This is a genomic window from Mycobacterium sp. GA-1199 (genome assembly GCF_001500045.1).
GTDB lineage: Bacteria > Actinomycetota > Actinomycetes > Mycobacteriales > Mycobacteriaceae > Mycobacterium.
In genome coordinates this window covers 1-57,671 of the sequence record NZ_LQIX01000003.1, presented here as the reverse complement: position 1 = coordinate 57,671, position 57,671 = coordinate 1, and the positions used below count along the sequence as shown (strand labels likewise).

Here is a 57,671-nt window from a genome sequence, read left to right as displayed (position 1 = left end):
GCCGACGTCGTAGGTGCCACCCTGGATCGACGGGATGATCTTCGCGAAATCCGATTCTCGGTAGTCGGGGGTCAATCCGAGCGTGGCCGCGATCGCGTTCATCAGGTCGACGTCGAAGCCGACGATCTTGCCGCTCGGATCCTTGAACTCGTTGGGCGGGTACGGAATGTTGACACCGACGACCAGCTCTCCAGACGACTTGATGTCCTCCGGAACGGTATTGGCGATTGCTTCGACCTTTTCCGCCGGCGCTGTGGAGGACGGACTGGTGGCATCCTCACCGGCACCGCTTCCCCCGCCGCTTGCGCATCCCGACATCGCCAGGGCGCCGGCCGCGGCGAATACGACTGCGAAACGCCAGAATCTACCTCGACGGTTGTGACACTCACCTAACACGGATGCCCTACTTTCTGCGTCGTGGGATCGATGTGCAGCACCGGTACCGGAACAGTAGTAGAGACGCCACGCTGGGGCAGGGGAACCAAATTGCGCATGCGCGGGGCCTGACGACTGACGGCCGAATCGATATCGAAATGCGACGACCATTTGCGTTTCGCTATGCCACACTGCGCCCATGACTAGCACCGCGCCGCCCAACCTGCTGCGGCATCTGTGGAAAACAACCTTGGTCTCCGGACTTCTCGCCGTCATTCTCGGCGCGCTCATCTGGCTGTGGCCGGGCAAGACAATCGTGGTCGCGGCGATTTTCTTCGGGGCGTACCTCTTGGTCGCCGGCATCACTCAGGTGATCTTCGCGTTCAGCCTGGACGTCTCAGCCGGCGGCCGGGTTCTCCTGTTCATTTCCGGCGCCGCGGCGCTGGTCCTTGCGGTGTTGTGCTTCCGTAGCCTGCAGGAGTCGATCCTGCTGCTGGCCATCTGGATCGGCATCGGCTTCATCTTCCGCGGCGTGGCGACGGCGGTCTCGGCCATCAGCGACCCGACGCTTCCCGGTCGTGCCTGGGAGATCTTCGTCGGCGTGATCAGCCTCATCGCGGGCGTCGTCATGCTCGCGCTGCCGTTCGAGTCGCTCGCGATCCTGACGGTCGTGGCCGGCATCTCGCTGGTCGTGATCGGCATCTTCGAGATCGTGTCCGCCTTCGGGATTCGCAAAGCCTCCAAGGACCGTGACAACGCAGCAACACCCGCCTCACCTGCGGCCGAGGAGCCGGTGAGCTAACCCACACTGACATCTACTACACCCTGTCGTAGGCTGGCGCCACAGCCACGGAAGAGGGTGAGATGGACGCACTCGATGTGTCGCGGTGGCAGTTCGGCATCACGACCGTCTACCACTTCATCTTCGTCCCGCTGACCATCGGGCTGGCGCCGTTGATCGCCGCCATGCAGACTGCGTGGTTGATCACCGGGAACTCGTCCTGGTACCGCCTCACCCGCTTCTTCGGCAAGCTGTTCCTGATCAACTTCGCCCTGGGCGTGGCCACCGGCATCGTTCAGGAATTCCAGTTCGGCATGAACTGGAGCGAGTACTCGCGGTTCGTCGGAGACGTTTTCGGCGCACCACTGGCGATGGAGGGGCTGGCCGCCTTCTTCTTCGAATCGACGTTCCTCGGCCTGTGGATCTTCGGGTGGACCCGGCTGCCCCGCGTCGTGCACCTCGCCTGCATCTGGGTGGTGGCCATCGCGGTCAACCTGTCGGCGTTCTTCATCATCGCCGCCAACTCATGGATGCAGCATCCCGTCGGCACCCGGTTCAACCCGGAGACCGGCCGCGCCGAGTTGACCAGCATCGTCGCGCTGTTCACCAACAACACCGCGATCGCCGCGTTCACACATGCGGTATTCGGGGCGTTCCTCACCGCCGGGACGTTCGTCGCGGGTGTGTGCGTGTGGTGGATGATCCGCGCGCGAGAAGACAGGCGTTCCGAAGCGCAGACGATGTTCCGGCCAGCGGCGATCATGGGCAGCCTGGTCGTCCTCGCGTCGACGCTCGGACTCGTCGTCACCGGCGACTTCCAGGGCAAGCTGATGTTCGAACAGCAGCCGATGAAGATGGCATCGGCAGAATCCCTGTGCCACACCGCAACCGACCCCGACTTCTCCATATTGACCGTCGGCACCCACAACAATTGCGACAGCGTCACCCACCTCATCGAGGTGCCCTACGTGCTGCCGTTCCTGGCCAAAGGCGAATTCGACGGTGTTCGGCTCGAGGGCGTCAAGGACCTTCAGGACCAGTACGTCGAGAAGTTCGGACCGGGCGACTACCGGCCCAACCTGTTCGTCACATACTGGTCGTTCCGCGCCATGATCGGATTGCTTGCCGTACCAGCGCTTTTCGCGGTGGCGGTGCTGTGGCTGACGCGTCGTCGCCGGATTCCGCAGTCGCGCCGGCTGTCTCGCTTCGCCCTGGCCGCGCTGCCCGCGCCGTTCCTGGCCAACAGCGCCGGATGGATGTTCACCGAGATGGGCCGTCAACCGTGGGTGGTGGTACCCAATCCGACGGGGGATCCGACGATTCGGCTGACCGTCGCCGACGGCGTCTCCGGGCACCCGGTCGGCATGGTCGTCCTCTCCCTGGTGGCCTTCACGCTGGTGTACGCGGCGCTCGCGGTGATCTGGTTCTGGCTCATCCGCCGCTACACGGTCGAAGGGCCGCAGGAACACGACTCCGAGCCCGCAGCGCCGCTACCACCCGGCAGCGACGAAGTGGCGCCGTTGTCGTTCGCTTACTGAGTCGTTCGCGTACTAGAGGAGTGGTGGCAATGGCGCTTACCGAGCTGTGGTTCGTGGTGATGGCCGGTCTGTTCCTCGGCTTCTTCGTCCTGGAGGGCTTCGACTTCGGCGTCGGCATGCTGATGGGGATGTTCGGCCGCGCCGGAGGCGGTGATCCCGAGCGGCCACGTCGCGCGGTGCTCAACACCATCGGGCCCGTCTGGGACGGCAACGAGGTCTGGCTGATCACCGCCGGCGGGGCCATGTTCGCCGCCTTCCCCGACTGGTACGCGACGATGTTCTCGGGTCTGTACCTGCCGCTGCTGGCCATCCTGCTGTCGATGATCCTGCGGGTCGTGGCGATCGAATGGCGCGGCAAGATCGACGACCCCGGCTGGCGGCGGTGGGCCGACATCGGCATCGCCGTCGGATCGTGGCTGCCCGCCGTGCTGTGGGGTGTGGCGTTCGCGGCGCTGGTGCGCGGGCTTCCCGTCGACGCCGACAAGCAGTTGCGCACCTCGATCGGCGATCTCGTCAACGGTTACACGCTGCTCGGCGGCCTGACCACCGCGGGACTGTTCCTGTTCCACGGCGCGGTGTTCGTGGCACTGAAAACCGAAGGCGCCGTGCGCGAAGAAGCGCTGCGATTCGCCGGCCAGCTGGCGCTGCCGGTTACGGCGGTCCTGGCGTCGTTCGGGCTGTGGACGCAGCTGGTGCACGGCAAGGACTGGACATGGCTCGTGCTTCTCGCGGCGGCTATGGCACACCTGGCGGCGACGCTGCGGGTGTGGCGCGGTATCGGCGAAGGCTGGGCGTTCGCGTACACGACTGTGACGGTCGCGGCGGTCGTGGTTCTGCTGTTCGGCGTGCTCTACCCGAACCTGATGCCGTCGACGATCGATCCCGTATACAGCTTGACGATCGACAACGCGGCGTCCAGCCCGTACACGTTGACCATCATGAGCTGGGCGGCGCTGATCTTCGCACCACTGGTGCTGCTGTATCAGGGATGGACGTATTGGGTGTTCCGGCAACGCATCTCGGCCGAGCGCATCCCCGAGCCGGTGGGACTAACGCGGCGGCGGACATGAATCTGTGGCGGACCTCGCCAGCGATGCGTCGCTATCTGGTCGCATCGGTGCTGTGCGGGGTGCTCATCACCGGCGCGACGATCGGTGCGGCCGTCGTGCTCGCCGACGTCGTGGCAGGGGTGATCACCGACCCCGCCACGCGCCACCTTCGCTACTGGGCGGGCCCGCTCGCACTTCTGTTGGGGCTGTGGGTGATCCGTACCGTCGCGCACTGGCTCCAGAGCAGGCTGGCCTCGACGGGCGCGACACAGGTGATCGCCGACCTGGCAGGTCAGGTGCTCCGCGCGGTGACGGAGTTGCCGCCGCGGCTTCTCGCCGCCGAACGCGACACCACGGCCGCGTTGATCACCCGGGGCCTCGACGGTCTGCGACCCTTCCTCACGGCCTATCTGCCCGCGGCGTTCCTCGCCGGCATCCTCACGCCGGCTGCGGTGCTGGTGATCGCCGCGGTCGACTGGCGTTCGGCGCTCATCGTTCTGATCGCGCTGCCGCTCATTCCGATATTCATGGTGTTGATCGGGCTGCTGACCAGGGAACGCTCGCAGGCGGCCTTGGCGGCGATGAGCACGCTGCAGTCGCGGATGCTCGACCTGGTGGCGGGCATACCGACGCTACGGGGGTTGGGGCGGCTCGACGGCTCTGTGGGCCGCATCGCCGAACTGGCTGCGGCGCATCGCCGTTCGACGATGGGCACCCTGCGGATGGCGTTCCTGTCGGCTCTGGTTCTCGAACTGCTGGCCACGTTGGGCGTCGCGCTGGTCGCGGTCGGCATCGGCCTGCGGCTGGTATTCGGCGAGATGACATTGACCGCAGGCCTCACCGCGCTGCTGCTCGCGCCGGAGGTGTTCTGGCCGCTTCGCCGCGTCGGCGTGGAGTTCCACGCCGCCCAGGACGGAAAAACGGCGGCCGAGGCAGCACTCCGGCTTCTCGACAAGCTGCCGCGCCGACCGACGGCAACCCGTACCGTCCAAGCGGCCGGGGCCACCATTCACCTCGGGGCCCTCGACGAGGATGTGGAGCCGGGCCGGGTGACGGTGCTGACCGGTCCCAACGGTGTCGGCAAGTCGACGCTGTTGCACATGATCCTCGGGTTGCATCCCGGCGAGGTGTCGATCGACGGGATCGATGTCGGTGACCTCGACCTGCCGTCATGGTGGCGTCAGATCTCCTGGCTACCGCACCGTCCGATGCTGGTCCCGGGAAGCGTCCGCGACAACCTCGAGTTGTTCGGGCCGATCACCGATCTCGATGAGGCCTGCCGCTCAGCGGGTTTCGACGAAGTCCTCGCATCACTCCCCGAAGGGCTGGACACCGTGCTCGGACGCGACGGTACGGGCCTGTCCCTCGGACAGCGCCAGCGCCTCGGGCTGGCCCGGACGCTGGGCTCGGCCGCGCCGGTGCTCCTGCTCGACGAGCCGACGTCTCACCTCGATGCGGCGATGGAAGCCCGTGTGCTCGACGCGATTGTGGCGCGGGCCCGTGCCGGCGCCACGGTGCTGGTGGTCGGCCACCGCGATCCGGTGCGCGCGATCGCTGACCGCGTGCTCTTCATGCGGGAGCTCGCCGATGCGTGAACTGCTGAGGGCCCGGCTGGGTCGATTCGCGCTCGCGGCCCTGCTCGGTGTCCTGTCGCTGGGCAGCGCGCTGGCGTTGGCCGCGATTTCGGCGTGGCTGATCACGAGGGCGTGGCAGATGCCGCCGGTGCTGGACCTCACCGTCGCAGTCGTCGCGGTGCGCGCGCTCGGTATCTCTCGCGGGGTGCTGGGATACTGCCAGCGGCTGGCGTCACACGACACAGCGTTGCGGTGCGCTGCCGATACCCGTGAGGCGCTGTACCGCAGACTGGCCGAAGCGCCTGCCGACACCGCGATGCGGATGCCCAGCGGTGAACTGGTGGCACGGATCGGCGCGTCGGTCGACGACCTCGCCGACGTCGTGGTGCGGGCGATGCTGCCGATCGCGGTGGCGGCCGTGCTCGGACTGGCCGCCGTGGTCGGCATCGGTCTCATCTCCTTGGAGGCGGCGGTCGTCCTGGCGCTGTGCCTGCTGATCGCGGGCGTGCTCGCACCCGCGCTGGCCGCCCGCGCCGCCGAGGCGACGGAAGACCCGGCCACGCAACATCATTCGGGGCGCGATGTTGCGGTCATGCGTGCCCTCGAGCACGCTCCAGAGCTACGTGTCGGCGGACGTCTCGACGCGGTACTCGCCGAAGCCGAGAGTCGACACCGCACCTGGGGACGGGCCACCGACATGGCGGCGGCCCCTGCGGCGATGGCGGCCGCGGCGTCGACCGCGGCGATCGGCGCCAGCGTGTTCGGCGCCGTGATCGCCGCGATCGCGCTCGCGGACTCGGTCGCACCCACGACGCTCGCGATCTTGATGCTGTTACCGCTGTCGGCGTTCGAGGCGAGCGCGGCGTTGCCGGCGGCTGCGGTGCAGCTGACCAGGTCGCGTATCGCGGCGCGCCGTCTCGCCGAGATCACCGCACCGATCGACTCACCGCGCGAGCGACCGGCCGTTCCCGAGGTGTCTGTGGCGCCCGGTGACCGCCTCGCGATCGTCGGCCCGAGCGGATCGGGCAAGACCACGCTGTTGCTCTCGATGGCCGAAAGCGACCCGTCCGCAGTCTTCGTCGCAGAAGACGCCCACGTGTTCGCGACCACCGTGCGGGACAACTTGTTGGTGGCTCGGGGTGATGCGAGTGACGACGAGATCCGGGCCGCGATCGGGCGCGTGGGTCTTCGCGACTGGCTGGACACGTTGCCGGAGGGGCTGTCCACGGTGCTGTTCGGCGGGGCCGCCGCCGTGTCCGCCGGACAGCGTCGGCGTTTGCTGTTGGCGCGCGCTCTTCTGGCCACGGCCGCAACGGTGCTGCTCGACGAACCCACCGAGCATCTGGACGCCGCCGATGCCGACCAGATTCTGGTCGACCTGCTCACTCCCGGTGAGCTGTTCGGTGCCGACCGCGCGGTCGTCGTCGCCACCCATCATCTGCCCGAGCACCTTGAGTGTCCTACCGTCATTCTTGCTGGTCGCGGAGTAACCTCCTCGGCATGAGCGAGCCGGAGAAGCCCGAGACGCCACCGCAAACGCCACCCCAGTCACCACCGCCACCGGCACAGTCGCCGCCACCGGCGCAGCCGCAGTACGGGGCTTATCCAGGTGGTTATCCCCCGCCTCCGCCGCAGGGTTACGGCTATCCACCGCCGGCGAGCGCCCCCAAGAACGGCATCGGCATCGCGGCCCTGGTAATCGCCATCATCGCGCTGCTGTCCGTCTTCGGCGGCGTCGTGCTCGGCGTCGTCGCCGTGATCCTCGGCTTCATCGGCTGGGGACGGGCCAAGCGCGGTGAGGCCACCAACGGCGGTATCGCGGTGGCCGGCATCGTGCTCGGCTTCTTGAGCATCATCGAAGCCATCGTCGTCATCTGGCTGGCCGTCTGGGGTTTCAACGAGGTCGGCGGCAGCGACTACATCGACTGCGTATCGCGCGCGGGCAACGACCAGGACGCGGTGCAGCAGTGCGCCGAGGAGTTCCAGCACCGTGTCGAGGACCAGTTCGACGTGACGATCACGCCGACGCCGTAGTCAGCGGGGCGGGAAGTACTTGACGATCCCCTCCTGCACCACGGTGGCGACCGGCTGACCGGACCGATCGAAGAAGTGGCCGGTGCCCAGGCCACGGGAGTCGGCGGCCACCGGTGAGGCGGTGGAGTACAGCAGCCACTGGTCGAAGTGCACGGGCCGGTGGAACCACACCGAGTGATTCGTGGTGACCGCGAAGATCCGGTCGTACCCCCATGACAGGCCGTGCGTGGTGATGATCGAGTCGAGCACGGTGGTGTCCGAGGAATAGACGAGCGCCGCGGCGTGCAGCACCGGGTCGTCGGGCATCGGCCCGAGCGCCTTCACCCACACCCGGTTGTGCGGTAGCTTCTCGCCTTTGTCGCGCATGACCCAACTCGGATCGTTGGTGTAGCGCCACTCGATCGGCCGCAGCGCGTTGACGAAATGCGGGACGACTTCTTCGTAGCCGCGCAGCAGTTCGTCGACCGGCGGCACCGACTCCGGGTCGGGCAGGTCCGGTGGCGCGATCCCGTGCTCCAGGCTGCGACCACCGGCCAGGAAGGACACCATGGCTGTGGTCAGCAGCTGGCCGTCCTGCATGACGTCGACACGGCGGTTGGCGAACCGGCGTTCGTCACGGAGTCGCACCACGTGGAACTCGAGATCCTTCTCCGGATTGCCGCCCGCGATGAAGTGGGCCGACAATGCACTGGGCGGCGTCGGGTGTTTCAAGCTGCGCCCGGCCGCCACGAACGACTGGGCCATCATCTGGCCGCCGAAGGTCCGAACCGGGTTCTTGCTGGGATGCGAACCGACGTAGATGTCGTCGGCGAGCTGGCGGAGGTCGAGTATCGCGAGCAGTTCGTCGAAATCCGCCGTCACACGTCGTCCTCGCCGATCCGGTGCACGTGGATCAGATTGGTCGAGCCCACCGTGCCCGGCGGAATGCCGGCGATGACGACCACCAGGTCCCCTCGCTTGTAACGACCCAGCTCGAGCAGCGACTTGTCGACCTGGCGGATCATTCCGTCGGTGGTTTGGATGTGGGGCACGATGAACGTTTCGGTGCCCCAGCTCAACGCGAGCTGGCTGCGCACCTCCGGCAGCGAGGTGAACGCCAGCAGCGGGAGCGGGGTGTGCAGCCGCGCGAGTCTGCGCACCGTGTCACCCGACTGGGTGTAGGCCACCAGCGCCTTGGCGTCGAGGCGCTCGCCGATGTCACGGGCGGCATAGGAGATGACGCCGCGCTTGGTCCGGGGCACATGCGTGAGCGGCGGTGCGGCCACGGAGTTCTCCTCGACCGCATGGATGATGCGCGCCATCGTCTTGACCGTTTCGAGCGGGTATTTGCCGACCGACGTCTCACCGGAGAGCATCACCGCGTCGGTGCCGTCGAGGATCGCGTTCGCGACGTCGGACGCCTCGGCCCGGGTGGGCCGCGAGTTCTCGATCATCGACTCCAACATCTGAGTCGCGACGATGACGGGTTTCGCGTTCTCCCTTGCCATTTGGATCGCACGCTTCTGCACCAGCGGGACTTCTTCAAGCGGTAGCTCGACGCCGAGATCACCGCGGGCGACCATGATCGCATCGAATGCCAGCACCACGGCCTCGAGGTTGTCGATGGCTTCGGGCTTCTCGAGTTTGGCGATGACGGGCACCCGGCGGCCGACCCGGTCCATCACCTCGTGCACGAGTTCGATGTCGGCCGGCGACCGGACGAACGACAATGCGACGAAGTCCACGCCGAGGCGCAGGGCGAACTCGAGGTCGTCGATGTCCTTCTCGGACAGTGCCGGAGCGGACACGTTCATCCCGGGAAGCGACATGCCCTTGTTGTTGCTGACCGGACCGCCGTCGGTGACGGTGCAGATGACGTCGCTGCCCTCGATGCTCTCGACGACGAGGCCGACGTTTCCGTCGTCGACGAGGACCCGGTCACCGGGGGTGGCGTCCTCGGCCAGGCGCTTGTAGGTGGTCGACACGCGATCCGACGTTCCCTCGACGTCCTCGACGGTGATGCGCACGGTCTCGCCGGCGGCCCAGAAGGTGGGGCCGTCCTTGAATCGGCCGAGCCGGATCTTGGGGCCCTGCAGGTCGGCGAGAATGCCGACGGCCCGACCGGTGGCGTCCGACGCGGACCGGACCCGCTTGTAGTTGGCTTCGTGATCGGGATAGTCGCCGTGGCTGAAATTGAGCCGCGCGACGTCCATTCCCGCAACGACCAGCGCACGGACGGCGTCATCGGTCGCGGTGGCCGGACCGAGGGTGCAGACGATCTTTCCGCGTCTATTCACGACACTCGAGCATAGTCGTTATCGATTCAGACGACGGCCAGCGGAAGAGCGCCCGGGGTCACCGGGGCGGGCAGGTCCGACTCCCCCATCAGGAACGTGTCGACCGCATGTGCGGCGCTGCGGCCCTCCGCGATCGCCCACACGATCAGCGAGGCGCCGCGGTGGGCGTCGCCGCAGACGAACACGCCGGGCGTCGTGGTCTGCCAGTCCGATCCGCACGGCAGTGCGCCACGCCCGTTCGGCGTCAGGCCCAGTTCGTCGAGGAGCGGCATGTGTTCGACGCCGTCGAAACCGATGGCCAGCAACGCGAGTTCACACGGAATCTCCATCGGCTCGCCGACCGGAGTGATGACGCGGCGGCCCTCGGCGTCACGCTCCACCTTGACCTCGGCGATTTCCAGTGCACGGAGGCGACCGCTGTCGTCGCCGACGAACCGCTGGACCGCGACCTCATAGCGCCGGTGACCGCCCTCGGCGTGCGCCGGTGAGAGGCGGGTCCGCAGCACGATCGGCCAGGTCGGCCACGGTGTGCGGGATTCGTCTCGCGTTTCGGGAGGTTCGGGGTTGTAGTCGAGCTGGGTGACCGACAGCGCGCCCTGTCGGTGCGCGGTGCCCAGGCAGTCGGCGCCGGTGTCACCGCCTCCGATGATCACGACGTGCTTGCCTTTCGCGCTGATCGTGCTGGGTCCGTCGCCCTCGCATTCCTTGTTCGCGGGAACGAGGTGCTCCATCGCCAGGTGGACGCCGTCGAGGTGGCGCCCCTCGACTTCGTAGTCGCGTGCACGCAATGCACCGACGGCGAGCACGACGGCGTCGTACTGTGCCCGGAGCTGCTCGACGGAGACGTCGACGCCGACTTCGGTCTCGGTGACGAAACGCGTTCCCTCCGCGCGCATCTGAGCCAGCCGCTGATCGAGCGTCGCCTTCTCGAGTTTGTATTCGGGGATGCCGTAGCGCATCAGCCCGCCGATGCGGTCGTCGCGCTCGTAGACGGTCACTTCGTGCCCGGCACGGGTGAGCTGTTGTGCCGCAGCCAGTCCCGCCGGGCCGGAGCCGACGATCGCGACACGCTTACCGGAGGCGATGGCCGCCGGTTGCGGTTCCACCTGGCCGTTGAGCCACGCGTGGTCGGCGATGGTCTGCTCGATGCGCTTGATCGTGACGCTGCCGCCGGTCTGCTCCTCGGAGATCGACAGCACGCACGCCGCCTCGCACGGCGCCGGGCACAACCGGCCGGTGAACTCGGGAAAGTTGTTGGTGGCATGCAGGCGGTCGCTGGCCGCGTCCCATCTGCCGCGGCGCACCAGATCGTTCCATTCCGGAATCAGGTTGCCCAGAGGGCAGCCCGCGGTTCCCGAGTGGCAGAACGGGATTCCGCAGTCCATGCACCGCCGGGCCTGCTCGGATACCTCCGCGGCGCGCCGGTCCGGATCCTGCCGCTCGTGGACTTCGCGCCAATCCCCGATGCGTTCGTCGACCGGCCGTTTGGCCGCCTCGACCTTTGCAACCTTGAGGAATCCGGTGGGATCAGCCACGGCTGGCCTCCATGATCGCAGTGTCGACGTCGCGTCCCTCGCGCTTGGCGGTGAGCGTGGCCTGCAGGACGCGCTGGTAGTCGCGGGGCATGATTTTCGTGAACTGGGTGCTGCGCCTAGGCCAGTCCGACAGCAGCGAGGTCGCCAGGCTGCTTCCGGTGTACTGGGCGTGCCGGGAGATCACGTCGCGCAGCCAGGCGAGATCCTCCGGGTCCAGGCGCTGCAACTCCACCATTTCGGTGTTGACCCGTCTGAGGTCCAGTCCGAGGACGAAGGCGATGCCGCCGGACATGCCCGCGGCCATGTTTCGGCCGGTCTTGCCGAGGACGACGACCCGACCACCGGTCATGTACTCACACGCGTGGTCGCCGACGCCCTCGACGACCGTCAGCGCACCCGAGTTCCGGGCGGCGAAGCGCTCCCCGGCGCGGCCCCGCAGGTACACCTCCCCCGACGTCGCGCCGAACAGCAGCGTGTTTCCGGCGATCACGTTGTCCTCGGCCAGGAACAGCACGTCGTCGGGCGGGCGGACGACGATCCGGCCGCCGGACAAGCCTTTTCCGACGTAGTCGTTGGCGTCTCCGACGAGTTCAAGGGTGATGCCGGGCGGCAGGAACGCGCCGAGCGATTGGCCGGCCGAGCCGGTCAGGGTGATGTGGATGGTGCCGTCGGGAAGGCCCTGCGCGCCGTAGCGCCGGGTCACCTCGGAGCCCAGCAGTGTGCCGACGGTGCGGTTGACGTTGCGGATGGGCAGTTCGAGCCGGACGGGATGGGCGTCCTCGAGCGCTCCTTCGGCGAGCTGGATCAACGTCTGGTCGAGCGCCTGGTCCAGCGCGTGGTACTGCTCGCGGACCTTGCGCCGCGGCGCGGGTTCACCGGTGTGCCCCTCGTCGGGCACGGCGAAGATCGGCGAGAGGTCCAGGCCCCGGGTCTTCCAGTGCGCGACGCCCTTGTCGGTGTCGAGCAGCTCGGCGTGTCCGATCGCCTCGTCGAGGGTCCGGAAGCCGAGCTCCGCCAAATACTTTCGGATGTCCTCGGCGATAAAGCGGAAGAAGTTCTCCACGAACTCGGGCTTGCCGGTGAACCGGGCGCGCAGTTCCGGGTTCTGCGTGGCGACGCCGACCGGGCAGGTGTCGAGGTGGCAGACCCGCATCATGATGCAGCCCGACACGATCAGCGGGGCGGTCGCGAAACCGTACTCCTCGGCGCCGAGTAGCGCGGCGACGATGACGTCGCGCGCGGTGCGCATGCCGCCGTCGCACTGCACGGTGATCCGATCGCGTAACCCGTTGAGCATCAACGTCTGCTGGGTCTCGGCCAGCCCGATCTCCCACGGCACGCCGGCGTGTTTGAGGCTCGTCAACGGCGCGGCTCCGGTGCCGCCGTCGTAGCCCGAGATGAGCACGACGTCGGCGTGGGCCTTGGACACGCCTGCGGCGACGGTTCCGACGCCGACGCTGCTGACGAGCTTGACGTGGATACGCGCCTGGTCGTTGGCGTTCTTGAGGTCGTGGATCAGCTGCGCGAGATCCTCGATGGAGTAGATGTCGTGATGTGGCGGTGGTGAGATGAGGCCGACCCCGGGAGTGGAGTGTCGGGTCTTGGCGATGTTGGGATATACCTTGAAGCCCGGGAGTTGTCCGCCCTCACCGGGTTTGGCCCCTTGGGCCATCTTGATCTGGATGTCCGTCGCGTTCACCAGGTAGTCGCTGGTGACGCCGAAGCGGCCGGAGGCGACTTGCTTGACTGCGCTGCGACGCTTGGGGTCGTAGAGCCGATCGGTGTCCTCGCCACCCTCACCCGAGTTCGAACGGCCGCCGAGATTGTTCATCGCGATCGCCATCGTCTCGTGGGCCTCGGCCGAGATGGAGCCGTAACTCATGGCACCGGTGTTGAATCGCTTGACGATTTCCTCGACGGTTTCCACCTCGTCGAGCGGCACCGGCGGTCTGACCTTCTTGAACTCGAACAGCCCGCGCAGCGTTCCGCCTTCGCGGCTGAGGCGGTCCACTTCGTCGGAGTACTGCTGGAAGATGTCGTGGCGCGCGGTGCGGGTCGAATGTTGCAGCAGGAAGACGACTTCGGGTGTGAATAGATGCAATTCGCCTTCCCGACGGAACGCGTAGTCGCCGCCGACTTCGAGGCGTCGGTGCACGCGCTCGGTCGGGTTCTCCGGGTAAGCCCGGCGGTGGCGCTGTTTGACCTCTTCGGCGATCACGTCGAGGCCGACACCGCCGAGTTGGCTGGGGGTCTCGGTGAAGTACTCGTCGATGACGTCTTTGTCGATGCCGACCGCCTCGAAGGCCTGCGCGGCCGTGTATGAGGCGACCGTGGAGATGCCCATCTTGCTCATCACCTTCATGACGCCCTTGCCGAGGGCCTTGCAGTAGTTGCGCACTGCGGCGGCGGGTTCGATGCCGGTGAGTTCGCCCTCGCGGACCAGGTCCTCGATCGACTCGAAGGCCAGGTACGGATTGACCGCGGCGGCGCCGAAGCCGATGAGCAGCGCGATGTGGTGCACCTCGCGGGCGTCGCCGCTCTCGACCACCAGCGCGACGGTGGTGCGTTCCTTGGTGCGCACGAGGTGGTGGTGCACGGCCGAGACGGCCAGCAGCGAGGGAATCGGCGCGCGGGTGTGGTCAGAGTCGCGATCGGAGATGACCAGGGTCCGTGCACCTTTGGCGATCGCCTCACAGGCCTTCGCGCGGAGGTCCTCGAGCGCCTCGGCGAGCCCTTCACCGCCGCGTTCGACGTCGTAGAGGGCCTTGAGCACGGTGGTCCGTAATCCCGGGTGTTCACCGTCGTCGTTGATGTGAACGATCTTGTTGAGCTCGTCGTTGTCGAGAACCGGCCAGCGCAGGACGATCTGGCGACATGAAGCCGCCGACGGTTCGAGCAGGTTCTGCTCGGGCCCCATGATGCGGGCCATCGATGTGACGATCTCCTCGCGGATGGCATCCAGGGGCGGGTTGGTGACCTGTGCGAAGAGTTCGACGAAATAGTCGTAGAGAAGCCGTGATCGTTGTGAGAGGACCGCGGTTGGAGTGTCGGTGCCCATGGACCCGAGCGGTTCTGTCCCGGAGGCGGCCATCGGTGTGAGCAGTACGCGCAGATCCTCTTCGGTGTAACCGAAGGCGATCTGGCGCTTGACGACGTTGTCGTGATTGGGCTGCACGCGGGTGCGGTCGGGCAGGGTGGCGATGTCGAGCAGTCCGGCGTGCAACCACTCGCCGTAGGGCTCTTGTGCCGACAGGTCCGCCTTGATCTCGTCGTCGGTGACGATGCGCCCAGCGGCGGTGTCGACCAGGAACATCTTGCCCGGTTGCAGGCGGCCCTTGGCCACGATCTGCGCCGACGGTACGTCGAGCACGCCGCTCTCGCTGGCGAGGATGACGCGGTCGTCGATCGTGCGCCACCACCGGCCGGGACGTAATCCGTTGCGGTCCAACACCGCCCCGACCAGCGTGCCGTCGGTGAAGGTCACACAGGCAGGTCCGTCCCACGGCTCCATCATGGATGCGTGGAACTGCCAGAAGGCACGCTCGGCGTCGTCCATGGTGGTGCTGTTCTCCCAGGCCTCGGGAATCATCATCAGCACCGCGTGGTGCAGGCTGCGGCCGCCGAGGTGCAGCAGTTCGAGTACCTCGTCGAAGGAGGCAGAGTCCGAAGCGTCCGGCGTGCAGATCGGGAACAGGCGGGACAGGTCGCCGGGAATGTTGGCGCTGGCCAGCATCGCCTCCCGCGCGCGCATGCGGTTGCGGTTGCCGCGGACGGTATTTATCTCCCCGTTGTGGGCGACGTAGCGGAATGGGTGCGCCAAGGGCCATGACGGGAACGTGTTCGTCGAGAACCGGCTGTGCACGATCGCGATGGCACTGCGGCAACGCTCGTCGCGCAGATCCGAAAAGTATTGTGGTAACTGCTTTGTGGTCAGCATGCCCTTGTACGCCATGGTGCGGCTGGACAGCGATGGGAAGTAGACGCCTTCGCGCTCGGCCCGCTTGCGGAGCGGATAGACGCGCCGGTCGAGGTCGATGCCGCCGACCTCACTGGTCGAGGTGACGAACAGTTGCTCCATGTGAGGCATGCAACTCATCGCGGTGGCGCCGAGGTTCGCACCGAGAGGGTCGATCGGCAAGGGTCGCCAGCCGAGAACCTTGAGCCCTTCGTCGTCGGCGATGGCTTCGACGGTTTCGCGGGCGGCCGCGCGGGCCGTGGGCTCCTGAGGCATGAAGCAGATGCCTGCCGCGAAGGTGTTGCTGCCGTCGAGTGCGGTTGCCGGGAGGTCGAAGTCGACCGCTTCGCGAAGTAGCTCGACAGGCAACTGGATGAGGATGCCGGCGCCGTCACCGCTGTTGGTCTCGGCGCCGGCGGCACCGCGGTGGTCGAGATGTTCGAGGGCGGTCAATCCGTCGGCGACGATGGAGTGCGAGCGTCGACCCTGGATGTCGACAACCATGGCGACACCGCAGGAATCCGCTTCATTGGCGGGGTCGTAGAGACCTTGGGGCTCGGGGAATGCCGAAAACAGCATCGAGGGGCACCTTCGCAGTCCGGAAGAATTCATGTCCGGGACTGCACCGGCCCGCAGCCGATTGTAACAGCGCGGCTATCGCCTCACCCGTCGAGAACCGTGGGGACCAGCGGGAATCCGGGCAGATTGCGCGCCACGGTCCAGGTCAGGGCCGAGACGACAATCACGACGATCAGCGGAGTGTTCATCAGCGGTTTGCTCTGACGCCATCGGATCAGAAGCCACGTCAGCAAGAGGGGAAGCCCGACGAGCAGGTAGACGTTGTCCACCACGGCCGCAGCGAGGTCGCCGTGCAGGAGGTCGTGCGTCATGCGCAGACCACCGCAGGCGGGGCAGTCCAAACCGGTGATCGCCTTGAACGGACAGGCGGGGAAGACAAATCCCGGGCGATGCGGGTCGGCGATGCCGACGTACGTCAGGGCGCCGGCCAGTACGGCGCCGGTTCCGAGCGCGCCGTATAGCTGTCTGCGGCTCGTGCCGGCGCTAGGTGCCATCGCGCAGAGGGCGCCCCTGGGGATCGCGGACTTTGTCGGTGAGCAGCATGACGGCGTCGATGATGCCCCAGATGATGGCGCCGATACCGCAGGTGACCAGGCCGACGACTAACTGCGCGACGCCCAACCCGGTGTAGCCGAGATAGATGCGGCCGATACCGACGAGCCCGAAGAGGCCGAGCAACTGCAGCAGACCGGCGATGAGTTTGGACTTGTCGGAATAGGGCTCCCCCGTGATGGGGTGACGGCCGTAGGGCGCCATTGGATCGCCGTATGCCGACGGGTAGCCCCCGGGGGGCGGCCCGTACTCGCTGCCGGGCGGGGGCGGGTATTGCGGCTGGTAATTCGGCTCCTGAGGGGGCGTGCTGCCATGCTCACTACCACCGAACTGCGGCTCCGTCATGGCTCCCAGCATGCCAGACAGGGGTGTGCCAGTCAGTAAGAATTCTGCGGCGCATTGACCCCGAGGTGTAGCCCCGGCATGCGCGGGCGCTTGACGAAACCCGCGGTCGTGGCGACATCGGTCAACGGATTGTCGCTCAGGGAGATTCGCTGGAGCTTCGACGGAACGGTTCCGCGGCTCTCGACGGCCGGGCGTGTCAGAACGGCGGGGGTTGGTAGTTGGCGGCCAGCCAGGCTTGCCGCTGCCGCTCTTCTTCGGCGATCAATTCGGCACGCTCGCGGCGTTCGGCCTTGATCCGGTCGCGAAGGTCGTCCTCGCGCGTCTGCTTGCGCCGGGGCATCACCAAGGTTCGATCGGCGGTGTCGTCGGAGATATCCGCGGGAACGTCGAGCTCGCCCGTCGACTGTCCGAGCCCTGGAAACATGCTTGCGCCATGAGGTTCGGTGCGCCATACGTGTCCCGTGGGCGCGATCAACTCGATTGTGCCGTCGGGAAGTTGTCGATCGGTCCAGCCGCGTGGCCCACGGAAGAACGTCTTGAGCAGATGGTGAGTTCGGCAGTAGTGCTTGGTATTCGACGGATGCGTCGGCCCCTGGGGCCAAGGCATGGTGTGGTCAACATCGCAGTGTTGCACCGGCTTGTCGCAGCCCGGCCATCGGCACGTCAGGTCCCGCCACTGGAGGAATTCCCGTAGCGCGACGTTGGGTCGGTAGCTATTGCCGCCCTTGGCTTCCGGGGTGGGCACGGTCAGCGGCTTCGTTTGCGCGGTCTTGGCCACCCTGCGAACCGACTCGGCGGGCATCACTCCGAACCCTTTCAGGTAACCGGCTTTGTCGCTGGTTCCATCGAGAGTGCCTTGTTCGGCCAGCAAATGGATGACCGCCGTCTCAACGGCCACGCGCTCGGCGGCCGCCGGGCAGTCGTCAAGCCCGCATTCGCAGGGCAGTGTGGCCTCCATGCGAGAAAGCGGACCACAAGCGTCAGCGCGGCGCTGATCCTTGGTTCGAGGGTCGTTGTCACACACGGTTGCGGCCAAAGCGTCGAGCCTGGCGTTCAGCGCCGCACCGTCCTCGGCGCGCAGATTGCCTGTAAGCCAAGCCATTCCGGGGTCGCCCGGCTCGATCTCGACGTGGCGATTGTCCTCGGATCGGCGCGGCACCCGCACCGCCTCCGGGTCGAAGCGCGTCACGAACATGTCCACGCGGTCAATCAATTTGGGACCCGAGAGCTTCATCCACTTCTCGGCTCTGGCAGCCAACGCCTCGTCGAGCGCGGGCATGATGTCCGGTTCCACGTTCCGAGTACGCGACATGATGGTGGCCACTACCCGGTAGTCGATCCACCCCCGCCGAAAGATCTCAGCCACCCGGGGGAGCCGCTCGCGCAGAGCCTTCGCGGCATGGACCTGACCGAGTGCCCTGGCATGACTGATGTTCTGCACCGGCGATATCTCTGCCGCTACGACGACCGCGACGTCGGTGAAGAACATCCTCGCTTCCTCATGTTCCCTCTCCCGCCGCGCATAGAGTTCGGCCACGAGTGCCAGCCTGCGCCCCATCGCCGCAGCCTCCTCGCGAGCCTCTTCACCCATGAGGGTGAGGAGATCGCCGCTGGAAGCATCCTCGAACATGTGTTCGATACTACTCGAACCCTATGACAAGACAACACATTCGAACGGTGGGCTGGGGATTCCCGGAAAAGGTTTAGCCCCTCCGGCGGCGGCGCAGCCACTTGCGCACTCGCCCGCCGTCCGCGTTCTCGGCCTCGTCTGCGGGCACTTCGGATGCGGCTTCACTCTCGACGGCGCCCATACCGCCGACGTCGTCAGCATCGGCTTCGCCGATTGATTCCTCGGCTGTGGAGGCATCTTCTTTCGCTTCAGCGTCGGTCCGCTCCTTGGCTTCGGCCTCCGCTTCGTCGGCTAGCTCCGCGGCTGTCGCCTCACCCTCGACGGCGGATTCGTGTGCCTCAGTGGCGTCAGCGATGGCGTCGTTGGCTTCGTCGCCTTCGACCGCACCCACACCATCGGCGTCGGCGGGCTCACCGGAGTCAGTCTCCTCCTGGCCTTCCGCGGTGCCATCGCCCTCTGCCTCGGCACCTGCCGATGCCTGGTCGATCGACTCCTCGGCTTGCGCCTCGGCCGCTCGCGCCAGCTCTTCGGCTACCAGCTCATCCTCGGCGGCCTCGACCGCAGCTTCGGTGGGCTCACCGGAGTCAGTCGCCTCAGCGGGCTCGTCGGCTTGAGCCTCCGCCTCGTCGGCCAACTCCTCGGCGGCAGCCTCGCCCTCAACCGCAGCTTCGTGTGCCTCGGCGGCATCCGCGAGCGCGTCGCTGGCTTCTTCACCTTCGACCGCACCGACACCGTCGGCGTCGGACGCCTGCCCGGCCTCGGCGAACCCCTCCGCCTCAAGAATCTTCTCGGCAGGGGCCTCGTCCACCTCGTCAGCGAGGGCTTCGGCCTCCGCGACCGCCTCCGCCTCTACTTCATCAGCTTCTGCACCAGCCTCGTCGGCCAACTCCTCGGCAGCGGCCTCGCCCTCGACCGCGGCCTCGTGGACCTCTGTGGCATCCGCGAGCGCGTCGCTGGCCTCCCCGCCCTCGACCGCACCCATACCACCGACGTCAGCCGCTTCACCGGCCTCGGGGACCGCCGCACCGCTTACGTCCGCGCCTCCAAGGGGCTCCTGCGCGGCGACGACGTCCTTCCGCCCGCGCTTCGGCCAGAACCGCAGCCGGCGTCGTGCCTTCGCCGGTGGCGTCGCAGCCGTCTGCGCGCCTACCTCGTCCGCCAGCTCCTCGGCTGCTGCCTCGCCCTCGACCGCAGCTTCGTGTGCCTCAGCTGCGTCGGCCAACGCGTCGCTGGCCTCCTCACCTTCGACCGCACCCACACCGTCGGCGTCGGACGCCTGCCCGGCCTCGGCGAACTCCTCCGCCTCAAGAATCTCCTCGGCAGGGGCCTCGTCCACCTCGTCAGCGAGGGCTTCGACCTCCGCGACCGCCTCCGCCTCTACTTCATCAGCTTCAGCCTCGGCCTCATCGGCCAACTCCTCGGCAACGGCCTCGCCCTCCACGGCGGCCTCGTGGACCTCTGTGGCATCCGCGAGCGCGCCACTGGCCTCCCCGCCCTCGACCGCACCCACACCACCGACGTCAGCCGCTTCACCGGCCTCGGGGACCGCCGCACCGCTTACGTCCGCGCCTCCAAAGGGCTCCTGCGCGGCGACGACGTCCTTCCGCCCGCGCTTCGGCCAGAACCGCAGCCGGCGTCGTGCCTTCGCCGGTGGCGTCGCAGCCGTCTGCGCGCCTACCTCGTCCGCCAGCTCCTCGGCTGCTGCCTCGCCCTCGACCGCAGCTTCGTGTGCCTCAGCTGCGTCGGCCAACGCGTCGCTGGCCTCCTCACCTTCGACCGCACCCACACCGTCGGCGTCGGACGCCCGTCCGGCCGAGGCGAACTCCTCCGCCTCAAGAATCTCCCCGGCAGGCGCCTCGTCCACCTCGTCAGCGAGGGCCTCGGCCTCAGCGACCGCCTCGATCTCGGGCTCGGAATCTTGCGCCGACTCCTCGTCGCCCTCGGCTGCGAACTCCTCGGCCTCTTCCAAGTCGTCCGCCGGCACACCTGCCACGTCCGCGCCGAGCTCCTCCGCGGACACGTCCTCGGCAGCGATCTCCTCGCCCTCCGGTACGTCCGCGGTGAGCGATTCGGCTTTCACCGTCTCCGATTCTTCGTCGGCGGCGGCCTTGGCGGCCGCGAACACACCTGTCGTCGACGCCACCGCGGCCAACTCCTCGGTGAGGTCCTCGACGGTCGGCCGTTCCGGCTCTGCCTTGCCCCTGAGGGAGGCCGGATCTTCTCGGCCCTTCGGCGCGGCCATGATGTACACGACCGCGCCGATGAACACGAACGTCGCCGTGAAGGAGTTGATCCGAACACCTTCGATCAGCGTCGCATCGTCGACCCTCAACAGCTCGATCCAGAACCGGCCCACGCAATAGCCCGCGACATACAACGCGAACAGCCGGCCGTGGCCGAATTTGAAACGCCGGTCGACGTAGATCAGAACCGCGAAAACCAGTAGGTTCCACAGCAGTTCGTACAGGAACGTGGGATGGACGAGGTGAACGACTTCGCCGGTCGACACGCCGTTGAGATTGTCGATCATGCCGGCTGAATCTCGGCGCTCGTAAATCTTCAGCGCCCAGGGCAGCGTCGTTTCGGCGCCCCACAGCTCCTGATTGAAGTAGTTGCCGAGGCGGCCGATCCCTTGCGCCAGAATGATTCCCGGCGCGACCGCGTCCCCGAACGCGGGCAGCGGAATTCCTCGGCGTCGGCAGGCGATCCACGCGCCGACGGCGCCGAAGGCGACAGCCCCCCAGATTCCCAGACCACCGTCCCAGATTCGGATCACGCCGGCCAGCCCGGCGCCGTTGTCCCCGAAGTAGCGCCACCAGTCGGTCGCCACGTGGTAGAGCCGGCCGCCGATCAACCCGAATGGCACGGCCCACAAGGCGATGTCGTAGATGACCCCGCGTTCTCCCCCGCGTGCCTCCCAGCGCCGGTCACCGATGATCAGCGCCGCCACGATCCCGACGATGATGCAGATCGCATACGCCCGGATCGGTACGGGACCGAGCTGCCAGACGCCCTGAGCCGGGCTGGGGATGGCGGCCAAGACAGTCGTCGTCACGCAGTAACCCTTCGCCTGACTCCATCCGCAAGCTCGGCTGCCAACGCTCCCACCGCGTCGACACCGTTCTGCAACGCCGACACCAACGCCGACCCCACGATCACCCCGTCGGCGTAAGCGCCGATCTCGGCTGCCTGGGCTCCCGACCGCACCCCAAGACCCACGCCCACGGGGATGTCCGAGACGGCCTTCACCCGGCGAACCAGTTCAGGTGCGGCCGTCGACACCGCGTCGCGCGCTCCGGTCACGCCCATCGTCGATGCGGCGTAGACGAATCCGCGCGAAGCCTGCACCGTCATTGCGAGCCGTTCCGGTGTCGACGATGGCGCCACAAGAAAGATCCGGTCCAGATCGTGAGTCTCCGAGGCGGCGAGCCATTCGTCGGCTTCGTCGGGGATCAGATCGGGGGTGATCATCCCGAGACCGCCGGCCGAAGCCAGATCGCGGGCGAACGCGTCGATGCCCCACCGCAATACGACGTTCCAGTACGTCATCACCACGGCCCTGCCCCCGGCATTGGTGATCGCCTCGACCGCGGCCAGCGAGTCGCGCACTCGCACTCCCCCGCGCAGCGCGGCTTCGGTGGCCGCCGCGATCGTCGGACCGTCCATACCGGGATCGGAGTACGCGATGCCGACCTCCACGAGGTCGCATCCGTTTTCGACCAGCGCCGTCATCGCCGAGATCGAACCGGGCACATCGGGAAAACCGGTCGGCAGGTAACCGATAAGCGCGCTGCGCCCCTCGCTCCGGTAGGTGTCAAACAGCGGTGCCAGCCGACTCACGGCGCACCGTCCAGCAGGCCGAACCATTTCGCCGCGGTCTCGACGTCCTTGTCCCCACGACCCGACAGATTCACCAGCACGATCGACCCGGGTCCGAGTTCCCGCCCCAACTGCAAAGCACCCGCGAGACCGTGCGCGGACTCGATCGCGGGGATGATTCCCTCCGTGCGACAGAGCAACGAGAACGCGTCCATCGCCTCGGTGTCGGTGATGGGCCGGTACTCTGCACGGCCGGTGTCCTTGAGGTACGCGTGCTCCGGCCCGACCCCCGGATAATCCAGACCCGCCGAAATCGAATGGGATTCGATGGTCTGGCCATCCTCGTCCTGCAACAGGTACGAGAACGAGCCCTGGAACGCACCCGGCGATCCTCCGGTGAAAGTCGCTGCGTGCCGCCCGGTTTCGACGCCGTCGCCGGCGGCCTCATAGCCAACCAGCCGCACGTTGGGGTCGTCGATGAACGCGTGGAAGATTCCGATCGCGTTCGACCCGCCGCCGACACAGGCCGTCACCGCATCGGGCAGCCGGCCCGCCTGCGCCTGGATTTGGGCGCGCGCCTCCAGCCCGATCACCCGCTGAAAGTCGCGCACCATCGTGGGAAACGGGTGGGGCCCGGCGGCCGTACCGAAGCAGTAATAGGTGTTGTCGGCGTTGGTGACCCAGTCGCGGAACGCTTCGTTGATCGCATCCTTCAACGTCTTCGAGCCCGCCTCGACCGACACCACCGTCGCCCCCAGAAGACGCATCCGCGCGACGTTCAACGCCTGGCGCGCCGTGTCGACGGCGCCCATGTAGATGACGCACTCCAGGCCGAGCAGCGCGCACGCCGTCGCCGTTGCCACACCGTGCTGCCCCGCGCCGGTCTCGGCGATCACCCGGGTCTTGCCCATCTGCCTGGCCAACAGGGCCTGGCCGAGGACATTGTTGATTTTGTGGGATCCGGTGTGGTTGAGGTCTTCTCGCTTCATAAAGATCCGGGCACCGCCGGCGTGCTCGGACAACCGCTCGGCTTCGTACAACGGTGAAGGCCGTCCGCTGTAGTGCCGCTGCAGCCGATCCAACTCGTCGAGGAAGGTCTGATCGCCACGCGCCTTCTCGTAGGCGGTGGTGACCTCCTCGATGACGGCCATCAACGCTTCGGCGACGAATCGCCCGCCGTAGACGCCGAAGTGGCCACGCGCATCCGGGTCGTGGGCGGTGGGTTCGGCTACGGCCGCGCTGGAACGAGGCAGCTCAGGCCCGGCGAGATCGGCCACTTCTCAACGCGCGGGTTTCGGGCACGACGGATGCGTGCCTGCGGTGACCAGATCGGCGACGGCGCTGCGGGGGTCACCGCTGGTGACCAGTCCCTCACCGACGAGTACCGCGTCGGCGCCCGCACCGGCGTACGCCAGCAGATCGGCGGTCCCGCGCACCCCCGACTCCGCGACGCGGATGACGTCGGTCGGCAGCCCCGGGGCGATCCGTGCGAAACAATCCCGGTCGACCTTCAACGTCTTGAGATCGCGTGCGTTCACGCCGATTACCGCGGCGCCGGCCGACAACGCGCGGTCGGCCTCCTCCTCGGTGTGCACCTCGACCAGAGCCGTCATACCCAGCGATTCGGTGCGCTCGAGCAGTGACTCCAGCACCGGCTGCTCCAACGCCGCGACGATGAGCAACAGCATGTCCGCACCGTGGGCGCGGGCCTCGTGGATCTGATAGGGCCGGACGATGAAGTCCTTGCGCAACACCGGGATTGACACCGCCGCCCGTACCGCGTCCAGATCCTCGAGCGACCCGTTGAAGCGACGCTGTTCGGTGAGCACGCTGATGATGCGCGCACCACCGCTTTCGTAAGCGCTCGCGAGTTCGGCGGGATTGCCGATGGGGGCCAGCTCGCCGCGGGAGGGACTGGCACGCTTCACCTCGGCGATCACCGCGATCCCCGGCGCGCGCAGCGCGGCCATCACGTCCAGCGGGGGCGGTGCGTCCTTGGCTTTGGCTTTGATGTCGGCGAGCGGGATGACGGCTTCGCGGGCGGCGACGTCGGCTCGGACTCCCTCGATGATCGAGTCGAGTACCGTCGCCGAACTCATGAGTGCCGCTTCCCTTCCCCCGAGAACACCGAACGATCTTCAACCACGAAGGGTAGCCGCCACCACAACACCACCGATCACCGACCCTTGTTGTCCGGATTCGTCGCATCCCGCGTCGGATCGGAACCCGCGTCGAGCGCGTCCCAGATCGCGCGTTCGGACATCTCGCCTGCGGGTTCGTCGGCCGGTGCGATGGTGCGTCGCGAGTAGCGGGCCGCACCGGAGCGCTCACGTGCCGCAGACCGCATCAACAGCACCGCGCAGGCCAGCGCCACCGCCGCGGCGACCACGGTGATCACCGCCCCCACGTAGTGCCGCTGCGTGCCGACCAGGTCCGCCACGGGCGCCTCCGCGATGTGCGAGGCGCGGACGGCCACGTCCTTGACAACCCACAGGCTGATGGCCAGGTAGGCGGTTCCGGCGCTGGCGGCGGCGACCAGCAGAGCCAGCAGCCGAAGCGGCCATCCACGCACCGCCAAGGCCGCGACGGCCGCGGCCAGCAGCAGGACCGCGAGCGGGATCAGGGCGGTCGACCAGGTGCCGCCGGTCAGGGCGACCCTCTTCGGCTCCCCGAGGCCGTCGAACGAGGTCACCTCGACCCAGGTCATCCGCGACGCCACCCACAGCCCCGCCGCCGCGAGCACGAGACCGAGCTGAGCGACCCTGATCATGGCTCGGTCAGCGTCTCGGCGGCGGCAATGGCGTTGAGCACCGCGCGAGCCTTGTTGGCCGCCTCGGTGTACTCATACGGTCCGTTGGAATCTGCGACGACGCCACCGCCCGCCTGCACGTAGGCGGTGCCGTCGCGCATCAGGGCGGTGCGGATCGCGATCGCGAAGTCGGCGTTGCCCGCGAAGTCGAGATAACCCAGCACACCGCCGTACAGACCGCGACGCGTCTTCTCGACCTCCTCGATCAGCTCCATCGCCCGGACCTTCGGGGCGCCGGAAAGCGTGCCAGCCGGGAAACAGGCGGTCACCGCGTCCAGTGCGGTCTTGCCGTCGGCCAGCAGTCCCGTCACCGTCGACACCAGGTGCATGACGTGGCTGTAGCGCTCGATGTGGCTGTAGTCCTCGACCCGCACGGTGCCGGGCCGGCAGACCCGGCCCAGATCGTTGCGGCCCAGGTCGACGAGCATCAGATGCTCGGCGCGCTCCTTCTCGTCGGCCTGCAGCTCCTTTTCGAGCAGCAGGTCCTCTTCCTCGGTCGCGCCACGCCACCGCGTACCCGCGATCGGATGGGTGGTCGCGCGTCCGTCCTTGACGGTCACCAGCGCTTCCGGGCTGGACCCGACGACCGAGAAGTCCGGTCCGCCTGCGGCATTCGGCACGTTGAGCAGATACATGTATGGGCTTGGGTTGGTCACGCGCAACATCCGGTACACGTCCAGCGGATCGGCGTCGGTCTCCATCTCGAACCGTTGCGACGGCACCACCTGAAACGCCTCACCGGCCTCGATGTCGCGCACCAGTTTCTCGACGATGGCCTCGTACTCCTCGAGCGTGCGCTGAGCGCGGTGCAACGGCTCGGGTCGGCTGAATGTCGCGACCGCCGACGGCAGGTGCTCACCGAGCGCGGCGGTCATCACGTCGAGGCGGGCCACCGCGTCGTCGTAGGCCCAGTCCACCCGCTCGTCGGTGCCGTTCCAGTTGACCGCGTTGGCGATCAGCGTGATCGTGCCCTCGTGGTGGTCGACCGCGGCGATGTCGGTGGCCAACAGCAGCAGCATGTCCGGGAGGCCGAGATCGTCGACGGCGAGCGACGGAAGCTTCTCCAGGCGCCGGACCATGTCGTAGGCGAAGAAGCCGACGAGCCCACTCGACAGCGGCGGCAGGCCCGGTAGCGGCTCGGTCTTGAGCAGTTCCAGCGTCGCGCGCAGCGCCGCCAGCGGGTCGCCGCCCTGTGGCGCGTCCTGCGGCGTCGCGCCCAACCACACGGCCTCACCGTCACGGACAGTGAGCGCCGACGGTGCACCGGCGCCGATGAACGACCAGCGCGACCACGAACGGCCGTTCTCCGCCGATTCCAGCAGGAACGTCCCCGGCCGATTAGCGGCCAGTTTGCGGTACGCCGACAGCGGGGTCTCGCTGTCCGCGAGGACCTTGCGGGTCACCGGCACCACGCGATGCTCGGCGGCCAACGCGCGGAAGTCCTCCCGCGAGGTGGTGATCGCGAGGTCGGCCGTGGTCTGCACGCGTCAAGTGTCCCAGACGCGCTCCGGTGCGGACGACGACGAGGGCGTGAGCGGGCGGATCCGCGTCGTGCGTCGGTGCTCGAACCCGACGCAATGGTCGATCCGACTGCCCGACACCAGTCCAAACGTCGGCCTGGATGATCGCGCGGGACGGTGGCTCGATCACTTCGCGGCGTAGCGTGGCCTCCATGAAAAAGGGTGACCGAGTTGCCGAGTTCGAATTGCCCGACCAGACGGGCACGATGCGCAGCCTGAGCGAGTTGCTCGCCGACGGCCCAATCGTGTTGTTCTTCTATCCCGCTGCGATGACGCCGGGGTGCACCAAGGAGGCCTGCCACTTCCGCGATCTGGCCGCGGAGTTCGCCGCGGTCGGTGCCAGCCGTGTCGGAATCAGCACCGACGCGGTCGACAAGCAGGCGAAGTTCGCCGACAAGGAGCGGTTCGACTATCCACTGCTGTCTGATGCCGACGGTGCCGTCGCAACGCAATTCGGCGTGAAGCGCGGCCTGCTCGGCAAGTTCATGCCGGTCAAGCGGACCACCTTCGTGATCGACACCGACCGCACGATCCTGGCTGTGATCGCATCGGAGATCAGCATGGACAGCCACGCCGACAAGGCTCTCGAGGTGCTGCGCCAACGCCAATCGGCTTAGTCGGCGAGTCGGTGCCGATACGTCACGGAAGCGCCTGCGCCTAGGGTGTTGCGGGACCGATGAACTCGACGCCCGCGCGGATGGCCGGGCGATGCCGAAGAATCCGGTAATGCGCCAGCCGGCCGAGGCCCTTGGTGGTCATCAACCGCGCGCCCGGCCAAGACGCGACGACGCGCTGGCTCGTCTCATAGGGCGTGTCCGGGTCATCCGGATCATGGATGAGCAGCAGCGGCGGGTAACCGGTGCGGGCGCCGACGACGGTCATGTTGGTTTCGTACAGCGGCATCTCGATGCGGCGTTCGAGGCCGCGGTGCAGTCCGGCGCGGATACGGGGGCCGAAGCCGTGGCGTCTGGCGAAATAGTCTAGGTAGAGCGGAAATTCGCCCATCGGCGCGAGGTACACCAGCCGCTCGACTTTCGCGCCATAGGCGATCGCGAACGTCGTTGCGTTCGCGCCGAGAGAGTGGGCGACGACCGCGCGGGCCGGCCCATGTTCGCGGATCATGGCCCCGACCGCGTGTGCGCATTCGATGGCCGTCGTGCGCCCGGGCTTGAGTGCGCCCGCTTCGGACTCGTTGTGGCTCGGCAAGTCGAACGCGATCACCCGGTGACCGGATTCGCTGAGCGGTTTGACGAACATGCCCAGATGTGGGCGCCGCCCGCCCCAGCCGTGCACCAGATACACCGGGGGCCCCTCGCCCCACGATTCACCCACGACTCGGTGACCATTCCAGCGCGCTTCGATCGGCGAGCCTGGCTTGACGCCGGGGGGCATGCGCAGGTTCGACTCCATGACCGGCGGGGTGCACCACAGTTCGACTGCCCACCGCGACCCGATGCCGGGCGCGAAGCGCTCCAGCCACCAGAACGCCCGGCGGACACGCGGGTCGACCGGTGGCTCGATCCCTGATCCCTCTAGTTCGACGGCGACGGCACGATCTGCTTCGGTCACGCGGACCCCATCAACAGGTCCGCGTCGAAGCAACTGTGATCGCCCGTGTGGCAGGCGCCACCGACCTGATCAACCTCTAGCAGCACGGTGTCGCCGTCGCAGTCGAGCCGCACCGAGTGGACGTATTGGGTGTTGCCCGACGTCTCGCCCTTGACCCAATGCTGTTGCCGCGACCGCGAATAGTAGGTCGCGCGGCGGGTTTCCAGCGTGCGGGCCAGCGCGAGGTCGTCCATCCACGCCACCATCAGCACCTGCCCGGTGCCGCGCTCCTGCACGACGGCGGTGATCAACCCGTTGGCGTCGCGTTTGAGTCGCGACGCGATATCTGCGTCGAGCGTCATCGAACGGTTATCCCTTCGGCCGCCATCGCCGCCTTCACCTGCGCGATGGTGAGCTCTCGGAAATGGAACACGCTGGCGGCCAGCACCGCATCCGCACCCGAGGCGATGGCGGGCGCGAAGTGCTCGGGTGCCCCCGCGCCACCGCTGGCGATCACCGGCACGTTCACGGCGCCGCGAACCGCCTCGATCATCGGCAGATCGAAACCCGCCTTGGTGCCGTCGAAGTCCATCGAGTTCAGCAAAATCTCGCCCACACCGAGTTCGGCGCCCCGCGTTGCCCATTCGACAGCGTCGAAGCCGGTCCCCCGGCGCCCACCGTGGGTGGTGACCTCCCACCCCGAGGGCGTCGGCTCCTGATCCTGCGGCACCGTGCGGGCGTCGACCGACAGCACGATGCACTGCGATCCGAATTGCCGCGACAATTCGGCGAGGAGTTCGGGCCGTGCGATCGCCGCGGTGTTGACCGCGACCTTGTCCGCCCCCGCCCGCAGCAGCACGTCCACGTCGGCCACCGAGCGCACCCCGCCGCCGACCGTCAACGGGATGAACACCTGCTCGGCGGTGCGTTTCACGACCTCGAGCATGGTGGCCCGCCCCGAGGAAGACGCGGTCACGTCGAGGAAGGTCAGTTCGTCGGCGCCCTCGGCGTCGTAAGCCGCGGCCAATTCCACGGGATCGCCTGCGTCACGCAGGTTTGCGAAGTTGACGCCCTTGACCACCCGGCCGTCGTCGACATCCAGGCACGGGATGACCCGCACGGCCAGAGCCTTGCCGTCCATCAGAAGTCCTTGGGATCGCCGACCGAGCGAAGCAGATCGAGCAGTTCGTCGTGCACGCCGGGAGCGCCGGCGAGGGCCGAAGGGCAATCCACCGTCCACTCGTTGCCCGCGAGGTCGGTCACGACGCCACCCACGGCGCGGATCAACGCCACCCCCGCGGCGTGGTCCCACACGTGGCCACCGAAACTGATTGCGCCACCGAGGATTGCGGCCGCCGTATACGCCAGGTCGATACCGGTGGCCCCGTGCATGCGCATGCGTGAGCACTTGCGGCTGAGGCTCTCGATGACGGCCAGTCGGTAGCGTCCCGGCACCCTGCCGCGGGAATCGACGCTGAACGTGCTGACGCCGACCATCGAGTCGGACAGCGCTGCCCGGTCCAGCCCGGGCGACTCGACGCCGTTGTAGCGCAGCGGCCCTCCGACCACGGCGGTGAAGCGCTCCTTCGTGAAGGGCACCCACGTGAGTCCGGCCACCGGCTCCCCGTCACGCACCAGACCCAGCAGGATCGCCGCCATCGGGGAACCGGCGGCGTAGTTGAAGGTGCCGTCGATCGGATCGAGTACCCACACCAGCGGCGACTTGAGATCCGCGCCGCCGAATTCCTCGCCGTGCACCTCGATCCCGGTTCTGGCGGTCAACGCCTCGACGACCTGACGTTCGATGGCCAGGTCCACCTCGGTGGCGAAGTCGTCGCCCTTCTTCTGCACCGCTGAGTCCGCGCGGTGGCCGTCGACGAACGGGATCGCTGCGTCGTCGAGAATCTGGGCGGCCTCGGCGACCAGGTCGTCGAGGTCGGCCGGGTCCAGTGCCATTACCGCTCCACCGCGGCCAGGGCCTCGGGCAGGGTGAATCGACCGGCGTACAACGCTTTTCCGACGATCGCGCCTTCGACGCCACGATCGGTCAGCGTGGCGATCGCCCGCAGGTCGTCGAGGCTCGACACGCCGCCGGACGCGATCACCGGCGCGTCGGTGCGGTCGGTCACCTTCGAGAGCAGTTCGAGGTTGGGTCCGTTGAGCGTGCCGTCCTTGGTGACGTCGGTCACGACGAAGCGCGAACAGCCTTCTCCGTCAAGCCGTTCCAGGACCTCCCAGAGGTCTCCGCCGTCGGTCTCCCATCCGCGGCCGCGCAGGCGATGATCTCCGTCGACGATCTTCACGTCGAGGCCGACCGCGACCTTCTCGCCGTGTTCGGCGACGACCTTGGCGCACCACCGCGGGTTCTCCAGCGCCGCGGTGCCGAGATTCACCCGGGCACAGCCGGTTGCGAGCGCCGCCGACAGCGACTCGTCGTCACGGATGCCGCCGGACAGCTCGACCGCCACGTCGAGCTTGCCGACCACCTCGGCCAGCAGTTCTCGGTTGCTGCCCCGGCCGAACGCAGCGTCGAGGTCGACGAGGTGGATCCACTCCGCTCCGTCGCGTTGCCACGTCAGCGCGGCCTCCAGCGCAGAGCCGTATTCGGTCTCGCTACCCGCCTGGCCCTGCACCAGGCGCACAGCGCGGCCCTCGACCACGTCGACGGCGGGAAGAAGAATCAGTCGTTCCGGCACTGTGGTGGTCTCCTCTTCGCGCGAGCGCTCATCGGTGGTCAACCTAATGCCCTCACCCAGTTGGCGAGTAATGCGGCACCGGCGTCGCCGCTCTTCTCCGGGTGGAACTGCGTGGCCGACAGTGGCCCGTCCTCGACGGCGGCGAGGAACGGCACATGGTGCGTGGCCCATGTCAGTTTCGCGGCCGCATCGCCCTCCCACTGCTGGGCGGCATACGAGTGCACGAAATAAAAGCGGGTGTCCGCCTCCATGCCCGCGAACAGGGTGCTGCTCTCGGGGGCGTCGACCACGTTCCAGCCCATGTGCGGGATCACCGGCGCGTCGAGACGGACCACGGCGCCGGGCCATTGGCCACAGCCGGTGGTCTCGACCCCGAACTCCACGCCGCGGGAGAACAGGATCTGCATTCCGACACAGACGCCGAGCACGGGGCGGCCGGCCGCGACCCGGTCGGCGATCAGCTTCGGCCCGTCGAACTTGCGCAGTCCGGCCATGCACGCCTCGAAGGCCCCGACGCCGGGCACCACAAGCCCGTCGGCGTCCATCGCGGCGTCGGCGTCGGAGGTGACCGTGACGTCGGCACCGACACGCTCCAAGGCCCTTTGAGCCGACCGGAGATTGCCCGAACCGTAGTCCAGGATGACGACGTTCGTTGTCACAGAGTGCCTTTCGTCGACGGCACACCGGTCACCCGCGGGTCATGTTCGACGGCTTGGCGCAGCGCGCGTGCGACGGCCTTGTACTGCGCTTCGGTGATGTGGTGGGGGTCGCGTCCGTAGATCGTGCGCACGTGCAGCGCGATGCGGGCGTTCATCGCCACGGATTCGAACACGTGCCGGTTGACGACGGTGTGGTACGGCGCCGAGGAGCCGGCGATCGTGAAGTGCAGCATGTGATCCGGTTCGCCGGTGTGCACGCAGTACGCGCGACCCGACACGTCGACCGCGGCGTGCGCAAGCGTCTCGTCCATGGGGATCCACGCGTCACCGAAGCGGCGGATGCCCTTCTTGTCGCCGAGCGCCTGCCCGAGGGCCTGCCCCAGCACGATCGCGGTGTCCTCGATGGTGTGGTGACCCTCGATTTCGACGTCGCCCTTGGCGCGCACTGTCAGGTCGAAGCTCGCGTGGCTGCCGAGCGCGGTCAGCATGTGGTCGAAGAACGGCACACCGGTGTCGACGTGCACCTGCCCGGTGCCGTCGAGGTTCAGGTCGACGACGATGTCGGACTCTTTGGTCTTGCGCTCGATGGTCGCGCGACGGGGTTCGTTCACGGTGCTCCTACTGGGGATAGTTCGGTCGCGGCCAGGCGGGCGCTGGCGGCCAGCAGCGCGTCGTTCTCCTCGGCCAGGCCGGTGGTGGCGCGCAGATATCCGGGGATCCCGACATCGCGAACGAGGATGCCGGCGTCCAGGTAGCGCTGCCAGGTCGCGGGCGCGTCGGCGAACTCACCGAACAGCACGAAGTTGGCGTCGCTGTCGATCACGCGGAAGCCCATCTCCGACAAGGCTTCTGTGACCCGGTTGCGTTCGGCGATGAGGGTGGCGACACTGCCGAGCGTGTCGTCGGCGTGACGCAGTGCGGCGCGGGCGGCGGCCTGAGTGACCGACGACAGGTGGTAGGGCAGGCGGACGAGCAGCATCGCGTCGATCACCGCGGGTGCGGCGATCAGATACCCGAGTCGGCCGCCGGCGAACGCGAACGCCTTGCTCATCGTGCGGGTCACCACCAGCCGAGTCGGATACTCGTCGATGAGGCGCACCGCGCTGGGCTGCGACGAGAACTCGCCGTAGGCTTCGTCGACGATCATCATGCCGGCGCTCATCGCGTCGAGCAGCCGCCGGAGATCGTCAAGCGGAACGCTCTGTCCCGACGGGTTGTTCGGGCTCGCGATGAAGACGATGTCGGGGTTGTGTTCCTTGATCGCGTGCACGGCCACCTCGATATCGAGGCTGAAGTCATCGGCGCGGTTGGCCACCAGCCACTGCGTCTGCGTGCCGTCGGAGATGATCGGGTGCATCGAGTACGAAGGTACGAACCCGAGTGCGCTGCGCCCGGGCCCGCCGAAGGCCTGCAGGAGCTGCTGCAGGATTTCGTTCGAACCGTTTGCCGCCCAGAGGTTCTCGACCCCGAGTTGAGTACGGGTCTGCGCCGAGAGGTAAGCAGCCAGATCGGTGCGCAGCGCCACCGCATCGCGGTCCGGGTACCGGTGCAACTCCCCCGCGATCGCGGCGACCGACGCCGTCACGTCGTCGATCAGCGCCTTGGTCGGTGGATGCGGGTTCTCGTTGGTGTTCAGCCGCACCGGAACGTCCAATTGCGGTGCACCGTACGGTGATTTACCGCGCAGATCGGCGCGCAGAGGCAGATGGTCGAGCGTGGCCTTCTTTCCGAGCGTCACCTCTCGAACCTCCGCCGCACCGCTTCGCCGTGCGCGGGCAGGTTCTCGGCCTGGGCGAGCGTGATCACGTAGCCGGAAACATCCTTCAGGGCGGCCTCGTCGTAGTCGACGACGTGAATGCCGCGCAGGAACGTCTGCACCGACAACCCGCTGGAGTGACGGGCGCAGCCCGCGGTCGGCAGTACGTGGTTGGATCCCGCGCAGTAGTCCCCGAGACTGACCGGCGCATACGGACCGACGAAAATCGCGCCCGCGGAACGGATTCGGCCGGCCACCCCGCGCGCATCGAGGGTCTGGATCTCGAGGTGTTCGGCGGCGTAGGCGTTCACGGTTCGGATGCCGGCCTCGAGATCGTCGACGAGCACGGTGGCAGACTGCTTTCCGCCCAACGCGGCGGTCACCCGTTCGCGGTGCACCGTCGTCCGTAGCTGGTTGGCCAGCTCCCGGTCGGTCGCGTCGGCCAAATCGACGCTCGGGGTGACCAACACGCTAGCGGCCATCTCGTCGTGTTCGGCCTGGCTGATCAGGTCCGCGGCGACATGGACGGGGTCGGCGGTGTGGTCGGCAAGGATCGCGATTTCGGTGGGGCCGGCTTCGGCGTCGATTCCGACCTGAGAGCGGCAGATGCGCTTGGCGGCGGTGACGTAGATGTTGCCCGGGCCGGTGATCATGTCGACGGGCGAAAGTTCGGTGCCGTCGGTGTCGGTACCGCCGTAGGCCAGCAGCGCGATGGACTGTGCCCCGCCGACCGCCCACACCTCGTCGACGCCGAGCAACGCGGCGGCGGCCAGGATCGTCGGGTGCGGCAGGCCGCCGAACTGCGCCTGCGGCGGGCTGGCGATCACCAGGGAGTCGACGCCGGCGGTCTGCGCGGGCACGACGTTCATCACGACGCTGGAGGGGTAGACGGCGTTGCCGCCGGGCACGTACAGCCCGACGCGCTCGACCGGTACCCAACGCTCGGTGACCGTGGCCCCGGGGGCGAGCGTCGTGGTCGTATCGGTACGTCGCTGGTCGGCGTGGACCGCACGGGCGCGTTCGATGGCCACCTCGAGCGCGGCGCGGACATCGGAGGGCAGTTCAGCCAGGGCGCGCTGTAACCGAGCCGTGGGTACGCGTACCCGCACGGGTCGCACGCCGTCGAACGATTCGCCGTACTCCAGGGCGGCCTCGGCTCCGCGGGCCGCGACCGCGTCGACGATAGGGCGGACCTTCGGCACCACCGTGTCCACATCCACGCCGCCGCGCGGCAGGGCGGACCGCAGCTGCGCAGCGGACAGCCGCGCGCCCCGCAGATCGATGCGGGCGATCGGCCCCGGCGATACATTCACGGTGTCCATTCTCCCAGAGCAGACCAAATTGGTTATGGAGGCACCATGCGAGCCAGCGAGCACCCGAATAACGCCCCGGGCGTGCCTATGGTGTTCCCGCCGTGGTTCGAGAACCTGCAGGTCAAGTACTTGAACAAGATGATCAGACCGGTTTCTCGACTGATGCCGGGAATGGCGACCATCAAACACCGCGGCCGCAGGTCCGGAAAACCATACGAGACGATCGTCACGGTCTATCGCAAGGGAGACACCGCGGCCGTCGCACTCGGGCACGGCAAAACCGACTGGGTGAAGAACGTGCTGGCCGCCGGCGAGGCAGACTTGCGTCTTGCCCGCCGAGACTTGCATCTGGTCAACCCGCGAATCGTGCCGGCTGGCGGCGACGCGGAAGGTCTACCTTTCATGGCCCGCCTCCAGGCCAAGAAGATGGGCGTCTTCGTCGCCGACATCGCCTGAGCTACAACCGGCTGTACACCGTCTTCCCCGTCATTCGCGGCCACCCCTCCGGTGCCTCATCCCACGGGACCACGTGTTCAACAGCAGCGGAAAGATCCTGTCCGGCAAGCAGTTCCAATACCTCCGGTAGCACCGCGCGGGCATTGACCCGCCCCGTGACGAAACGCACGCCGCGCGTGTACATCGACAGCAGCGGCATCTCCACCGCGCCCTGGTAATAGATGCCGGTGTCGGTGCACACACCGTCCGGCCAGGTCGCGCGCAACGTCGCCGCCAACAGCCCCGGGTCCGCCGACGTGTGCACCGTCACCGGATACGGTTCGGCGGTCTTGTCGGGCTTCTCGCGGTCGTGCACCACCGCGCCCAGTTTCTCGGCCGCCGCGAGCCGGTGCGGGTCGGTGTCGACGTAGTCGACGTGCACACCCGCCGCGGCTGCCGTAGCCGCCGCGTACAGGCCGATCGACAGCCGTCCCACGACCAGCACCCGCTGATCCGCGACCGATAGCGAAGCAAGCTCGTCGCGATACGGCCCGACGCCGCGCCAACCGTCGGGAATGTTGTCCGACATCGAGGCGACGGCGACGGGGTCGGCACCCTTGGGCAACGGCACGAGCATCGCGTCGGCATACGGCACCAACACCAGGTCGGCCATGAAACCGCCGCCGTCTCGACCCGACAGCGGCGCCATCCCATACGTCGCCATCAGCGGCACGGACGCACACGACCCGGTCACACCGCGCAGACACGCGCTGCACTCACCACAGCTGATCTGAAACGGCACGACGACCCGATCGCCGACCGCCACGCCGCGAACTTCATCACCGATCGCGACCACCTCGGCCACCCCTTCATGCCCCACCGCATGACCGGGCGCCATCGGCAGCCGACCCTGCACCACCGCCACGTCGAGGTCACAGCACGCCACCGCCAGCGGCCGAACGAGCGCCTGCTCCGGACCGGCGAGTTGCGGATCGGGCGCCTCACGCCAGGCGTACTCACCAGCGTCTTCGAGCGTCAGCTGTTGCATGGTCAGCCCTTTCTTTAGTGACCGCTCAACTATTCTTGAGCGATCTTTCTAGTAAAGTCAAGGCATGCCTCGCCCGGACCGCAGCCGCGCCGCGCTGATCGACACCGCGGCACTGCTCTTCCGTAGGCAGGGCTACGCGGCGACAGGTGTCAACCAGATCCTCGAGCTCGCCGAGGTCAAAGCGGGCTCGCTGTACCACCACTTCCCCGAGGGCAAGCAGCAGTTGGCGGCCGCCGTGGTTGCGCGTGTCGGCGCCGACATCGAACAGCGACTGCGGGATCTGCTGGCCACCGAGGCACCCGTGCCCGACCTCATCGACGGCTGGCTCGACCTGATGGCCTCGGGACTGACCTCCGACCCGCGCGACGGCTGCCCCATCGAGCCGATCGCCACCGAGTCGGTCGACGCCAGCGCCCTGGTCCGGCAAGCATCGGCGACAGCGTTCGCCGGCTGGCGCCGGGCCATCGCGGAGCGGCTGCATGCCGACGGGTCGGCGCAGGACGACGCCGAGCAGACCGCGCTGGCTCTGATAGCGCTCATCGAGGGTGCGTTGATACTCGGCCGGATCGCGGGCGACACCGCCGCCCTCGACTCTGCGAAGGCCGCGGCTCGGACGCTGCTGAGCCGGTGAGCTACTTGCAGAGCTCGGTGATGCTCTTGTTTTCCGCGTCGGCGTCGGTCAGCCGTTTCGCTTGCGCCGGATCGTCATTGGCCACTCCAGCCGTAGCGTTGGCGCCGATGTCCATCAGATTGTTCGCGAATTGTTCGACTTTCTCGGCGAGCACCACAGGGGTCGCCGGATCGAGCCGCTCCAGCAGGTACTGACCCCCGTCGTACAAGGAGATCCGCGCATTGGCGGCCACCGCCTGCGCCCCGGTGACGTCCTGCGGACCGCCTTCCGGCTGCAAGTTCGTGTTGAGCGTGATGCCTTTTCGGACGACGTCGGCGGCGCTGCAGATCTTGGTCTTGGCGTCGGCGATCTGAGCCGAATCGTATTCTGGGTCCGACGGACTGGTCCTGTACAGCGTCCATCCCGCGAGCGCCAAAGCGAAGACGGCTACGGCCAGGCTGACGACGACCAACAATCTGAGGCGTCGCGACGAATCCTCATCCACGCGACCGATGCTATCGGCCGAATCAGATATCGAGCCCGATATCGAGCACCCGCACCGAGTGCGTGAGCGCACCCACCGCGAGATAGTCGACGCCCGTTCCCGCATATTCCGCCGCGCTTTGCAGCGACAGCCCGCCAGAGGATTCCAGCTTGGTCGCAGGTGACCGAGAGTCGCGGCGCTGCACCGCGATCTGCGTCTGCCACACGGGAAAGTTGTCGAGCAGCACGAGCTCGACGTTCTCCGCCAGCACCTCGTCGAGCTGCTCGAGTGAGTCGACCTCGACCTCGCATTCGATATCCGGCGCCGACGCGCGCACCGCGCGCAAGGCCGCCACCACCGACCCGGCCGCGGCGACGTGGTTGTCCTTGATCAGCGCCGCATCACCCAGCCCCATGCGGTGGTTGACCCCTCCGCCGACGCGCACCGCGTATTTCTGCAGTGCGCGCAAGCCCGGCAGCGTCTTACGGGTGTCGCGGATCTTCGCCGCACTCCCGGCGACCGCTTCGACCCACGCCGCCGTCGCGGTCGCGATGCCCGACAGGTGACAGACCAGGTTCAGCGTGGTGCGCTCGGCGGTCAGCAGCCCCTGCGTGGGCGCCTCGACGGTGAGCACAACGCCACCGGGTTCGAGCCGGGCACCGTCCTCGACACGATGCTTGACCAGGTAGTTGTCGGGACCGATCACCTCGTCGAAGGCGAGCAGGGCGATGTCCACACCGGCGATCACGCCGGCCTCGCGCACCACCATCGACGCCGTCGTCCTCGCGTCGGCGGGCACTGTCGCCAGCGTGGTGACATCGGGTCCGTACCGCAGGTCTTCTTCGAGCGCGCGGGCGATGACGCTGCGAGCCTCGGTGAGCTCGTCGGCGGTCAACTCCATCAGCAGCACACTTCCGCCGGTACCAGGACGCGCGCCTGTAGCGGGTCGACGTCGGGGTAGTCGCGGCGATGATGGCAGCCCCGAGATTCGGTGCGGGTCAACGCCGCTGCGGCGACCGCCGCCGCAGCGGTGGTCAGCGCGGCGTCCTCGAAGTCGGCGCGCGAGTCGATCACGCGGGGCGGCGCGGTGTCGAGTTCCTTGGCCAGGATCCGCAGACCGTCTGCGTCGCGAACCACCCCGGCGTTCTTGGTCATCGCCCGCTGCAGATCGGCACGGGGCAGCGCGCGCCGCACCACCGGCTCCGGCGGCCGTGCCGTCACCGATCCGGCGGCCGAAGCGTGTGCGGCGGCGGCATTTCCGGCCCTGTCCCCTACCACGAGACCCTCGAGCAGGCTGTTCGACGCCAGCCTGTTCGCACCGTGCATGCCCGTACGCGCGACCTCACCCGCGGCGAACAGGCCGGCCAACTCGGTGCGCCCGTACGCATCGGTGACCACGCCGCCGCAGCTGTAGTGCGCGCCGGGTAGCACGGGGATGGCCTCCAGCGTGGGATCGATTCCGGCCGCTCGGCATGCCGCGGTCACCGTCGGGAATCGATCCTCGAAGTTGTCGATTCGCCGGGCGTCGAGAAACACGCAGGGCGCGCCGGTCTGCTCGATGCGGGCGTGGATCGCCGCGGCTACCACATCGCGTGGCGCCAGATCGCCCATCGGGTGAACCCCGTCGGTGACCGAACGACCTTGCGAGTCAACGAGTATCGCACCCTCGCCGCGAACGGCCTCGGTGATCAGCGGGCGCCTACCGCCGTTGTGGCCGTCGAAGAGCATGGTGGGGTGGAACTGGATGAACTCGATGTCGCTGACCTCAACTCCGGCCCACATCGCCAGCGCGACACCGTCTGCCGTCGACCCATCGGGGTTTGTGGTCGCCGAGTAGAGGTGGCCCAGTCCCCCGGTCGCGAGAATCACCGACGGCGCGTGCACCACGCCGAACCCGTCGTCGTTGAGCACCAGCACCCCGGTGACCGCGCCTGCGTCATGCAGGATCTCGACCGCGACATGGTTGGGGCGGATGTCCAGCGTGGCCGCGGCGCCGTTGAGGGTTCGCTGTACCTCGGCGCCGGTCGCGTCGCCGCCGGCGTGGATGATCCGGCGCCGCGAATGCCCACCCTCGCGGGTCAGCGACCACGTGCCCGGTGTCGACTCGTCGAACTGCGCACCGTGCTCAACTAGTTCGGCCACCGCGCGGTAGCCGTCGGTCACGATCGAGCGCACGGCGTCCGGATCGCACAGGCCCGCGCCCGCCGCGAGCGTGTCGGCGATGTGCGCCTCGATCGAGTCGCCGTCCTCGCGCAGAGTGTCGGGCAGCACGACGGCGATCCCGCCCTGGGCGTAGAACGTCGCGGTGGTTCCCACCAGTTTGGGGGCCTTGCTGAGCACCATGACTTTTCGGCCACGACGGTGTGCGGCCAGGGCGGCCACCAGGCCCGCCACTCCGGTCCCGATCACCACGACGTCGGCGCGCTGCTGCCAATGGCCGGCCCACCTGCCGGCACCGCAACCCGCCGGGCGCGTCATTCTCCGCCGCCGGGCTGGCCGATCGCGATCATGCGCTGCACGCTGGCCCGCGCCAGCCGCGCGGTCTCGGGATCGACGTGCACCTCGTCCTTGCCCTCCCCCAGGCAACGCAGCAGCGCGGCGGGGGTGATCATCTTCATGAACCGGCAGGACGCGCGGTCGTTGACGGCCATGAAGTCGACATCCGGTGCGGCACGGCGCAACTGGTGCAGCATCCCGACCTCGGTGGCGACCAGCACCTGCCGTGCGCCGGTCTCCCGCGCGGCATCCAGCATGCCGCCCGTCGACAGAATCTTGACCCGGTCCTCGGGAACGGCGCCCTCACCGGCGAGGTACAAAGCCGATGTCGCGCAACCGCATTCGGGGTGGACGAACAGCTCGGCATCCGGGTGGGAGCGGGCCTGGTCGGCGAGTTCGTCGCCGTTGATCCCGGCGTGCACGTGGCATTCGCCCGCCCACACGTGCAGGTTCTTGCGGCCCGTGACGCGCCGGACGTGCGCACCGAGGAACTGGTCCGGGCAGAACAGCACCTCGCGGTCATCGGGAATCGAGGCCACCACCTCGACCGCGTTCGATGACGTGCAGCAGATGTCGGTCTCGGCCTTCACCGCCGCGGTGGTGTTGACGTAGGACACCACGACCGCGCCGGGGTGCTCGGCCTTCCACGCGCGCAGTTCGTCGGCGGTGATGGAGTCGGCCAGCGAACAACCGGCTCGCTGGTCCGGGATGAGCACCGTCTTGTCCGGGGACAGGATCTTGGCTGTCTCAGCCATGAAGTGCACGCCGCAGAACACGATGGTGTCCTCGGGCACGTCGGCGGCGATTCGCGACAGCGCCAGCGAGTCACCGACGTGATCGGCGACGTCCTGGATGGCGGGCAACTGGTAGTTGTGCGCCAGCAGCGTGGCGCCCCGCAGATCGGCAAGGCGACGAACTTCGGCGGCCCACTCCTCGTCACCGTCGACCCCGGAGAAACCGGCAGGACCGTCGACGATGCGGCTCGAAAGGTTGTCCGCGGGCATCCGGTCCAGAACCGTCATCGCCGCCTCCTTCGTCCAAATCGAGTTTTCGACTTACAATCGAAAACATGGCACATATTAGCACCGCCCACGAGGTGCTCGCCGCGGTGTTCCAGGTTCGGGAAGTCGCCGGCGGGAAATCAGCACTTCATGTGCTGTTGTGGCAGCGGGCACTCGATCCGCAACGCGGCAGGTGGTCGCTTCCCGGCGGACGTCTCGGCGACGACGAAGACATGACGAGCTCGGTGCGCCGTCAACTGGCCGAGAAAGTGGACCTCCGTGAGCTTGCCCACCTCGAGCAGCTGGCGGTGTTCTCCGATCCGCATCGCGTCCCTGGTGATCGCATGATCGCGTCGACGTTTCTCGGGCTGGTGCCCTCCCCCGCCACCCCGGAGTTGCCGCCGGACACGCGCTGGCATCCGGTGAGCGACCTGCCGCCGATGGCGTTCGATCACGGCACCATGGTCGAACACGCACGCACCAGGCTGGTCGCCAAGCTCTCTTATACGAATATTGGATTTGCCCTGGCACCAACGGAATTCGCTCTATCGGCGTTGAGGGACATCTACAGCGCCGCGCTCGGCCACCACGTCGACGCCACCAATCTGCAACGCGTGCTCGAACGCCGCAACGTCATCACCCGCACGGGCACGACGGCGCGGTCCGGGCGCAGCGGCGGCCGCCCCGCGGCGTTGTACCGGTTCACCCAGGCGCGCTACCGCGTGACCGACGAGTTCGCCGCCCTGCGCCCGCCCGGGTGAGTCGACTGGATTCTTAAGGCTTCCTTAAGTAAGAATGGCCGAATGTCTCTGGGCAACGCCGCGCCAGCATCAGGTGCCGAGTGGATCGGGCACGTCCCCCACGAGGACCTGACCCGCGGCACCCGTCCGCAGCTTCCCGCCGATGACCCGTTCTACGAACCGCCCAGCGGCTTTCAGCACGCCGAACCGGGGACCGTGCTGCGCAGTCGCGATGTCGAGCTGGCGTTTCTCGGGCTGATCCCGCAGAAGTTCACCGCGACGCAGCTGCTGTACCGCACCACCGACATGACCGGTGCGGCAGAAGCCACCGTGACCACGGTGATCGTGCCCGCCGAACGTGCGAATCGCGACGTCATACCGGTGATCTCCTACCAGTGCGCCATCGATGCGGTGTCCTCGCGCTGCTTCCCGTCGTACGCGTTGCGCCGCAAGGCGCTGGCTCCCGGCGCGCTCGCCCAGCTGGAGTTCCTGCTGATTGCCGCCGCGCTCGCCGAGGGGTGGGCGGTGTCGGTGCCCGACCACGAGGGCGCGCACGGGCTGTGGGGCACACCGTACGAGCCGGGCTATCGCATTCTCGACGGCCTGCGTGCGGCTGTGAGCTGCGAACGGCTCGGGTTGGACGAATCGGCGCCCATCGGGCTGTGGGGCTACTCAGGCGGCGGCCTGGCGTCGGCCTGGGCGGCCGAGATGCACAGCCAGTACGCCCCCGAGCTCAACATCGTCGGCGCGGTGCTCGGCTCCCCGGTCGGAGACCTCGGGAGCGCCTACCGGCGGCTCAACGGCAGCCTGTACTCGGGTCTGCCCGCGATGGTGGTGGCGGCGCTGACCCATGTCTATCCGGAGCTGGACCGCGTCATCCAGCAGCACGCCACCGATGCGGGCAAGTCGATGCTGATGCGCATTCAGGACATGACCACCGCCCAGGCGGTGCTGCGATTCGCGGGCATGGACATGGGCAAGCTGGTCGACCGGCCGCTCAATGAAATCCTCGACCTGCCCGAGGTCAAGCACGTCTTCGACAGCATCAAGCTGGGCACCGCGGTGCCCACCCCACCCGTGCTGATCGTGCAGGCCGTCCACGACAAGATCGTTTCGGTCGACGACATCGATGAGCTCAGCGAGATCTATCGCAGCGGCGGCGCCTCGGTGACCTATCACCGCGACATGTTCAGCGAACACATGCTGCTGCACCCGATGTCGGCGCCGATGGCCCTGCGTTGGCTGATCGACCGGTTTGACGGTAAGCCGCTGTCGGAGCATCTGGTCCGCACCACGTGGCCGACGCTGCTGAACCCGATGACCTATGTCGGAATGACGCGGCTGGTCCGCATCGCGGTCAAGGTGATGACGGGCCGGAAGGTGGAGCGCTCTCCCCTGTGACGTCTGCCGTGGCCGGTGGTGGGACGAACGCCGGCACCTCGACCGGCGGCCAGGCACCGAGATCGTCGCGCGCGGTGGAGACCGCGGCCAACGAGTAGACGAGCGCGGCCACCGCGGCGGGAAACAGGATGGTCAACGCCGCCTGCAGCGGGGAGGGCCCGAAGAAGACCGGCGGCGCCTCGGTAACGTAGTGCACGCGGTGTTCGGGGGTCACCGGCGCGGCGGCGACGTCGATGGTCCCGTAGCGCAGGTGCACCAGAAGCGCGCCCACACCGGCGGCCACCCCCGCGGCCAGCATGCATCCGGTCGCCAGCGCCGCCGTCATCACCGGTCCGCGGTGCGCCCGCCACTGCCACGCCGCGACCGCGGCGACGGCCCCGACGACGCACAGCATGCCGACGAGCAGGAAGGCCGCCACGAAGAAATGGTCGCTCTCGTTGCCCAGGTGCGCGCGGACGCGCTCACCGTCCCGCGCCAACGCGACGACACCATGGACAGGCGGCGCCAGCCACGCCCACAGTGCGCCGACCGCAGCGCCGGTCGCCGTCAGCGCCACGGCGACGGTCAGTGCCGCACGGACACGTGAGAAGCGTGGCGCCTCAACGTCGTTCATCGCAGCTCCAGATCTTTCGAATCTGTCAGCCCGTGCCGTGAGCACTTGGCCGACCAGCCGTCGGGGCGCACCTGGACGATCATCCGCCGGCCGCATTCGGCGCAGAACCGGGGCGGCTCCAGACCCAGCTGGGCCGCGGTCGGCACCGTCGTGCCGTCGGGCTCGCCCGTGTAGACGTTGAACGCCATACCTGTACGTTCTACCGGCTGGCCTCAGAGACTGGCATTGAGCGCCTTGATCGGCATCTGCAAATCGTCGAGCAGCTCCAGATCGGCCTCGGCCGGCCGCCCCAGCGTGGTCAGGTAGTTACCGACGATGACGGCGTTGATCCCGCCGAGAATGCCCTTCTTCGCGCCGAGATCGCCGAGGGTGATCTCCCGGCCACCCGCGAAACGCAGCATGGTGCGGGGCAACGCCAGACGGAAGGCCGCGACGGCCCTGAGCGCGTCGGCGGCGGGCAGCACCTCGAGGTCGCCGAACGGGGTGCCCGGCCGTGGGTTGAGGAAGTTCAGGGGGACCTCGTGCGGATCGAGTTCAGCCAGATTGGCGGCGAATTCGGCGCGTTGTTCGAGGGTTTCGCCCATGCCCAGGATGCCGCCGCAGCACACCTCCATGCCGGCCTCGCGGACCATTTGCAGGGTGTCCCAACGCTCTTCCCATGTGTGCGTGGTGACGACGTTGGTGAAGAACGACCGCGCGGTCTCCAGATTGTGGTTGTACCGGTGCACGCCCATCTCGGAGAGCCGCTCGACCTGCTCCTTGGTCAACATGCCCAGCGAGCAGGCGATCTGGATGTCGACCTCGTTGCGGATCGCCTCGATTCCCGCGGCGACCTGTGCCAGCAGCCGCTCGTCGGGTCCGCGCACCGCGGCCACGATGCAGAACTCGGTCGCACCGGTCTTCGCGGTCTGCTTGGCCGCCTCCACCAGGCTCGGCACGTCCAACCATGCGCTGCGCACGGGTGAGGCGAAAAGCCCTGACTGCGAACAGAAGTGGCAATCCTCTGGGCAGCCGCCGGTCTTCAGGCTGATGATGCCCTCGACCTCCACGTCGGGACCGCACCACGCCATGCGCACCTCGTGTGCCAACGCGAGCAGGTCGTCGAGGCGGTCATCCGGCAACTGCAGCACTTGCAGCGTCTGGTCCTGATTCAGGCCTTCGCCGCGCTCGAGCACCTGCTCGCGGGCCACTGCCAGAATGTCGCTCACTGATCACCTCTGTCACTTGAACACGTCGGCGAGCCGACAATTGAACGGTGTTCAGGTTAGGGTACGGGCGTGCAGCTTCACAAACGCGACGTGGTGGCCGCGGCGGCCACGTTGTTGGACAGCTACGGCCTTGCCGACCTGACCATGCGCCGGCTGGCACGCGAGCTCGAGGTCTCCCCCGGGGCGCTGTACTGGCACTTCACCAGCAAGCAGCAGCTGCTGGGTGCGGTCGCCGACCGCATCCTCGAGGCCGTCGGCGACGCCACGGGAGCCTGGCGGGACCGGGTGTCGAGTGTCTGTGCGGCGCTGCGCGATGCGCTCTTGTCGCACACCGACGGCGCCGAGCTGGTGTCGGCCAGCTTCGCGGCTGGGCAGTCGACCGCGATGGCGCAGATCCTCGAACGGCTCACCGAGGCGGCCGCCGACGCCGGGGTGCCCGTCGGCCACGCCGAGCTGGCCGCCCGCACCGTCGTGTACTACGTGTTGGGCTTCACCGTCGACGAGCAGTCGCGGCTGCAGTGGGACGCCGCCGGCGCCGACCTGCCCAGCGACCAGTCGGTACTCACCGAGGACGCCTCGGCACGGTTCCGCTTCGGGGTGGAACTGCTCATCAGCGGGATCCGCGTCGGCGAACGTGAGTTCGTTCGCGAAGATTCGCCGATCTCTCACGCATAAGCGCACTCTCGACGAGGATCGGAGCAGTGATCACCGTCGACGACGTGCGGCGCATCACCGCCGCGTTGCCGCGGTCATCCGAGGCGGTGGTCCGCGACAGCGTCAGGTTTCGGGCGGGGCGCCTGGTCTACGTCGCGTTCTCGCGCGACGAGACGGTGATGGGGGTCGCCTTCCCCAAGGAGGAGCGGGCCGCGATGGTGGCCGCCGAGCCCGACAAGTTCGCGTTGCCGCGCAAGTCGGAGATGCGGTTCAACTGGATTCTGGTCAGGCTCGACGCGATCGCCTACGACGAACTACGCGAGCTGGTGATCGACGGTTGGCGGATGTGCGTGCCGAAAAGTGTTGGCGCAACGGTCAGCTGATCGGATACTCGACCCGGTTGTCGCCGTCCCAATGACGCAGGCCGGTCACCGTACCTCGCAGTTCGCGCCCCACAGACTTGAGCGTCAGCGCGGTGGGAAGCTTGTCGGGCCCGACGCGACGGGCCAGCGTCACGTGCGGCGTCCACTGCCCCGGATCGGCGTGGCCCAGGACGCCGGCCGGCATGTGCGGCAGGCACAGGTCGTGCACGTGGCGGTGCAACGCCAGCAGTTCCTCCGAGGGCACCACCAGTCGCACCAGGGTGAACACGCGGCCGCCGAACAGCATCGGCGCTCCGATGGTGCAGGTCAGCGGGAGCCGCTTCAGCACCGGACGTAATGCGGTATTGGCCGCCTCGTCGATGTTCTCGGCGACGGTCACCGTGATGTGCGGCCGATTGCTCGGCGACGTGTTGCTGGCCTGACTGCGGATCCCGGCGCGCGTGAGGTCGTCCCAGACAGCGCGGATCTTCGCGTCGGTGTCCGGATCGAAGATCAGCTCGACGGAATGCACCATGCCTACACCAGACTTCGGACCCACGCGGGGTCGAAGGCGCCGGCGCTCATGCGCTCGAACTCCGCAGCGGTCAGTGCCCCGGCACCCGCAGGCAGGATCGCCCGCACGGGAGCCAGCTCGGCCAGCGCCTCGAGGTTGCCCTGCTCGGCGACACCCGGCGCGGACGGCCATGCGCCGATTACCAATCCGGCACACGAAATGCCTTTGCTGGCAAGGGCTTCCAGTGTCAACGCGGTGTGATTGAGCGTGCCCAGGCCGGCGGAGACGACGACCAGCACCGGCGCGCCCAGCTCGGCCGCGACGTCGCGCAGCGTCGCTCCCGCTCCGATTTCGACGAGCAACCCGCCGGCCCCCTCGACGAGGGTCAGCGACGCGGTCACCGATTGCACCGATTCGACGAGTTCGGCGCGCGTCGGCAGCGTCATCCCCGCTCTTCGCGCGGCCGCGACGGGCGCCAGCGGCTCGGGATACCGCCATCCGCCGTGCAGCCGCGTCCCACCCGAGAGCCGCCCGACGTCGGCGAGGTCGTCGTCGCGGGGACTGCCGGTCTGGACGGGTTTGCACACCGCGACATCGATGCCCGCAAGCCGGGCATGGCATGCCAGGGCGGCGGTGGCGACCGTCTTCCCGACGCCGGTGTCGGTGCCCGTGACGAGGAGCGTGCTCACCGGCGCGCGGTCGCCAGCACGTCGGTGAGCACCTCGCCCGCCAACTGCATCTCGTCGTCGGTCAGCGACGCCCGGGCGGTCAGTCGCAGCCGCGAAGTGCCTGCGGGCACCGTCGGAGGGCGGAAGCACCCCACCCGGACACCGCGATCCAGGCACGCCACCGCGGCGCCGAAGGCGACCTCGGGGTCACCGAGAATCACCGACACGACGGCCGATTCGGGCCGCTCGGGCACCGCGCAGATCGACGCGAGTTCCGCGGCGCGGTCGATCACGGCCGCTGCGCGCCACGGCTCGGCGATCAGGATGTCGAGTGCCGCCCAGGCCGCACCGACGGCGGCGGGCGCGAGTCCGGTGTCGAAGATGAACGGCCGCGCCGCGTCGATCAGGTGATCGCGCACGGCCTCCGGGCCCAGCACCACGCCGCCTTGACTGCCCAGCGCCTTGGACAGCGTCGTCGTCATCACGATGTCGGGCGCACCCGCCAAACCGACTTCGTGCAACAGCCCGCGTCCGCCCGTGCCGCGGACGCCCAGACCGTGGGCCTCGTCGACGATCAGCAGTGCGCCGTGGTGCCGACATACGTCGTGCAGGGCGCGCAACGGGGCTAGGTCGCCATCGGCGGAGAAGACGGAGTCCGTCAGCACCACCGCACGCTCCTCACCGCGCGCCGACAGCGCCGCCTCCACCGCGGCGACGTCACGATGGGGCGTGACGACGACTCGCGCCCGCGACAACCGGCACGCGTCGACCAACGACGCGTGGGTGAGGGCGTCGGACACCAGCAGCGACCCGGCACCCGACAGCGCGACGACCGCGCCGAGGTTGGCGGTGTAGCCGGAGGAGAACACCAGCGCTGACTCCGCGCCGACGAACTCGGCCAGCGCCCGCTCGAAACCTTCGTGCAGTTCGGTGTTTCCGGTCACCAGCCGTGATCCGGTGGAACCCGCACCCCAGGTCCGCAATGCGGCCACCCCGCCGTCGATGACCGCGGGGTGCTGCGACAGGCCCAGATAGTCGTTGGAGGCCAGGTCGAGTTCGGTGCCGACCGGTGGCCGCGGACGCAGGGAACGGCGCAGACCCGCGGCGCGCCGCTGCCTTTCGACATCGTCGAGCCACGCCAGCGGTGAGAGACCTGCGCGCGTCACCGTGCTCCTCGCATCGGACTTGAACAGCGTTCAGGTTAAGTCACCTGCGCGCGACGGCACAAATGCGGTTCACACCGCCCGGGCGACGGCCACCATCCCCGCGGTGATCTGCGCGATCTCTTCGGGCGTGCAGATGTACGGCGGCATCGCGTAGATGAGGTTGCGGAACGGGCGCAGCCACAGCCCGTGCTCCAGGGCCGCGGGCGTCGCGACCTTCAGGTCGACGGGTCGGTCCATCTCGACGACCCCGATGGCGCCGAGCACCCGCACGTCGGCCACACCGGGCAGCGACGAGGCGGCGGCCAGCCCCGAACGCAGTCCCGCCTCGATCTCGCGCACCCGCGTCCGCCAGTCCTGGCCGACCAGCAGCTCGACCGCGGCGACCGCGACCGCGCACGCCAGCGCGTTGGCCATGAAGGTGGGGCCATGCATCAACGCGCCGGGCTCATTCGAGCTGATCGTGTCGGCGATTTCGCGCGTGCACAGGGTCGCCGCCAACGTGATGTAGCCGCCGGTCAGCGCCTTGCCGACGCACATGATGTCGGGGCTCACGCCCGCGTGGTCGGCGGCGAACAGTTCACCGGTGCGGCCGAAGCCGGTCGCGATCTCGTCGAAGATCAGCAGCACCTCGTGCCGTGAGCAGATATCGCGAAGCGAGGCGAGGTACCGAGGGTCGTGGAAACGCATCCCGCCCGCGCCCTGCACGACGGGTTCGACGATCACCGCGGCCAGTTCGTCGGCGTGTTGGGCCAACTGCCTCTCGAACGCCTCGATGTATCCGGCGTCGTAGTCGCGCGGCACCGGCGGCGCGAACTCCTGCGCCATCAGCACATCGGTCCACAATGCGTGCATCCCGCCGTCCGGGTCGCACACGCTCATCGGGGTGAAGGTGTCGCCGTGGTATCCCCCGCGCCACGTCATCAGGCGATGTTTGGCGCCCCGCCCCAGGCTCCGCCAGTACTGCAGCGCCATCTTCACGGCGACCTCGACCGATACCGATCCCGAGTCGCTGAAGAACACGGTGTCCAGGCCGTCGGGGGTGATCTCGACGAGCAACTGCGCGAGCCGCGCGGCCGGTTCGTGGGTGAGCCCACCGAACATGACGTGATTCATGGTGGCGAGCTGATCGGTGACGGCGGCGTCGAGCACCGGATGCCCATGGCCGTGGATCGCGGTCCACCACGAAGCCATCGCATCGAGAACCTGCAGCTCGCGGCCCTCGTGATGAAGTGTGAGCCAGGCGCCGCGGGCCCCGACCGCGACGACGGGGGCCAAGGCTTCCGCGCCGATCGTGCTATAGGGATGCCAGACGTGGGCGGCGTCGATCGCACCGATCTCGGCAGGCGTCAGTCCCGGCACCTTCGGTAGATTATCGGTCGACCATGATGACCCTCGCCCCTGCCCGGTCGGCGCCCGTCCGTTATCCGGGACGTCCGTCGCGCGCCGCGAAAGTTTCGAGCGGCACCCGCTCTTCAGCGGCCTACCGGCACGATCTCGACGGTTTGCGCGGCATCGCGATCGCGCTCGTCGCCGTCTTTCACGTGTGGTTCGGCCGGGTGTCCGGCGGTGTGGACGTGTTCCTCGCGTTGTCGGGCTTCTTCTTCGGCGGACGCCTGCTGCGCGCGGCGATGACGCCGGGTGTGTCGCTGCGGCCCGGGCCCGAGGTGTCGCGGCTGATCCGGCGGTTGCTGCCCGCGCTGGTGGTCGTGCTCGCGGCGTCCGCGGTGCTGACCGTGCTGATCCAGCCGCAGACGCGCTGGGAGACCTTCGCCGACCAGAGCCTGGCCAGCCTCGGGTACTTCCAGAACTGGGAACTCGCCAACTCCGCGTCGAACTACCTGCGCGCGGGCGAGGCGGTGAGCCCGCTGCAGCACATCTGGTCGATGTCGGTGCAGGGCCAGTTCTACATCGCGTTCCTGGCGATAATCTTCTTGTCCGCCTTGCTGTTTCGACGGGTCTTCGGCCGGTACACGCGGGTGGCGTTCGTCGTGCTGCTCAGCGTGCTGACCATCGCGTCGTTCGTCTACGCCGTCTACGCCCACAACGCCGACCAGGCCACCGCGTACTACAACAGCTTCGCCAGGGCGTGGGAACTGCTGCTCGGGGCGCTGGTGGGTGCGCTCGTGACACATCTGCGGATGCCGATGTGGCTGCGGACGACGGCCGCGGTGGTGGCGCTGGCGGCGATCCTGGCGTGCGGCGCGCTGATCGACGGCGTCAGGGAGTTCCCCGGGCCGTGGGCGCTGGTCCCGGTCGGCGCCACCGTCCTGTTCATCCTGTCGGCGGCGAACCGGGTGGCCGACCCGCACACCGCGGGCCGGATGCCGCTGCCCAACCGCCTGCTCGCGTCGGCGCCCTTCGTATCGCTGGGCGCGATGGCCTACTCGCTGTATCTCTGGCACTGGCCGCTGCTGATCTTCTGGCTGTCCTACACCGGGCACAGCCGCGCCACCTTCGTCGAAGGGGCGGTGGTTCTGCTGGTGTCCGGGGTGCTGGCGTGGCTGACCACCAAGTACGTGGAGAACCCGCTGCGCTACCGCAGTGCCTCCGCCCAGCGCACGGTCGCGCCGAAGAAGGCGCGCCGGCGCAGGCCGCCGGTGGTGCTGGGGTCCGTGGTCGCCCTGCTGGGTGTCGCGTTGACCGTCACCTCGTTCACCTGGCGGGAGCATGTGCTCGTCCAGCGCACCAACGGGGCCGAACTCGTGTCGCTCTCGACCCAGGACTACCCCGGCGCCGCCGCGCTGCTGAGCAACGCCAGGGTGCCCAAGCTCCCGATGCGCCCCAGCGTGCTCGAGGCGAAGAACGACCTGCCGGAGACCACCGAGGACGGGTGCATCAGCGACTTCGAAACCGTCGACGTGATCAACTGCACCTACGGCGACAAGCACGCCAAGCGCACGATCGCGCTGGCCGGCGGATCGCACGCCGAACACTGGGTCACCGCGCTCGACCTGCTCGGCAAACGGCACCACTTCAAGATCGTCACCTATCTGAAGATGGGGTGCCCGTTGACCACCGAAGAGGTGCCGCTGGTGATGGGCGACAATCGCCCGTACCCGAAGTGCCATGAGTGGAACAAGCGGGTGATGGCCAAGATCGTGGCCGACCGGCCCGACTACGTCTTCACCACCTCCACGCGGCCCTGGAACATCAGGGCCGGTGACGTGATGCCCGCGACCTATGTCGGCATCTGGCAGGAATTGTCCGACAACAACATCCCGATCCTCGCCATGCGGGACACGCCCTGGCTGGTCCGCAACGGTGAACCGTTCTTCGCCGCTGACTGCCTCGCCGACGGCGGTGACGCCATCTCCTGTGGAACACGGCGATCCGACGTACTCTCGGAGCGCAACCCGACACTCGATTTCGTCGAGCGGTTCCCGCTGATGAAGCCGCTCGACATGAGTGATGCGGTGTGCCGCAAGGAGATTTGCCGAGCCGTGGAGGGGAATGTGTTGCTCTACCACGACGCTCATCACATCTCGAAGACGTATATGCGCACGATGGCCCCCGAACTCGGCCGTCAGATCGCCGCCGCCACCGGTTGGTGGGTTGGCTGATGCCTTCCGGCGAACCGGCTTCCCGCACGCGAGGAGGACCGGAGGCTTCCGTACCCACCGTCTGGCCGGGAGCGGCGTATCCCCTGGGCGCGACCTACGACGGCGCGGGCACCAACTTCTCGGTGTTCTCCGAGGTGGCCGACCGGGTCGAACTGTGCCTGATCGGCAAGGACGGCAGCGAGCAGCGGATCAACCTCGAAGAGGTCGACGGCTACGTCTGGCACTGCTACCTGCCGACGGTCACCCCGGGACAGCGCTACGGCTTTCGCGTGCACGGCCCGTGGGATCCCGCGGCGGGCCACCGGTGCGATCCGAGCAAGCTGCTGCTCGACCCGTACGGCAAGTCGTTCCACGGTGACTTCGAGTTCTCCCAGGCGCTGTTCTCCTACGACCTGAACGCCGAGGATCTCGCGTCCGGCGGTACCCCGCCGGGCGTCGACTCGCTCGGGCACACCATGACCAGCGTCGTGATCAACCCGTACTTCGACTGGGCCTCGGACCGCGCACCGCGCACGCCCTATCACGAGACGGTGATCTACGAGGCCCACGTCAAGGGCATGACCCAGCGGCATCCGGGTATCCCCGAGGGACTCCGCGGCACCTACGCGGGCCTGCACCACCCGGTGATCATCGACCACCTCAAGTCGCTGAACGTGACCGCCATCGAACTGATGCCGGTGCACCAGTTCCTCCACGATCACCGGCTCGTCGACCTCGGGCTGCGAAACTACTGGGGCTACAACACTTTCGGGTTCTTCGCGCCGCACCACGAATACGCCGCGAACAAGCATGCCGGCGGCGCGGTCGCCGAGTTCAAGACCATGGTCCGGGCGTTCCACGAGGCCGGGATCGAGGTCATCCTCGACGTGGTCTACAACCACACCGCCGAGGGCAACCATCTCGGCCCGACGCTGAACTTCCGGGGCATCGACAACGCCGCCTACTACCGGCTGCTCGACGGTGATCTCCGGCTGTACAAGGACTTCACCGGGACCGGCAACAGCCTCAACGCCCGCCACCCGCACACCCTGCAGCTGATCATGGACTCGTTGCGGTACTGGGTGATGGAGATGCACGTCGACGGGTTCCGGTTCGACCTGGCCGCCACCCTGGCCCGCGAGTTCTATGATGTCGACCGCCTGAGCGCGTTTTTCGACCTGGTGCAACAGGATCCGGTGGTCAGCCAGGTCAAGCTGATCGCCGAACCGTGGGACGTCGGCGAAGGCGGCTACCAGGTCGGCAATTTCCCAGGTTTGTGGACCGAGTGGAACGGGAAGTATCGCGACACTGTGCGTGATTACTGGCGGGGCGAGCCCGCAACCCTCGGCGAGTTCGCATCGCGGCTGACCGGTTCATCCGACCTCTACGAGGCGACCGGCCGGCGCCCCAGCGCGAGCATCAACTTCGTCACCTGCCACGACGGCTTCACGTTGAACGACCTGGTGTCTTACAACGAGAAACACAACGAGGCCAACGGCGAGGACAACCGCGACGGCGAGAGCCACAACCGGTCGTGGAACTGCGGTGTCGAGGGCCCAACGGACGATCCGGACATTATGGCGCTGCGCGGTAAGCAGATGCGCAACATCATGGGCACGCTGATGGTTTCGCAGGGCACGCCGATGATCTCGCACGGCGACGAGATCGGCCGCACCCAGCGGGGCAACAACAACGTGTACTGCCAGGACTCCGAGATCTCCTGGATGGACTGGTCGCTGTGCGAGAAGAACGCCGACCTGCTCGAGTTCACCCGCAAGGTCACTCAGCTGCGCACAGACCACCCGGTCTTCCGCAGGCGCAGATTCTTCGAGGGCAAGCCGATCCGCAGCGGCGATCAGGTCCGTGACATCGCGTGGCTGACTCCCGCCGGTGAGGAGATGACCCTGGAAGACTGGGGTACGGGACTGGGTAAATGTGTTGCGGTGTTCCTCAACGGTGACGCCATCGCGGCGCCGAACGAACGCGGGGAGCGAGTCGTCGACGACTCATTCCTGTTGTGCTTCAACGCCCATGACCGTCCACAGGACTTCGTCACTCCGTCGGGCGACTACGCGAAGGAGTGGACCGCGGCGCTGGACACGGCGGACACCACCGGGTCCACCGAGCTGGTGGCCAAGGCCGGCGAGAAGATCTCGCTGCCGGCGCGCTCGCTGCTGGTCATGCGCAAGACGGCCTGATGGCGCTACAGATGCCGGTCCAGTCGACGTACCGCCTCCAGATGCGGGGCGACTCTTTCACATTCGCCGATGCCGAGAAACTGCTCGATTACTACTCGGCGCTCGGCGTGTCCCATCTGTACCTGTCGCCGATCCTCACCGCGGCCGAAGGGTCCACGCACGGCTACGACGTCACCGACCCGACGACGGTGTCCGCCGAGCTCGGCGGGCCCGAGGGGTTCGCACGCTTGTCGCGCGCGGCCCGCGACAAAGGCATCGGCTTGATCGTCGATATCGTGCCCAACCACGTGGGTGTGGAGAAACCGCGGCAGAACGCCTGGTGGTGGGACGTCCTCAAGCACGGACGCGCATCGGCCTACGCGTCCTTCTTTGATGTCGATTGGGATCTCGACGGCGGGCGCGTCGTGCTGCCGGTGCTCGGATCCGACGACGACGCCGACGATCTCGAGGTCGACACCAGCGGCGCCGAGCCCGTGCTGCGCCTCGGCGACCTCGTCTACCCCATCGCGCCCGGCACCGAGAACGGGACCGGTCCGCAGGTGCACGCTCGCCAGCACTATCACCTGATCGGTTGGAAGAACGGGGTCTGCGGCTATCGCCGTTTCTTTTCGATCACCTCGTTGGCCGGATTGCGCCAGGAGGACCGCGCCGTTTTCGACGCCACCCACGCCGAAGTGAAACGGTGGTTCGACGAGGGGTTGGTCGGCGGCATCCGCATCGATCACCCGGATGGGCTGTCGAACCCCGCCGGATATCTTTCCTGGCTGCGTGAACTCACCGGCCCCGACGCCTGGATCGTGATCGAGAAGATCCTGGCCGCAGACGAGCCGCTGGAGCCGACGCTGCCGGTGGCCGGCACCACCGGCTACGACGCGATGCGGGAGATCGGCGGGGTGTTCATCGATCCCTCGGGCGAGGAGGCGCTGACCAACCTGTTCGACTCCACCGGCTTGGCCTACAGTTCGATGCCGGATCTCGCGCGCACCCTCAAGGCGAATGCGGTGACCGAGACCCTGGGCAGTGAGCTGGCCCGGTTGCGCCGCACCATGGTCAGCGCCACCGGCACCGACCACCACGACCTCCCCGCAGCGATCGCCGCTCTGCTCAGCCGCATCGACGTCTACCGCTCCGACTACCGCTCGCTGTCGGGTGTCCTGCCCAGCGCGCTCGCTGAAACAGCCTCCGCGGAACCGGAATTGGCTGAGCCACTGGCGCTGATCGCAACCGCGCTGGCGGTCAGCAAGGAGGCCGAGGTCCGGTTGCAGCAGCTGTGCGGCGCGGCGACGGCGAAATCGATGGAGGACTGCCTGTTCTACCGCGACGCGCGACTGGTCTCGCTCAACGAGGTCGGTTCCGAACCGCACCATTTCGGGGTCAGCGTCGCCGAGTTCCACCAGCGGGCCGCGGTGCGCGCACGGATGTGGCCCGACGCGATGGTCGCGCTGACCACCCACGACACCAAGCGCGGTGAGGACGTCCGCGCGCGCATCGGAGTGCTGTCGCAGGTTCCGTCACTGTGGGCCGAGTATGTCACCGCGTGGGAGCAACGCACCCCGGCTCCCGACCGTACAACCGGTTTCTTCCTGCTGCAGAACATGTTTGGGGTCTGGCCGGCCGACGGCAGCGTGAGCGACGAGTTGCGTGAGCGACTGCATGCCTATGCGGAGAAGGCCATCCGCGAAGCCGCGGCGCACACCACCTGGAACGATCCGGACGACGACTTCGAGACCCGCCTACACGCCTGGCTGGACGCCGTGATCGATGGCCCGGTGGCCACGGAGATGTCTGGTTTGGTCGCGCGGCTCGACCTGCATGCCCGCAGCGACGCGCTCGGCCAGAAACTGTTGGCGCTCACCGCGCCCGGCGTGCCCGACGTCTACCAGGGCACCGAGCTGTGGGAGGACAGCCTGGTCGACCCGGACAACCGCCGGCCCGTCGACTACGCGGCTCGCCGCGATGCGCTGCAGGCGATGCGCCATCCCAAGCTGCGGGTGGCCGCCGCCGCGCTGGCCGTCCGAAAGGAGCGGCCGACAACGTTTTCGACCGGCGGCTACACCCCCGTGCTGGCCGACGGGCCCGCGGCGCAACACCTCGTGGCGTTCCTGCGCGGTGACGATGTCCTGACCGCGGTCACCCGGCATTCGGTGCGGCTCTCCGAAACCGGTTGGGCGGACACCGCTGTCGCCCTGCCCCCGGGCACCTGGGCGGACCGCATCGGCGGGCGTCGACACCACGGGCGGGTGCTGGCCGCCGAACTCTTCACCGACCTGCCGGTCGTACTGTTGGAGCGGGTCGATGGCTGAATTCAGCGTGTGGGCGCCGCGACCGCAACGGGTCCGGCTCGACGTCGACGGCACACTGCATGACATGACCCCGGCGGCCGAGGGGTGGTGGCGCGCCGAGGTCGAGGCCGCGTCCGACGCACGCTACGGCTTCGTCCTCGACGACGACCCGAAGGTGCTCCCCGATCCCCGCTCCCCCCGTCAGCCCGACGGCGTGCACGAGAGATCGCAGCTGTGGCAACCCGATCCGACGGCATGGACGGACGGCGACTGGGCAGGCCGCTCGATCGAGGGTGCGGTGATCTACGAGCTGCACGTTGGAACCTTCACCCCCGAAGGCACATTCGACGCGGTGATCGACAAGCTCGACTACCTCGTCGATCTCGGCGTCGACCTCGTCGAGCTGATGCCGGTCAACGCGTTCGGCGGGACCCACGGGTGGGGTTACGACGGTGTGCTCTGGTACGCGGTACACGAACCCTACGGCGGACCCGACGCGCTGGTGCGCCTGATCGACGCCTGCCACCAACGCGGACTCGGGGTGCTGATCGACGCCGTGTTCAACCACTTGGGCCCGTCGGGGAACTACCTGCCCAAGTTCGGGCCCTACCTGTCCAGCGGTAGCAATCCGTGGGGTGAGTCGATCAACATCGCCGACGCCGACGCCGACGAGGTGCGGCGCTACATCATCGACTGCGCGCTGCGCTGGATGCGCGACTTCCACGCCGACGGACTGCGCCTGGACGCGGTGCACGCGCTCGTCGACACGACGGCGATCCACATCCTCGAAGAGCTGTCGGCCGAAACCGATGCGCTGGCAGCGGAGTTGGGCCGGCCGCTGTCGTTGATCGCCGAGAGCGACCTCAACGATCCGCGGCTCATCACGCCCCGCGACCAGGGTGGACTGGGGATGACCGCGCAGTGGGACGACGACATCCACCACGCGATCCACTCCGCGGTATCCGGCGAACAGCAGGGCTACTACAACGATTTCGGCACGCTCGAGGCGCTGGCCGCGACGCTGAAGAACGGTTACTACCACGCGGGCACGTACTCGTCGTTCCGGCACCGCAGACACGGGCGTCCGTTGGACACCACCACCATCCCCGCCACCCGGCTGCTGGCCTACACGCTGACCCACGATCAGGTGGGCAACCGGGCGGTCGGCGATCGCCCGTCGCAGAACCTGACGTCCGGCCAGCTCGCCGTCAAAGCCGCCTTGGCACTCGGAAGCCCTTACACGGCCATGCTTTTCATGGGTGAGGAATGGGGGTCGTCGTCGCCCTTCCAGTTCTTCAGCTCACACCCCGAGCCGGAACTGGCGCGCGCCACGGCCGAGGGCCGCAAGCGCGAGTTCGCCGAGCACGGCTGGGACGCCGACGAGATCCCCGATCCGCAGGACCCCGAGACCTTTTTGCGCTCGAAGCTGAAGTGGGACGAGATCGACGAGGGTGACCACGGCCGGCTGCGGCGGGTGTACCGCGAGCTGATCGCGTTGCGGCACAACGAGCCCGACATGGCCGACCCGTGGCTGGACAACCTCAAGATCGACTACGACGAAGCCCGGCGCTGGATCGTGATGCACCGCGGGTCGTTCTCGATCGCATGCAATCTCGGCGCCGATGAGGTCGACGTTCCGGTCACCGGCGAGGTGGTGCTGGCGTGGGATCAGCCGACGGTCGGAGCGGATTCGACGCGGGTGCCGGGGCACTCCTTCGCTGTCATCCGCCGAAACTGAACTTATTCGCTACACGGCGGCCTTCGGTTCAGGGGGTCGATGCAACAGCACTCGTTTTGATTGAGGAGTGTTGTTGTGCCGCTTCCACCTCTTACCTTTGTTGTGCGCGAGTTTTGGGGTCATGTCAGTGATGGCTGTACGGCCGGGGATGCCGGTTTGGCGGTCGGCGTG

51 protein-coding genes and 1 pseudogene (1 of these 52 running past the window's edge) are annotated in these 57,671 nt (G+C 67.9%); 17 read left to right on the top strand and 35 right to left on the bottom strand.

Annotated features, from left to right (window positions below; translation table 11 throughout):
* Positions 1-318, bottom strand: the 5' end (the start) of a protein-coding gene (locus AU198_RS04050) for an ABC transporter substrate-binding protein (RefSeq protein WP_156431479.1). Its footprint begins 531 nt before the window's first position; only the first 318 of its 849 coding nucleotides appear in the window; the start codon lies at positions 316-318; its stop codon lies beyond the left edge, outside the window.
* Between the two features lie 256 nt (positions 319-574).
* Between AU198_RS04050 and AU198_RS04045 the strand changes: the two genes are divergently transcribed.
* The 6 genes from AU198_RS04045 to AU198_RS04020 all read left to right on the top strand — a co-directional run bounded on the left by AU198_RS04045 (position 575) and on the right by AU198_RS04020 (position 7,351).
* Positions 575-1,177, top strand: a complete 603-nt coding sequence (locus AU198_RS04045; RefSeq protein WP_064346218.1) for an HdeD family acid-resistance protein — start codon at positions 575-577, stop codon at positions 1,175-1,177.
* Positions 1,178-1,239: 62 nt separating this feature from the next.
* Positions 1,240-2,694, top strand: coding sequence for a cytochrome ubiquinol oxidase subunit I (locus AU198_RS04040; RefSeq protein ID WP_064346217.1), 1,455 nt, complete (start codon positions 1,240-1,242; stop codon positions 2,692-2,694).
* 29 nt (positions 2,695-2,723) lie between these two features.
* Complete coding sequence (cydB, locus tag AU198_RS04035) at positions 2,724-3,764, top strand: cytochrome d ubiquinol oxidase subunit II (protein ID WP_064346216.1); 1,041 nt, start codon at positions 2,724-2,726, stop codon at positions 3,762-3,764.
* Positions 3,765-3,787: 23 nt separating this feature from the next.
* Positions 3,788-5,338 (top strand): thiol reductant ABC exporter subunit CydD, encoded by a 1,551-nt coding sequence (gene cydD, locus AU198_RS04030; RefSeq protein ID WP_197416020.1) that lies wholly within the window; start codon positions 3,788-3,790, stop codon positions 5,336-5,338.
* Complete coding sequence (locus AU198_RS04025; protein ID WP_064346214.1) at positions 5,331-6,821, top strand: ATP-binding cassette domain-containing protein; 1,491 nt, start codon at positions 5,331-5,333, stop codon at positions 6,819-6,821. The genes cydD and AU198_RS04025 overlap by 8 nt, the downstream gene beginning before the upstream one ends.
* Positions 6,818-7,351: a DUF4190 domain-containing protein gene (locus AU198_RS04020; RefSeq protein WP_064346213.1), complete on the top strand. Its 534-nt coding sequence runs from the start codon at positions 6,818-6,820 to the stop codon at positions 7,349-7,351. Before AU198_RS04025 ends, AU198_RS04020 begins: the two co-directional genes overlap by 4 nt.
* Here the strand turns inward: AU198_RS04020 and AU198_RS04015 are convergent, their stop codons facing one another.
* The 13 genes and pseudogenes from AU198_RS04015 to AU198_RS03955 form a co-directional block, all read right to left on the bottom strand.
* Positions 7,352-8,212, bottom strand: coding sequence for an acyl-CoA thioesterase II (locus tag AU198_RS04015; protein WP_064346212.1), 861 nt, complete (start codon positions 8,210-8,212; stop codon positions 7,352-7,354).
* A complete protein-coding gene (gene pyk, locus AU198_RS04010) occupies positions 8,209-9,627 on the bottom strand; it encodes a pyruvate kinase (RefSeq protein WP_064346211.1) in 1,419 nt (472 codons plus the stop codon). Before pyk ends, AU198_RS04015 begins: the two co-directional genes overlap by 4 nt.
* 26 nt (positions 9,628-9,653) lie before the next feature.
* A complete protein-coding gene (locus tag AU198_RS04005) occupies positions 9,654-11,162 on the bottom strand; it encodes a glutamate synthase subunit beta (protein WP_064346210.1) in 1,509 nt (502 codons plus the stop codon).
* Positions 11,155-15,696 carry a glutamate synthase large subunit gene (gltB, locus tag AU198_RS04000; protein ID WP_064346209.1) on the bottom strand — a complete coding sequence of 1,514 codons (4,542 nt, stop codon included), beginning with the start codon at positions 15,694-15,696 and terminating at the stop codon, positions 11,155-11,157. The genes AU198_RS04005 and gltB overlap by 8 nt, the downstream gene beginning before the upstream one ends.
* An 83-nt stretch (positions 15,697-15,779) precedes the next feature.
* Complete coding sequence (locus AU198_RS03995) at positions 15,780-16,190, bottom strand: DUF2752 domain-containing protein (RefSeq protein WP_064346208.1); 411 nt, start codon at positions 16,188-16,190, stop codon at positions 15,780-15,782.
* Positions 16,180-16,593: an NINE protein gene (locus AU198_RS03990; RefSeq protein WP_064346290.1), complete on the bottom strand. Its 414-nt coding sequence runs from the start codon at positions 16,591-16,593 to the stop codon at positions 16,180-16,182. The genes AU198_RS03995 and AU198_RS03990 overlap by 11 nt, the downstream gene beginning before the upstream one ends.
* A gap of 196 nt (positions 16,594-16,789) precedes the next feature.
* On the bottom strand, positions 16,790-18,223 hold the full coding sequence (locus tag AU198_RS03985) for an HNH endonuclease signature motif containing protein (RefSeq protein ID WP_064346207.1): 1,434 nt from the start codon (positions 18,221-18,223) through the stop codon (positions 16,790-16,792).
* Positions 18,224-20,312: 2,089 nt separating this feature from the next.
* Positions 20,313-21,278: pseudogene (lgt, locus tag AU198_RS26980) on the bottom strand (prolipoprotein diacylglyceryl transferase); the annotation flags it as partial.
* A complete protein-coding gene (gene trpA / locus AU198_RS03975) occupies positions 21,275-22,090 on the bottom strand; it encodes a tryptophan synthase subunit alpha (RefSeq protein ID WP_197416015.1) in 816 nt (271 codons plus the stop codon). The pseudogene lgt and the gene trpA, both read right to left, overlap by 4 nt.
* A complete protein-coding gene (trpB, locus tag AU198_RS03970; protein WP_064346205.1) occupies positions 22,060-23,319 on the bottom strand; it encodes a tryptophan synthase subunit beta in 1,260 nt (419 codons plus the stop codon). Before trpB ends, trpA begins: the two co-directional genes overlap by 31 nt.
* 3 nt (positions 23,320-23,322) lie before the next feature.
* Positions 23,323-24,141 carry an indole-3-glycerol phosphate synthase TrpC gene (gene trpC / locus AU198_RS03965; protein WP_064346204.1) on the bottom strand — a complete coding sequence of 273 codons (819 nt, stop codon included), beginning with the start codon at positions 24,139-24,141 and terminating at the stop codon, positions 23,323-23,325.
* 77 nt (positions 24,142-24,218) lie between these two features.
* Complete coding sequence (locus AU198_RS03960) at positions 24,219-24,812, bottom strand: TIGR02234 family membrane protein (RefSeq protein WP_064346203.1); 594 nt, start codon at positions 24,810-24,812, stop codon at positions 24,219-24,221.
* A complete protein-coding gene (locus AU198_RS03955; RefSeq protein ID WP_064346202.1) occupies positions 24,809-26,335 on the bottom strand; it encodes an anthranilate synthase component I in 1,527 nt (508 codons plus the stop codon). The genes AU198_RS03960 and AU198_RS03955 overlap by 4 nt, the downstream gene beginning before the upstream one ends.
* Before the next feature lie 188 nt (positions 26,336-26,523).
* Between AU198_RS03955 and AU198_RS03950 the strand changes: the two genes are divergently transcribed.
* Entirely contained in the window at positions 26,524-26,988 is a 465-nt protein-coding gene (locus AU198_RS03950; protein WP_064346289.1) for a peroxiredoxin, read from the top strand.
* 40 nt (positions 26,989-27,028) lie between these two features.
* On the opposite strand, the gene AU198_RS03945 is transcribed toward AU198_RS03950, so the two are convergent.
* Genes AU198_RS03945 through hisD form a run of 9 tightly spaced genes read right to left on the bottom strand, consistent with a single transcriptional unit; the run spans position 27,029 to position 34,352 of the window.
* Positions 27,029-27,940 carry an alpha/beta fold hydrolase gene (locus AU198_RS03945; protein WP_156431478.1) on the bottom strand — a complete coding sequence of 304 codons (912 nt, stop codon included), beginning with the start codon at positions 27,938-27,940 and terminating at the stop codon, positions 27,029-27,031.
* The gene (gene hisI / locus AU198_RS03940) at positions 27,937-28,281 is read right to left on the bottom strand and encodes a phosphoribosyl-AMP cyclohydrolase (RefSeq protein WP_064346200.1); all 345 of its coding nucleotides are present in this window, start codon (positions 28,279-28,281) and stop codon (positions 27,937-27,939) included. The genes AU198_RS03945 and hisI overlap by 4 nt, the downstream gene beginning before the upstream one ends.
* Positions 28,278-29,060, bottom strand: a complete 783-nt coding sequence (gene hisF / locus AU198_RS03935; RefSeq protein ID WP_064346199.1) for an imidazole glycerol phosphate synthase subunit HisF — start codon at positions 29,058-29,060, stop codon at positions 28,278-28,280. Before hisF ends, hisI begins: the two co-directional genes overlap by 4 nt.
* The gene (locus AU198_RS03930) at positions 29,060-29,875 is read right to left on the bottom strand and encodes an inositol monophosphatase family protein (protein WP_064346198.1); all 816 of its coding nucleotides are present in this window, start codon (positions 29,873-29,875) and stop codon (positions 29,060-29,062) included. The genes hisF and AU198_RS03930 overlap by 1 nt, the downstream gene beginning before the upstream one ends.
* Positions 29,875-30,603 carry a bifunctional 1-(5-phosphoribosyl)-5-((5-phosphoribosylamino)methylideneamino)imidazole-4-carboxamide isomerase/phosphoribosylanthranilate isomerase PriA gene (gene priA / locus AU198_RS03925; RefSeq protein ID WP_502689266.1) on the bottom strand — a complete coding sequence of 243 codons (729 nt, stop codon included), beginning with the start codon at positions 30,601-30,603 and terminating at the stop codon, positions 29,875-29,877. The genes AU198_RS03930 and priA overlap by 1 nt, the downstream gene beginning before the upstream one ends.
* Before the next feature lie 50 nt (positions 30,604-30,653).
* Positions 30,654-31,274, bottom strand: coding sequence for an imidazole glycerol phosphate synthase subunit HisH (gene hisH / locus AU198_RS03920; protein WP_064346197.1), 621 nt, complete (start codon positions 31,272-31,274; stop codon positions 30,654-30,656).
* Positions 31,271-31,903, bottom strand: a complete 633-nt coding sequence (hisB, locus tag AU198_RS03915) for an imidazoleglycerol-phosphate dehydratase HisB (protein WP_197416019.1) — start codon at positions 31,901-31,903, stop codon at positions 31,271-31,273. Before hisB ends, hisH begins: the two co-directional genes overlap by 4 nt.
* The gene (locus AU198_RS03910) at positions 31,882-33,012 is read right to left on the bottom strand and encodes a histidinol-phosphate transaminase (RefSeq protein ID WP_064346195.1); all 1,131 of its coding nucleotides are present in this window, start codon (positions 33,010-33,012) and stop codon (positions 31,882-31,884) included. The genes hisB and AU198_RS03910 overlap by 22 nt, the downstream gene beginning before the upstream one ends.
* Positions 33,009-34,352: a histidinol dehydrogenase gene (gene hisD / locus AU198_RS03905; protein ID WP_064346194.1), complete on the bottom strand. Its 1,344-nt coding sequence runs from the start codon at positions 34,350-34,352 to the stop codon at positions 33,009-33,011. Before hisD ends, AU198_RS03910 begins: the two co-directional genes overlap by 4 nt.
* Positions 34,353-34,388: 36 nt before the next feature.
* Here hisD and AU198_RS03900 point away from each other — a divergent pair, with 36 nt between their 5' ends.
* Positions 34,389-34,799 (top strand): nitroreductase family deazaflavin-dependent oxidoreductase, encoded by a 411-nt coding sequence (locus AU198_RS03900; RefSeq protein ID WP_064346193.1) that lies wholly within the window; start codon positions 34,389-34,391, stop codon positions 34,797-34,799.
* Between the two features lies 1 nt (position 34,800).
* Here the strand turns inward: AU198_RS03900 and AU198_RS03895 are convergent, their stop codons facing one another.
* Positions 34,801-35,826: an alcohol dehydrogenase catalytic domain-containing protein gene (locus tag AU198_RS03895; RefSeq protein ID WP_064346192.1), complete on the bottom strand. Its 1,026-nt coding sequence runs from the start codon at positions 35,824-35,826 to the stop codon at positions 34,801-34,803.
* A 64-nt stretch (positions 35,827-35,890) separates the two neighbouring features.
* Between AU198_RS03895 and AU198_RS03890 the strand changes: the two genes are divergently transcribed.
* The gene (locus tag AU198_RS03890) at positions 35,891-36,457 is read left to right on the top strand and encodes a TetR/AcrR family transcriptional regulator (protein WP_064346191.1); all 567 of its coding nucleotides are present in this window, start codon (positions 35,891-35,893) and stop codon (positions 36,455-36,457) included.
* Between the two features lies 1 nt (position 36,458).
* Here the strand turns inward: AU198_RS03890 and AU198_RS03885 are convergent, their stop codons facing one another.
* Genes AU198_RS03885 through nadA form a run of 4 tightly spaced genes read right to left on the bottom strand, consistent with a single transcriptional unit; the run spans position 36,459 to position 40,438 of the window.
* A complete protein-coding gene (locus tag AU198_RS03885; protein ID WP_064346287.1) occupies positions 36,459-36,908 on the bottom strand; it encodes a hypothetical protein in 450 nt (149 codons plus the stop codon).
* 55 nt (positions 36,909-36,963) lie between these two features.
* Positions 36,964-37,821 carry a carboxylating nicotinate-nucleotide diphosphorylase gene (gene nadC, locus AU198_RS03880; RefSeq protein ID WP_064346286.1) on the bottom strand — a complete coding sequence of 286 codons (858 nt, stop codon included), beginning with the start codon at positions 37,819-37,821 and terminating at the stop codon, positions 36,964-36,966.
* Positions 37,821-39,398, bottom strand: coding sequence for an L-aspartate oxidase (locus AU198_RS03875; protein ID WP_064346190.1), 1,578 nt, complete (start codon positions 39,396-39,398; stop codon positions 37,821-37,823). The genes nadC and AU198_RS03875 overlap by 1 nt, the downstream gene beginning before the upstream one ends.
* A complete protein-coding gene (gene nadA / locus AU198_RS03870) occupies positions 39,395-40,438 on the bottom strand; it encodes a quinolinate synthase NadA (protein ID WP_064346189.1) in 1,044 nt (347 codons plus the stop codon). Before nadA ends, AU198_RS03875 begins: the two co-directional genes overlap by 4 nt.
* A gap of 47 nt (positions 40,439-40,485) precedes the next feature.
* Between nadA and AU198_RS03865 the strand changes: the two genes are divergently transcribed.
* Positions 40,486-41,178 carry an NUDIX hydrolase gene (locus AU198_RS03865; protein WP_064346188.1) on the top strand — a complete coding sequence of 231 codons (693 nt, stop codon included), beginning with the start codon at positions 40,486-40,488 and terminating at the stop codon, positions 41,176-41,178.
* Positions 41,179-41,220: 42 nt separating this feature from the next.
* Positions 41,221-42,558, top strand: a complete 1,338-nt coding sequence (locus AU198_RS03860) for a lipase family protein (protein ID WP_064346187.1) — start codon at positions 41,221-41,223, stop codon at positions 42,556-42,558.
* On the opposite strand, the gene AU198_RS03855 is transcribed toward AU198_RS03860, so the two are convergent.
* From AU198_RS03855 to bioB, 3 genes are read right to left on the bottom strand one after another with little or no spacing between them, the layout of a single operon-like run.
* Positions 42,515-43,171: a DUF2567 domain-containing protein gene (locus tag AU198_RS03855; RefSeq protein ID WP_064346186.1), complete on the bottom strand. Its 657-nt coding sequence runs from the start codon at positions 43,169-43,171 to the stop codon at positions 42,515-42,517. The two genes, AU198_RS03860 and AU198_RS03855, sit on opposite strands and share 44 nt — an antisense overlap.
* Positions 43,168-43,359 (bottom strand): biotin synthase auxiliary protein BsaP, encoded by a 192-nt coding sequence (bsaP, locus tag AU198_RS03850; RefSeq protein ID WP_064346185.1) that lies wholly within the window; start codon positions 43,357-43,359, stop codon positions 43,168-43,170. The genes AU198_RS03855 and bsaP overlap by 4 nt, the downstream gene beginning before the upstream one ends.
* Positions 43,360-43,383: 24 nt before the next feature.
* Positions 43,384-44,379, bottom strand: a complete 996-nt coding sequence (gene bioB / locus AU198_RS03845; RefSeq protein ID WP_064346184.1) for a biotin synthase BioB — start codon at positions 44,377-44,379, stop codon at positions 43,384-43,386.
* Between the two features lie 69 nt (positions 44,380-44,448).
* On the opposite strand from bioB, the gene AU198_RS03840 reads away from it, so the two are divergent.
* The gene (locus AU198_RS03840) at positions 44,449-45,054 is read left to right on the top strand and encodes a TetR/AcrR family transcriptional regulator C-terminal domain-containing protein (RefSeq protein WP_064346183.1); all 606 of its coding nucleotides are present in this window, start codon (positions 44,449-44,451) and stop codon (positions 45,052-45,054) included.
* Positions 45,055-45,080: 26 nt separating this feature from the next.
* Entirely contained in the window at positions 45,081-45,416 is a 336-nt protein-coding gene (locus AU198_RS03835) for an MmcQ/YjbR family DNA-binding protein (protein WP_064346182.1), read from the top strand.
* Here AU198_RS03835 and AU198_RS03830 read toward each other — a convergent pair.
* From AU198_RS03830 to AU198_RS03815, 4 genes are all read right to left on the bottom strand, one after another.
* A complete protein-coding gene (locus AU198_RS03830; protein ID WP_064346181.1) occupies positions 45,409-45,930 on the bottom strand; it encodes a 2'-5' RNA ligase family protein in 522 nt (173 codons plus the stop codon). The two genes, AU198_RS03835 and AU198_RS03830, sit on opposite strands and share 8 nt — an antisense overlap.
* Positions 45,931-45,932: 2 nt before the next feature.
* On the bottom strand, positions 45,933-46,598 hold the full coding sequence (gene bioD, locus AU198_RS03825) for a dethiobiotin synthase (protein WP_064346180.1): 666 nt from the start codon (positions 46,596-46,598) through the stop codon (positions 45,933-45,935).
* Positions 46,595-47,743, bottom strand: a complete 1,149-nt coding sequence (locus AU198_RS03820) for an 8-amino-7-oxononanoate synthase (RefSeq protein WP_064346179.1) — start codon at positions 47,741-47,743, stop codon at positions 46,595-46,597. Before AU198_RS03820 ends, bioD begins: the two co-directional genes overlap by 4 nt.
* Before the next feature lie 69 nt (positions 47,744-47,812).
* Positions 47,813-49,102 carry an adenosylmethionine--8-amino-7-oxononanoate transaminase gene (locus AU198_RS03815; protein WP_064346178.1) on the bottom strand — a complete coding sequence of 430 codons (1,290 nt, stop codon included), beginning with the start codon at positions 49,100-49,102 and terminating at the stop codon, positions 47,813-47,815.
* A 23-nt stretch (positions 49,103-49,125) separates the two neighbouring features.
* On the opposite strand from AU198_RS03815, the gene sucT reads away from it, so the two are divergent.
* The 4 genes from sucT to treZ are packed head-to-tail and all read left to right on the top strand — an operon-like array spanning position 49,126 to position 57,500.
* Positions 49,126-51,303: an acetyltransferase SucT gene (gene sucT, locus AU198_RS03810; protein ID WP_064346177.1), complete on the top strand. Its 2,178-nt coding sequence runs from the start codon at positions 49,126-49,128 to the stop codon at positions 51,301-51,303.
* Entirely contained in the window at positions 51,303-53,480 is a 2,178-nt protein-coding gene (gene glgX / locus AU198_RS03805; protein WP_064346285.1) for a glycogen debranching protein GlgX, read from the top strand. The genes sucT and glgX overlap by 1 nt, the downstream gene beginning before the upstream one ends.
* Before the next feature lie 11 nt (positions 53,481-53,491).
* Positions 53,492-55,783, top strand: a complete 2,292-nt coding sequence (treY, locus tag AU198_RS03800) for a malto-oligosyltrehalose synthase (RefSeq protein ID WP_064346284.1) — start codon at positions 53,492-53,494, stop codon at positions 55,781-55,783.
* Positions 55,776-57,500, top strand: coding sequence for a malto-oligosyltrehalose trehalohydrolase (gene treZ / locus AU198_RS03795; protein ID WP_064346176.1), 1,725 nt, complete (start codon positions 55,776-55,778; stop codon positions 57,498-57,500). Before treY ends, treZ begins: the two co-directional genes overlap by 8 nt.
* Positions 57,501-57,671: the final 171 nt, after the last annotated feature.

What these genes read in the sequence shown, in the direction of transcription:
- AU198_RS04045 (WP_064346218.1), top strand. Translation starts at nt 575, where the DNA reads ATGACTAGCACCGCGCCGCCCAACCTGCTGCGGCATCTGTGGAAAACA.
- AU198_RS04040 (WP_064346217.1), top strand. Translation starts at nt 1,240, where the DNA reads ATGGACGCACTCGATGTGTCGCGGTGGCAGTTCGGCATCACGACCGTC.
- cydB (WP_064346216.1), top strand. Translation starts at nt 2,724, where the DNA reads ATGGCGCTTACCGAGCTGTGGTTCGTGGTGATGGCCGGTCTGTTCCTC.
- cydD (WP_197416020.1), top strand. Translation starts at nt 3,788, where the DNA reads ATGCGTCGCTATCTGGTCGCATCGGTGCTGTGCGGGGTGCTCATCACC.
- AU198_RS04025 (WP_064346214.1), top strand. Translation starts at nt 5,331, where the DNA reads ATGCGTGAACTGCTGAGGGCCCGGCTGGGTCGATTCGCGCTCGCGGCC.
- AU198_RS04020 (WP_064346213.1), top strand. Translation starts at nt 6,818, where the DNA reads ATGAGCGAGCCGGAGAAGCCCGAGACGCCACCGCAAACGCCACCCCAG.
- gltB (WP_064346209.1), bottom strand. Translation starts at nt 15,696, where the DNA reads ATGCTGTTTTCGGCATTCCCCGAGCCCCAAGGTCTCTACGACCCCGCC.
- AU198_RS03995 (WP_064346208.1), bottom strand. Translation starts at nt 16,190, where the DNA reads ATGGCACCTAGCGCCGGCACGAGCCGCAGACAGCTATACGGCGCGCTC.
- AU198_RS03990 (WP_064346290.1), bottom strand. Translation starts at nt 16,593, where the DNA reads ATGACGGAGCCGCAGTTCGGTGGTAGTGAGCATGGCAGCACGCCCCCT.
- AU198_RS03985 (WP_064346207.1), bottom strand. Translation starts at nt 18,223, where the DNA reads ATGTTCGAGGATGCTTCCAGCGGCGATCTCCTCACCCTCATGGGTGAA.
- trpA (WP_197416015.1), bottom strand. Translation starts at nt 22,090, where the DNA reads ATGGTTCGGCCTGCTGGACGGTGCGCCGTGAGTCGGCTGGCACCGCTG.
- trpC (WP_064346204.1), bottom strand. Translation starts at nt 24,141, where the DNA reads ATGAGTTCGGCGACGGTACTCGACTCGATCATCGAGGGAGTCCGAGCC.
- AU198_RS03960 (WP_064346203.1), bottom strand. Translation starts at nt 24,812, where the DNA reads ATGATCAGGGTCGCTCAGCTCGGTCTCGTGCTCGCGGCGGCGGGGCTG.
- AU198_RS03950 (WP_064346289.1), top strand. Translation starts at nt 26,524, where the DNA reads ATGAAAAAGGGTGACCGAGTTGCCGAGTTCGAATTGCCCGACCAGACG.
- hisI (WP_064346200.1), bottom strand. Translation starts at nt 28,281, where the DNA reads ATGACGCTCGACGCAGATATCGCGTCGCGACTCAAACGCGACGCCAAC.
- hisF (WP_064346199.1), bottom strand. Translation starts at nt 29,060, where the DNA reads ATGGACGGCAAGGCTCTGGCCGTGCGGGTCATCCCGTGCCTGGATGTC.
- AU198_RS03930 (WP_064346198.1), bottom strand. Translation starts at nt 29,875, where the DNA reads ATGGCACTGGACCCGGCCGACCTCGACGACCTGGTCGCCGAGGCCGCC.
- hisD (WP_064346194.1), bottom strand. Translation starts at nt 34,352, where the DNA reads ATGGACACCGTGAATGTATCGCCGGGGCCGATCGCCCGCATCGATCTG.
- AU198_RS03900 (WP_064346193.1), top strand. Translation starts at nt 34,389, where the DNA reads ATGCGAGCCAGCGAGCACCCGAATAACGCCCCGGGCGTGCCTATGGTG.
- AU198_RS03895 (WP_064346192.1), bottom strand. Translation starts at nt 35,826, where the DNA reads ATGCAACAGCTGACGCTCGAAGACGCTGGTGAGTACGCCTGGCGTGAG.
- AU198_RS03890 (WP_064346191.1), top strand. Translation starts at nt 35,891, where the DNA reads ATGCCTCGCCCGGACCGCAGCCGCGCCGCGCTGATCGACACCGCGGCA.
- nadC (WP_064346286.1), bottom strand. Translation starts at nt 37,821, where the DNA reads ATGGAGTTGACCGCCGACGAGCTCACCGAGGCTCGCAGCGTCATCGCC.
- AU198_RS03875 (WP_064346190.1), bottom strand. Translation starts at nt 39,398, where the DNA reads ATGACGCGCCCGGCGGGTTGCGGTGCCGGCAGGTGGGCCGGCCATTGG.
- nadA (WP_064346189.1), bottom strand. Translation starts at nt 40,438, where the DNA reads ATGACGGTTCTGGACCGGATGCCCGCGGACAACCTTTCGAGCCGCATC.
- AU198_RS03865 (WP_064346188.1), top strand. Translation starts at nt 40,486, where the DNA reads ATGGCACATATTAGCACCGCCCACGAGGTGCTCGCCGCGGTGTTCCAG.
- AU198_RS03860 (WP_064346187.1), top strand. Translation starts at nt 41,221, where the DNA reads ATGTCTCTGGGCAACGCCGCGCCAGCATCAGGTGCCGAGTGGATCGGG.
- AU198_RS03855 (WP_064346186.1), bottom strand. Translation starts at nt 43,171, where the DNA reads ATGAACGACGTTGAGGCGCCACGCTTCTCACGTGTCCGTGCGGCACTG.
- bsaP (WP_064346185.1), bottom strand. Translation starts at nt 43,359, where the DNA reads ATGGCGTTCAACGTCTACACGGGCGAGCCCGACGGCACGACGGTGCCG.
- AU198_RS03830 (WP_064346181.1), bottom strand. Translation starts at nt 45,930, where the DNA reads ATGGTGCATTCCGTCGAGCTGATCTTCGATCCGGACACCGACGCGAAG.
- sucT (WP_064346177.1), top strand. Translation starts at nt 49,126, where the DNA reads ATGATGACCCTCGCCCCTGCCCGGTCGGCGCCCGTCCGTTATCCGGGA.
- glgX (WP_064346285.1), top strand. Translation starts at nt 51,303, where the DNA reads ATGCCTTCCGGCGAACCGGCTTCCCGCACGCGAGGAGGACCGGAGGCT.
- treY (WP_064346284.1), top strand. Translation starts at nt 53,492, where the DNA reads ATGCCGGTCCAGTCGACGTACCGCCTCCAGATGCGGGGCGACTCTTTC.
- treZ (WP_064346176.1), top strand. Translation starts at nt 55,776, where the DNA reads ATGGCTGAATTCAGCGTGTGGGCGCCGCGACCGCAACGGGTCCGGCTC.